Genomic DNA, 56,401 nt, shown 5'->3' on the forward strand with positions numbered 1-56,401 from the left:
GACCACGCTGCTGGAGGTGCTCACCGGGATCGCTGAGCCCGACTCGGGCCGCGTGTCCCACGTCGGTGACCTGCGGATGGCCGTGGTCACCCAGCGCACCGAACTCGCCGCGGAGACGGTCGGCGAGGCCGTGGTCGGCGGACTGGGTCTGGAGACGCACGAGTGGGCCGGCGACGCCCGGGTGCGTTCGGTGCTCGACGGCATCGGCATCCACGACCTCGGCCTGGACACACCCGTCGAGGCACTGTCCGGTGGAGAGCGGAGGCGGGTGTCGCTCGCGGCGGCACTGGTGCGGGACCTGGACCTGCTCATCCTCGACGAGCCGACCAACCATCTGGACGTCGAGGGCGTCCAGTGGCTCGCTGATCACCTCGTCGGGCGATCGAGTGCACTCGTCGTCGTCACACACGACCGTTGGTTCCTCGACACGGTGGCCACCCGCACGTGGGAGGTGGTCGACGGCCACGTCGAGCAGTACGAGGGAGGCTACAACGACTGGGTGTTCGCGCGCGCCGAGCGGGACAGGCAGGCCGCGGCCGCCGAATCGCGGCGGCAGAACCTCGCCCGCAAGGAGCTCGCGTGGTTGCGTCGCGGGGCGCCGGCCCGCACGTCCAAGCCGCGATATCGCATCGAGGCGGCCGAGGCTCTCATCAAGGACGTGCCGCCGCCCCGAGACTCTCTACAGTTGTCGAGTTTCGCGGCGCGCCGGTTGGGCAAGGTCGTGGTGGAACTCGAGGACGTCCGACTCGACACCCCCGACGGCCGGACCCTCGTCGACGACCTCACGTGGCGGCTCGCTCCGGGCGAGCGGATCGGTCTCGTGGGCGTCAACGGCTCCGGCAAGACCACGCTGCTCCGGGCGCTCGCGGGCGAGGCAGAACTCGCCGCCGGGCGTCGCAAGGAGGGCAAGACCGTCCGCATCGGCTGGCTGCGGCAGGAGCTCGACGACCTGCCCCTGGACCAGAGAGTTCTCGACGCGGTGGAGGACGTGGCCGCCCGCGTCGCGTTCGGCAAGGACGAGCTCACCGCGTCGCAGCTGGCCGAGCGACTCGGCTTCTCGCCGGCCCGACAGCGCACGCCCGTACGGGACCTGTCCGGCGGTGAGCGGCGCCGGCTGCAGCTCACGCGCGTGCTCATGGCCGAGCCGAACGTCCTGCTGCTCGACGAGCCGACCAACGACCTGGACATCGACACCTTGCGCCAACTCGAGGACCTGCTCGACGGGTGGCCGGGCACGATGGTCGTGATCTCGCACGACCGTTACCTGATCGAGCGGATCTGTGACTCGGTGTGGGCTCTGTTCGGTGACGGTGGGCTCACCAACCTTCCACGCGGCATCGACGAGTACCTCGAGCGGCGGCGGGTGGCCGGAGCGTCGGGCGATACGGGCAAGGTCACGCGGGCTGCTGCAGTAGCGGCGGCTGAGGCTGGCTCGGGTGCGGCGCCTGGCGTGGCGGGTGCGGCTGGCTCGGGTGCGGCTGGCTCGGGTGTGGCTGGCTCGGGTGTGGACATCGGCGCCTCCGCGGACGCCGGATCTGCCATGACTTCCTCGGCAGGCATTGGCGCCGGCCGCACCCTCAGCTCCGATGAGCAGCGCGACATGCAGAAGGAGATGAACAAGCTCGAGCGGCAGATGACCAAGCTGACGCAGCGTGAGGAGAAGCTCCTCGCCGACCTCGCCGCGGCCGCGGCGGAAGCATTGGACACCGAGAAGCTCGCCAACCTGGACCGAGAGCTCAAGGCCGTGGTAGCGGAGAAGAAGCAGCTCGAGGAACGCTGGATGGAGTTGGGTGAGCAGCTCGAGAGCTAATTCGCCCCGCCCGCGTCCCGCCTGGCATGCCACTCACGGCCTGTCGGGTGCCTGCCTTGAGTTTGGTCGCCACCACGGCGCACCTTGACGCCGCCACTGCGGAGAATCAAGCGATTTCCCGCAGTGGTGGCCTCTAGATTTTCTGCTGCCTGCTGCCTGCTGCCTGCTGCCTGCGGCGCGCCTGCCCGCGCCGCGTCATCCTGCGGCGTGCGTGCCCGCGGCGCGTCATCCTGCGGCGTGCCTGCCCGCGGCGCGTCATCCTGCGGCGTGCCTGCCTGCGGCGCGTCATCCTGCGGCGTGCCTGCCTGCGGCGCGTCACCCCGCGTTTGTCACCCCTATCCGCTTCGCCTGTGAATGGTCGTCGCTCGAATCCACAACATCGTGTTCGGCCGTTCCGTCCATGACGTCCGGCACGCACGATGAACTGGTGAGTGAAATAAGAGCGGACGAGTCCTCGACAAGCGGAGCGCATCGCGGGAGGGGGACACCATTTCTCGGCAGTGCCGCCGTGGCATCGGGTCGGCTGACATCGCATCAGCTACGCACTCGCTTCCGACGCCTTTTTCCGGACGTCTATATCGAACTGACCTGCATCGTCACGCCGGAGATCCTCGTTCGAGCCGCGGCTCTGTGGGCGCCGACGGGCTCTGTGCTCGCTGGTGCGGGAGCAGCACTACTTCATCGGGAACGCTGGTATGCAAAGAAAGCTGTCCAAGCGGAGGTCGACTTCTGCTGCAGAGGAACCCCGAGGTCGACACCCGGCGTCAGACTCCGCCGCCATGACAGAGCGTTCCCGCCGGGCCACCTGGTGCGGAGGGAGGGGATTCGACTGACATCAGTGGCCAGGACCGCCGTTGACGTGGCGCGGTGGGAACCCAACGACGACATCGCCATCGCCAAGGTCGACGCTGTCTGCAATAGGGGACAGATCAAGGTACGCGAACTGCCTGAGGTGCTGGATCAGATGGGCGGCCTACACGGTGTGAGTCGGGTAGGGGCCTTGCTCCGTTGGTGTGATGTGCGCGCGGACTCGCCGCCGGAGACGCGCCTGCGACTAGCTCTGATCCGCGCCGGTCTGCCGTCGCCGACTCCGCAATTGATCATTCGCAACGAGTTCGGGGCGAGAGTAACGAAAGCCGATCTCGGGTACGAGCAGCAGAAGGTGGCGATCTTCTACGACAGCGAACTCCACCGGGAGAAGTCGAACTGGGAATTCGACAACTGGGTCAATGCGCAGCTGGCGGAACTCGGATGGGAACGGTTTCGCGTCACCGCGCAGATGCTGCGGAACCCGGGCACGTTGTTGCGGCAGATCAGTTCCGCGCTCGTGCGCCGGGACGCGCTGGGCGGAGCATGATCTAGACGCCGTTCCTGCGGAGAAACGGGCGATTTTCCGCAGTAGAGGCGTCTAGTTTCGCAGTAGCGGCGGCATGAGTTGCGGCGTCTAGTTTCGCAGTAGCGGCGGCATGAGTTGCGGCGTCTAGTTTCGCAGTAGCGGCGGCATGATCAGCATTCAGCTGCACGCTGCGTGAACTGCGTCCACCACGGCCCGGGGAGACGTGAGGTCGGGCAGGACCACGTGGGCGCCTGCCTCGCGCAGGTCCTCGGCACTCACCCGGCCGGTCGCCACGCCGACGAAGCGCACCCCGGCGTCCAGGGCACCGCGGACATCATGGACATGGTCGCCAATCACCACCGTCCGCCCCGGCAGCACGTCGAGATCGCGGCCCCGGGTGGACGCGACAGCCTCTCGTACCAGGTCGGCCCGATCGAGATGGTCGTCACCGAACGCACCCAACCCGGGATCAGGCAGACCGTCGAATCCACAGAGACGCAGCTTGAGCAGGGCGGTGCGCTTCATGTTGCCGGTGACGATCCCCTGGTGGACCAGCGGGTCCCCGGACAGCGCTCGGACCGCCTCACGGGCGCCGGGGAGCGGACCCCCGCCGGCATCGAGGAGGTCGTGGCCGAATCTCTCGCAACGCTCGGCCACGGCGTCCATGACGGTGATGAGCTCGGGGTGAACGGTGGCGTTGTCGTCGTCAGGAACCATCCCGTTGGACCCGAGCAGTGCGGTGAGGATCGCGCGGTCGGTCCGTCCGGCGAACGGCACGTCCAATACCGGTTCGCGGCCGAGGCGTTGCTCGAGGACCGGCGCGATCATCCGCGTACCGAAGCCGGCGGGGTCGAGGAGTGTGAGGTCGAGGTCCCACAGCACCAACAGGGGCGCGGGCATCGACGCAGGGCCGGTCATCGCGTGAGCGAGGCCAGCGTCGGCGCGACCCACGTGGTGAGGACCTCGCGCAGGGCGTCGTCGGAGCGGGTCTCGGGTCGGTCCAGGCACAGCACCGACCAGCCGACGTGCACGGCAAGATCGGCGACCCTCTCAACGCGGCCGGCCATCTCGGGAAACCGGTCGGCCGCGGGGGAGAGCAGGGCCACCCCGTACTCGAGTGCACGCTCGGCCGCCCCGGCGTCGAAGATCGGATTGGCCGTCCCTGACAGGGTGAGATATTGCAGCATCGGGTCGCCGAGCACCTGCGCGCGCGCCTCGACGACCATCTCCACGAACAGTTCCAGTAGCGAGTCCGCCGCGGCCAGGAGCTTCTCGAACGATCCGAGCAGCTGAGTGAGGCGATCGGTGAGGGCCTGGGAGACCAGCTCCTCGCGTGTGCCGAAGATCGAGTACACGGTCTGGCGGCTCACCCCGGCCCGCTTGGCCACGCCAGCGATGGACACGCCCTCGAAACCGGACGCCCCGATCTGGGCCCGTGTGGCCTCGAGAATGATGTCGCGCGAGCGCATCTGCCCATTATCGCCGGGCTCAGTCCAGGGTGCAGCCGCTGCCCCCGCCCTCGAGGGTGGACACCAGCCAGGGGGTCACGTCGTCGAAGAGCATGGTGTCCCGGATGAGGGGGCCGAAGTGGTCGGGCAGGGTCCAGCCGGGGGCGAGTGCGGGCATCGGGGTGGTGCGGAAGGTGACGTCGGCGCCGGCCGCGCACCAGTCCTCGGCGAGTCGGCGGGCCTGCCCGTAGGGGACCGTGTCGTCGTGGGGTGCGGCGGTGACGAGGACGGGCACCTCGGGCGTGAGCTGGCCGACGCGCTGGTCACGGAGGATCTCCAGGGCTTCGGGGTGGTCGTTGATCCAGTCCCCGAGGGGGCGGCCGTCGACGGTGTAGTCGGCGGAGCGGACGAACGGGGCCTTGAAGATCACGTCGCCGATACACTTGGTGCGCGCGGATTCCAGCAGGGCGGTGCCCTCGTCGGTGAGGGCCTCGTCCAGGAGGGGCTGCAGCTGGGGGTACCTGTCTACCATTCCGTTGACGGCCCAGGCGATCACGCCGCCGATGAGTCCGCCGTCGGCAACTTTCATGACCTGTTCGAGGTCGGCGACGGGGGCGCCGGCCCAGGCGCCGCGGAGGTCGAGGTCGGGTGCGTAGGTGGGCTGGAGTTCTGCGGCGGAGCCGGTGGCGCCGCCGCCCTGCGAGTAGCCCCACAGAAGTAGAGGGGAGTCGGCGCCGGCGAGGGTTCGGGCCGCGCGGGCGGCGTCGAGGACGGCGCGCCCCGTCTCGACCCGGTTGATGTAGGTGTGGACGCCCGGGGTGCCGAGGCCGACGTAGTCGGTCACCACCACGCGGGCGCCCCGCGCGTGCCACTTGGCGGCGGAGACGATCTCCTGGTTGGCGGAGAAGTAGGGGTCGGGGTTGGCGCCCACCCACAGTCCGCTCGGGGTGGTGAGGGAGAGGGCGCAACGGTCGCCTTGGCCGGTGGTGCCGGGCGCGATCACCACGGTGGGCCGCTCCCCGGGGCCCTGCCACGGCCCGGATTCCTCGATGACCATGGCGGTCACGGCGGTGGGCCGGTCGTGGACGTCGCGCGAGGTGAACATGACGCGGGTGCCGTCGGCGGGCCAGGCGCCGTCGGAGCCGGGCAGGGTGGCGGGGATGCCGACGGGTTGGGTCTTGATCACGGTGCCGGGCGCGTCCGGCAGGTCGGCCGGGGGGAGGTAGAAGGGGTCGACGACCTCGTCCGGTGTGGCGGCGTGGAAGCGCACGGAGCCGGCCGGGTCGGGGAGGTCCACGGAACCAGCCGGATTGGCGGGAGTGCCCACGGAGCCGGCCGGGTCGGCGTGGGCGGCGGGGGTCGCGGTGGTGCTGAGGGTTCCGGGCAGTCCGACGACGACGACGGCGACCGCGGCCGCGACCGCGGCCGCGGCCACGGTGGAGATTCTGCGGTTCGACATAACTTATGGGCTCTTTCCGGGCGGGGTGCGGTGTGCGGGCGGATTGCGGCGTGTGGGCAGGATGCGGTGTGCGAGCGGAGTTCGGTGTGCGGGTGGGTACGGGTGTGGCGTGGCTAGAGGACGGTGCCGACGTCGTGTCGGACGATCCGGTCGAGGGCTCGCTCGGCGACCGCGGCGATGGTCCACGACGGATTGCATGCCGCCGTGGTGCCGGGCATGAGCGCACCGTCCACCACGTACAGCCCGCGCTGGCCGAGCACGCGGCCCTCGGTGTCGCACACGGTTCCCATCGGAGCGCCGCCGAGCGGATGCCAGGTGGAGTTGACCATGAGGTTGGAGTCGGAGAGATGTCCGGTCGGGCCGGCGATCCTCTGGGCGGTGGGGCCGATGTGGTTGTTCTGGATCCACGAGTCTCCGCCGGTCGGCCAGCGGATGATCCCGCGGTTCTGGGCGGCGTCGTAGGTGATCCGGCCCCGATCGGCGCTGACGCCGTAGCCGACCATCATCGTGGAGTGCGGCGGGATTCCGACCGTCGGTATGGATGCCTGGATTAGGGTGTGCGCGGAGTGCGGGTTGTTCCAGTTGAGGCTGCCGTAGACGACCGGTCCGCCCTGGTCCACGCCGAATCCAGCGCCGGGGTCGGTCCACAGGTAGATGCGGTCGGCGTTGGTGCCCCAGCCGGTGCCGAGCCCGTCGGGTAGGTCGGTGACCTCGCCGGTCGCGGCGGCGCGGGTGAGGAGGGTGCTGGTGCCGACGGAGCCGGCGGACAGGATGAGCGTGGGTGCGCGGAGAGCCAGGGTCCGCAGGATGCGCCCGGAGGTGTCGAGGACCTCGACGTCCAGTTCCCAGCGGCCGTCGGGCAGGCGTCGCATGCCGCGGACGTCGTGCAGGGGCCGTACGTCGACGAGTCCGGAGGCCTCCGCGCGGGCGAGGTAGGTCACGTCGACGGAGTGCTTGCCGCCGTTGTTGACGCCGATAGCGCCGGCGCCGTTGGTGTACGACGGGCGCATCTCGCCGCGGAGTTCGGCCAGAGCGTAGTCCCAGTCGATGGGCATGGGGATCTTGCGCAGCGGCAATCCTTCGGCGCGGACTCGTGCGGCGAAGTGGCGTGCGGCGGCGTAGGTGGGCGAAGCGACTAGCTCCTCGGGCGCTTCGGCGAGCTGGAGCATGCGGGCGACGCGCGGGTAGTACTCGCGGTCGAGTTCGGCCCAGTCGATGCCGCCCGGGAACCAGGTGTGGAAGAGCTCCTCGCTGGGTTGCAGCGCCATGCCCTGGTAGACGAGCGAGCCGCCACCCACGCCCGCGGCGCAGACGGCGGTCATGTTCTCGCCGACGGAGGCATCGAGGAGTCCCGTGAAGCGCGGCAGGTTGACGGGGAGTCCGAACGCCTCGGGCGAGGACCGGAACCACAGGAACCGTTCGTCGGGGGAGGTGATCTCGGGGAAGGTGCGGGCGTTGGGGCCGGTGGGCCAGCGGCGCCCTCGTTCGACGACGACGACGGGTACCCCGGCCTCAGCGAGCCGCAGCGCGGAGATTCCCCCTCCGAACCCACTGCCCACCACGAGTACCCGGTGGTCTTCGATCTCGTGGGGGATCCTCCCACCGGCTCCTGTGGGAGCGGTGTCGGCGGACCCTGTGGGCTGGCCGGCGGCGGACGGGTTGGCGGCGAGCGTGGCGATGCCAGCGGCGGCGACGGAGCCGAGGAAGCCTCGACGTGAGATGTGCTGCATACGGTCCTCGGGTCAGGGTGGGAGCGCTGGGCCGGGTGACGCGCGCCACAGCAGAAGCTAGACAGTTTACGGCGAAAGTGTCAAGAGGTTGGTTTGGACAGGACAGCCGTTCTCGTCGACTTAGGATGAAGCGCATGGGCAGCAAAAACGGCGACACGAAGTCAGGCAAGAAGGCCGACGAGAAGGGCGAGGGCAAGGCCGACAAGAAGGCTGGGGGCAAGTCCGGCAGCAATGCCGCGGGCAAGGGCTCGGGCAAGGGGTCGAAGGATCTCTTGCCCAGTGGGCTGGAGAAACTACCCAAGAAGGCATACGAGAAGGAGCTCGAGCGGCTCCAGGCTGAGCTCGTGGAGATGCAGGCCTGGCTCAAGGCGACCGGAAATCGGCTCGTCGTAGTGTTCGAGGGGCGTGATGCAGCGGGAAAGGGGTCCGCGATCAAGCGGATCACCCAGTACCTCAACCCCCGTCATGCCCGGGTCGTGGCATTGCCGGTGCCCACCGAGGTGCAGAAGACGCAGTGGTACTTCCAGCGCTACATCGAGCACATGCCGGCCGCCGGGGAGATCGTGATCTTCGACCGGTCCTGGTACAACCGAGCCGGCGTCGAGCGGGTGATGGGCTTCTGTACGACCGACGAGTACCGGCGATTCCTGCACCAGGCCCCGATCTTCGAGCGACTGCTGGTGGAGGACGGGATCATGCTGCGCAAGTACTGGTTCTCTGTCTCCGACGAGGAGCAGGAGCGCCGCTTCCGGGATCGTCACAACGACCCGATGCGCCGCTGGAAGCTGTCGCCGATGGACCTGGAATCCATCACCCGGTGGGAGGACTACAGCCGCGCGAAGGACGAGATGTTCGTGCACACCGACATCCCCGAGGCGCCCTGGTACACCGTCGAGTCGGAGGACAAGAAGCGCTCGCGGATCAACGTGATTGCGCACCTGCTGTCGACCGTGCCGTGGGAGAAGCTCGAGCCGCCGAAGCTTGAGATCCCCGATCGTCCGGAGGGGACGCACTACGAGCGTCCGCCACGCGAGGAGTTCAAGTACGTCCCCGACGTGGCCTCACAACTGCTCGACGACTGATCGCTCCGCACGCATATCAGCCCACGCGTGAGCGGACGCGAAATCCGCTACTCCGCCTCAACATTCGCTACCGCTAGAGGGGTAGCCGATGTGGAGGCGGAGTAGCGGATCCTCAGGCGGTGGCGTAGCGGATCTTGGAGGGGACGGGGGCGGCGAAGTAGGAATTCCTAGTATCTCGGTGACTCGGAGCGGCGCACCTGACAGACTGGGCGCCATGAGCGAATTCGTCACCACCCGGCGCGAAGGCCGGATGCAGCAGATCGTCCTGGACCGCCCCAAGGCCCTGAACTCGCTGGACCTGCCCATGTGTCAGGCCCTCCACGCAGCGCTCGACGCGGCCACCGCGGACTCTGGCGTCGAAGCCGTGGTCACCACCAGCACCTCCGAGAAGGCGTTCTGCGCAGGCGGCGACATCCGCGCCCTGCGGGACGCCGCGGCCTCCGGAGATCACGAGACCAACCGGACGTTCTTCTCCGAGGAGTACGCGATGGATCTCGCGTACCACACCCACCGCGCCGCGACCGTGGCCGTGATCCACGGCGTCGCCATGGGCGGCGGACTGGGCATCTCGATCAACGGCTCGCACCGTGTGGTGACCAAGAAGGTCATGATGGCCATGCCCGAGACGGCGATCGGCTTCATCCCGGATGTCGGCGCGAGCCACTTCCTGCCCCGCCTGTGCGGCGGCGGCGCCCGCGGAGTCGCGGTGGGCATCTACCTGGGCACGACCGGCGTCCGCATGAACTCGGCTGACGCCCTCTACACCGGTCTCGGCACCCACCTGATCGACAATGACGACCAGGAGGCGTTCGTCGCAGCGATCGGCGCCGACGGACTGGACGCGGCGCTCGAGCGCTTCGGCCTCGACCGCTCCGAGGCGGGGGAGTCGGCCGTGGAGAAGCACATCGACCGGATCGAGGACGTGTTCTCCCGCGACACCGCGCAGGACATGATCGCCGCGCTTGAGGCCGGCGAGCAGGACGAGTGGGCCACCGCGACTCTTGAGATGCTCCGCGCGCACTGCCCGACATCGATCGTCGCGACCATCGAGTTGCTGCGGACCGGGGCCGACGCCGCCGACCTGCGCGAGTGCCTGGACAACGAGCTCAAGCTGGGCGCGTGGATCACCGCCCGCCCGGACTTCGTCGAGGGTGTGCGCGCCGTGGTGATCGACAAGGACCGAAACCCCACGTGGGATCCGGCCGACCTCGCCTCGGTTGACGTCGCCGGGATCCGTTCGGCTCTCGTGGGGAGCTGACGCACTACTGTTTATGCGACGTCCGGCGCAGAGTGCGCGAGGGACGTGTCAGGAGGGGCCATGTCCACGAACGACAGCGTCGAGGCCACCACGCCGGCGCCGCATGAGGAGTCGAGGGGCTGGGGGATCGCCGCCGTCACTGTGGTGTCCCTGGCCGCGGTGTTCGTGGTGCTGTGGGGCATCTCGCAGCACGCCAGCATGGTCATGCCCGCGTTCCTGGCACTCAACCTCGTGATCGCCGCGCAGCCGCTGCAGAAGCTGCTCGAGAGGGCGGGTCTGCCGCGTTGGGGCGGCATGATCATCGTGCTGCTGGTGCTCTACCTCATCCTGGCCGCGCTGGTGGGAATGCTCGTGTGGGCGGTCTGGATCGCCGCCGAGGAGATCCCGCAGTACCAGGACAAGTTCACCGAGCTCTACGAGCAGAGCATCGAGTTCCTCGGGACCTTCGGTGTCAGCCAGGATCAGATCACCTCGACCCTGTCCGGGATCGATCCGCAGGCCATCATGGGCACGGTCCAGAACGTCGCCGGGCAACTCTCGTCAGCCGGCGGCATGCTGACCGTCCTCGTCATCGCCCTGACGTTCCTCGTCTTCGACATCCCCGGCATCGCCCGCCGCCGAGGACACATCGCCCGCCAGCGCCCCCGCCTCGTCGACTCGCTCACCTCGTTCAGCGACGGGATCAAGTCCTACTGGATCGTCTCCACCGTCTTCGGCGTGATCGTCGCCGTCATGGACGTGGTGGCGCTGCTCATCCTCGGTGTGCCCCTCGCGCTGGTGTGGGGTGTCCTGGCGTTCGCCACCAACTACATCCCCAACATCGGGTTCGTGCTGGGCCTCGTCCCGCCCGCCCTGTTCGCGCTGCTCACCGGTGGACCGGTCGACGCCATCTGGGTCGTGGTGGTCTACTGCGTCATCAACCTGGTCATGCAGAGTTTCGTCCAGCCCAAGTTCACGGGAGACGCCGTGGGCCTGACCCCCACGGTGACCTTCCTGTCGCTGGTGTTCTGGTCCTCGATCGCCGGTGCGCTCGGCGCGATCCTCGCCGTGCCGCTGACCCTCGCGGTCAAGGCGTTCCTCGTCGACGCCGACCCGCGCATGCGCTGGTTCTCCACCTTCCTGACCACCCCGGATGCCGAAGCCAAGCGTGGTCGGCGACGGGCGGCACAGATGGCGGCGGCCGAGCCGACGACCGAGATCACCGCGCCGATCACGGCTCCGGGGCCGGACCGGGAGGAGCAGCCGGCCGACTAACCATCGGCGTCTGCGGACCGAGCCTAGGCATCACCGTCGGCACCACCCTCGCCCCCGACTCGAGTGAAGGTGCCGAGCCCGTTCTCGTCGAGCAGGGAGAGAGTGACCGTCGTGTCGGCGTCGTCGTCGTCAAAAATCACACTGCCCCGGCTCCCGGCCGGAAAGTTCTCCGCAGACGGTGACGCCGCGAACACGTTGTCCTCCCAGTGCTCGAGCGGCCACACCGTCCGATTCGACTCCGGGCCGATCGCCAGGGCCAGCTCGTCTTCCGCGGCGCGGCGGACCTCGATGGTGCCGAAGTAGTCGTTGCGGTACGTGCCCGTGAGCTCGTATAGCGGCCGCGACGGTGCGGGGTCCGACGGTTGGCGCTCACCCACCAGGTCGCCCACCGGATCGAGGAGGGGGCTGATCGCCTCGCGGTACAGCGTGCCCCAGTCCTGTGCCGGATCCCCGTACTGCGCCAGGTCCGCGAAGCGCGCGTTGACGGCCTCGACCGCCCCGACCGGCGCGGCGTTGGACAGGGTGATGATCCCCAGGTCCAACGACGGCACCATGAGCATCGCCGTGGCGGCGCCCATCGCGAACGCCCCCGAATGACTCCACTGAACCCGACCCGACGAGGTGTCGCCGATGTTGAAGCCGTACCCGTACGAGCCCGTCCGGTCGTTCGCCGCCTGCGGGGGAGACGACACCACCTGCGGGGTGAGGGCCTCGCGCAGCGGCTCGCTCGCCACCACCTGAGAGCCTCCGGGGCCCTGACCATCGGCCAGGACCATCGCCATCCACGTGGCCATGTCCGACACCGTCGAACTCAGGCCGCCCGCCGGCGCCTGAGCGTCCGGATTGCGCTCCGGATCGGCGGGGACCCACGAGCCCCCAGATTCGCCGGTCCCGCCGGCCTCGCCGGTCTCGCCAGACGCCGCGGCGTCCTGCCGGACATGCGGCGTGACCCGGTTCTCGCGTTCGAGCAGGTCGGAGTGGGAGTACGAGGTGCGGTCCATGCCCAGTGGGTCGAAGACGCGCTCGGCCGCGAGCTCCTCCCACGGCGCCCCGGCCGACACGGCAACGGCCTCCGCGGCGGCGGTCAGCCCGAAATTGGTGTACGCGTACGAGGTGCGGAACTCCGAGAGCGGCAGGTGGCGCAGGCCGTGGAGGACGGCGGCGCGGTCGTAGCCCAGGTCCTCCAGGTCGTCACCGGCGTGATCCGGCAGCCCCGACCGGTGAGAGAACAGGTCGCCCACGGTCACCCGCTCCGACACGACCGGGTCCGACAGGGCGAACCACGGCAGGTGCTCGCGGACGGGAGTTGACCAGCTGATCCCGTCCTCGTCCCCGTCCTCGTCCCCGGCCTGGTCCCCGGCGTCGGCCTCGTCGCTGCCCGCGTCCGCGCCGTCGCTGGCCTTGTCGCCGTCGCTGCCCGCGCTTCTGCCGATTTCCGCCGCCACGACCGTGGCACTCACGGGCTTGGAGACCGAGGCCAGGGGGAACACCGTGTCGGCCGTGACCTCGTCACCCGTAAAGACGTCGCGGACACCGAACCCCTCGGCCAGCGCCACCTCGCCCCCGTGCACCACGGCTACCGCCATGCCCGGGATCCCGGCGGCGTCCATCTCCTCGCTGACGATGTCCTCCACCTTCCCGATCGCGAAGTCGATGCGGTCCGGGGACACCAGCGTCCCCGAGTAGGCGGACGGATTCTGGCCGGGCTCCGGGTCGGGCAGGGCGTCGCCGCACGCCGAGGTGGTGAAGACCATCGCGGCACCGAGCGCGACGATCCTCGTGGACCGTCGACGAGCCGATCGACGGGCAGCGTGACGGGCGGATTGGCGGTGCTGTGCCGGATCCCTGAGCATCCTGTCAGCGTAGTCCGAATCCGGTGCTGTTCGGCGTCACGGCGGGGCCCGTCGGGCACCGCGGCGGTACTGTTACCGCGGCCGCCGGGTCACCTCGCGTGCACGCTGCAGAGCCCGGCCGGCGCGCTTACCGGGCGGCCTCCCACGTGGCCGTCCACGACTCGGCTCCGTGCATCAGTTGTCGCTCGAGTTCGGCACGGTCGGGCCCGGCGCGGTGCAGGACGTCAGCGATCCAGTCGGCGTACAGCCCGTACTGCGCCACGCCGTCGACGTTGAGGTCGTAAATCCGCTCACCGAAATGCCACCGGTCCATCACCACGCCGCTGGGTGCGGTGAACGGGTACACCAGCGGATCGGATGCGGCGGACGGCCGCGGTTCGGCGAGCGGTGCCAGGCCGTTGACGTCGGAGCCGATGCCGTAGCCGGCAAAGCTCCCACCGACCGTCGCCGAGTTGGCGCGCCACTCGTCGAGGAAGCCCTCGTCGAAGTTCGGCGTGGCATCAGCGGGGTAGGCGAACGCGCCCACGAACCCGCCGAGCTCGTGCATCCGCCGCAGCATGGCGGGATCCGACCACGAGTGGTCCACCACGAACCCGGGATAGCCGCGCTCAGCGGCCAGATCGAGCACCCGACCGGCGGTCTTCACGCTCATGTGGTCGATGTTGATGAGCATGCCGCGGTCCATCATGCTGGTGACCGCGTACTCGCCGAGCTCGGTGAGTCCTCGCACGTTGCAGATCGGGTCGGCGGGGTAGACAGGCAGTGCGGCGCCGGCGGGTGCGCCGGAGGAGGCCGCTCCGATCGCGTCGGCCGCGCCGTTGTCGGCGATCGGCTGCGCGTGATCGGCCGCCGGGCCCGCACACGGCTCGGTCTCCCAGAACCGCTGTGTGCCCAGCTTGTTGCCCACATTCACAGCGAGCCCGGCCAGGTCTTCGTCCATGCGGGTGCCGCCGAGCGCGTTGTCGAACTTGTGCACCGGGAACACCGTCGAGACGCCCCACGAGGCGAACTCGTTGAGCCCGCGGTCGATGTCCTCGCGACTGCACTGCGGGACGTCGTCGACCTGCCTGCACCCGAACGGTTCGGAGGTCTCCACGCCGAGCGTCACCGCGAGTTTGCCCTGGGCGGCGATGCGTCGCACGTCCTCGGGACTGCGCGCGATGCGGAACCAGCCCTGCCCGGGGCCGCCGCTGACGGCGTCGATGTGGGCTTCCATCCGGTTCAGGTAGTCGACCTGGCGGCGGAGCTGGTCCATCTCGTCGCACGAGTACCGCGGCGGGGCCCCGATCGCGGCGAGCGCCTCGCACAGCACCCGGTTGCCCACGAGGTAGTTGTTCATCACGCGCAGTCCGGACTGCCAGGCCCGCTCGATGCCGGTGAAGTAGGCCTGCTCGTGGAGTTGGGAGTCGTGCGAGGGCCAGTCGGTGAACGTGGCGAAGCCCTGGGTGCCGCCGGGCAGGTCGGTGCCGCCGAGGACCGATTCGAGCAGCGCGAAGTGTCCGGCGCCCGAGTGTGTCGGGCAGTCCGCCATCGCCGCCGCGAGGCCGCCGGGCGCGAACGGCTCGCCGCACCGGAACGAGCCGCCGAACGCCTGTGACGCGGCGATGTGCGTGTGGGTGTCGGCGAAGCCGTTGATCGGGGCCTGCTGGCCCCGCGCCGTGGGCGGGGACGCGACCAGGGAGAAGACCACGACGACAACGGCGAGGACCGCCATCCCGGCCCTGGCACCGAGTGCAGAGTTGGTCGGTTTCGTCGTCGTCACGCCACGGGTCACCATGAAGGTGACCTTAATCACATCTAGTCGCCCGGTGGTGCCATTCGCACCCGGCGCTGCGGAGTGTGCGGCCCCCGGCGCTGAGGCGTGCGCTGAGTGCGGGCACTGTGCGCGGACGATGCGGCGCGCGCTGCGCCGGTTACAGCTGGCGCGCGACCTCGTTCGCCACCAGTTCGAGGTGGTCGAGGTCCGACATGTCGAGCATCTGCAGGTAGATGCGGCGCGCGCCCAGCTCGGCGTACCGGCCGATCTTGTCCACGACCTCCGCCGGCGTACCCGCGGCGCCGTTGGTGCGCAGTTCGTCGACCTCGCGGCCGATCGCGTCGGCACGGCGGGAGAGCTCCGCCTCGTCCTTGCCGCAGCACAGCACGAGTGCGGCGGAGCGGATGATCTCCTCCGGGGCCCGGCCGCGGTCGGCACAGGCGGCGTCGACGCGCTGGTACTGCGTGGCGACGGTGTCGAGATCGGCGAACGGGACGTTGAACTCGTCGGCGAAGCGGGCCGCGAGCGCGGGGGTGCGCTTCTTGCCGTGGCCGCCGACGATCACCGGCGGGCGCTGCTGTGTGGGCTTGGGCAGGGCGGGGGAGTCGGTCATCGACACGCGCCGACCCTCGACGGTGACGGTCTCGCCGGCGGGCGTGGTCCAGAAGGTCTCGAGTGCGCCGAGGGTGTCCTCGAGGAGATCGAAGCGCTCGCGCAGCGGCGGGAAGGGGATGCCGTAGGCGGTGTGCTCGTCCTCGTACCAGCCGGCGCCGAGCCCGATGTCGAGTCGCCCGCCGGACATCTGGTCGACCTGCGCCATTGAGATGGCCAGCGGGCCGGGGTGGCGGAAGGTGACCGAGGTCAGCATTGTGCCGAGGCGGATGCTCGAGGTCTCGCGAGCAAGGGCGGCCAGCGTCAGCCAGGCGTCGGTCGGGCCGGGCATGCCGGTGACGTCGCCCATCTTCAGGTAGTGGTCGGACCGGAAGAACGCCTCGTAGCCGAGGTCCTCGGCGGCCTTGGCCACGGCGAGCTGATCGTCATACGTCGCGCCCTGCTGGGGCTCGACGAACACGCGGAGGGAGACGGACGGGGACGCGTGAGAAGAGCTGCTTACTGACATGTTTTCCAGGATGCCCGCGGCGGGTTTCCTGACGCCAGCGGCGGGGCACTCCCACGGGCGTCCCCAGCGCATCTACTAGACACAAGTGGCGATAATCGGGTGATTGTCGCATATCCTGTCGAGTAAACGGGAGTGGGCTGGAGCCGGGTGGGCTGAACCGGGCCGAGGGAGACCGGACCGGGCCGAGCCGCGGGGTTCAGTTGGTGTCGGCCACCAGCGGCTCGATGGTGAGGTGGTCCATCTCCTTGGAGATGTACTGCAGGCGCCACTTGTCACCGAACAGGGCGAGCAGCTCACCGTCGGTCCGCTCGAAGACCTCCACGCCGCGCTGGCGTCCGAGCTCGGCAGCGGAGTCGGCGTCGGTGCGGCGGGCGATCGAGTACGGCAGGTTGTCGACCAGCACCTCGACGTTGAACTCGGTCTTCATCCGGGCCGTGACCACCTCGAACTGCATCGGGCCGACCGCCGCCATGACGGGGTTGGCGTCGCCGCGGGCGTCGTTGCGCAGGATCTGCACCACGCCCTCGGCGGCCAGCTGGTCGATCGCCTTGCGGAACTGCTTGTATTTGCCCAGCGACTGCGCGCGCACCACGGCGAAGAACTCCGGCGCGAACTGCGGGATCGGCGGGAACTGCACCTTCTTACCGGTGTAGAGGGTGTCCCCGGGGGCCAGACCGGTGGCGTTGACCAGACCCACGACGTCACCGGGGTAGGCGGTCTCCACCGTCGAGCGGTCGCGGCCGAACACAGTCAGCGCGTACTTGGTGGTAAACGGCTTGCCGGTCTGTGCGTGGGTGGTGACCATGCCGCGCTCGAACTCGCCGGACACGACGCGCATGAACGCCAGGCGGTCGCGGTGGGCGGCGTCCATGCCGGCCTGCACCTTGAACACGACGGCTGAGAACGGGTCGGACGGCTCGCGCTGCGTGCCGGACACGGTGTCCCACGCGCGCGGCGCCGGGGCGAGCTCGACCAGGGCGTCGAGGATCTGGTGCACGCCGAAGTTGAGCATGGCCGAGGCGAAGATCACCGGGCTGGTCTCGCCGGCGAGGTACAGCTCCTGGTCGTGGTCCTGGCCCATCGCGGACAGGAGTTCGGACTCCTCGACGGCGGTTTCCCACACGTCACCCTCGCGCTCGAGTGCGGCGTCCGGGGTGTAGATCTCCTCGGGCGCGATGGTTGAGCCGCCGGCGGTACGCGTGAAGTGCACGTACTCCTCGGGCGCGCCGTCCTCACCGCGGCGCAGCAGCCCGCGGTAGTCGCCGGCGATGCCGACGGGCATGAACAGCGGCGTGGGCACGAGGCCGATCTGCTCGGTGATCTCGTCCAGCAGCTCGAGCGGTGCCTGCCCCGGACGGTCCCACTTGTTGATCACCGTGATGATCGGCAGTCCATTGTGCTTACACACCTGGAACAGCTTGAGCGTCTGCGGCTCGAGGCCCTTGGCGGCGTCGATGAGCATCACCGCGGCGTCGACCGCGGTGAGCACGCGGTAGGTGTCCTCGGAGAAGTCGGCGTGGCCGGGGGTGTCGACGAGGTTGATCACGAACGGCTCCTCGTCGGGATCATGTCCCTCGGGTGCGTACGTGAACTGCAGGGCGGTGGAGCTGACGGAGATGCCGCGCGCCTTCTCCATCTCCATCCAGTCGGAGACGGTGGAGCGTCGGCCGGACTTGCCGTGGACGGCGCCGGCCTCGTTGATCACCCGGGCGTGCAATGCGAGCGCCTCGGTCAGCGTGGACTTACCGGCGTCGGGGTGGGCGATCACGGCGAACGTGCGTCGGCGCGAGGCCTCGGTGACCACGTCGCCGCCGGATCCTGTGCCGCTCGAGCCTCCGGCGGCAGCGGCGTCCTGGGCGGTCTCGGTCACGCGATCTCCTTGGTGGTGGTCGTCTTGATCCTTCCCAGGGTACGTCCGCACCGGGGGCCGCGCCCAATCCGGGCAGGTGGGACGGGGTGGGGGCGTAGCGTCGCGAGCATGTCCACGAGCGTGCGCGTGAACGGGGTCGAGCTGGCGATCGAGGAGTTCGGTGCGGCCACCGATCCCCTGGTGGTGTTGATCGGCGGACCGACCATGCTCTCCTGGCCGGTAGAGCTGTGCCGGCTGCTCGCGGCGGGTGGGCGCCGGGTGGTGCGGTACGACCTGCGCGACGTGGGCGGCTCGACCCTCGTCGATCCGGACGCACCCGGGTACACGCTGCGGGATCTGGCCGCCGACGCCGCGGCTCTGGTGGCCGCGCTCGGTGCCGGATCGGACACCGCCACGCCAGACGACGCCGTACCCGACAGCATCGAGTCCGCCGGAGGACCCGCGACACGCACCCCTGACCGATCCGCTCACGTGGCGGGGATCGGTGTGAGCGGGATGGTCGCCCAGGTCGCCGTGCTGGATCACCCCGAGGCGGTCAGCGCACTCACCCTCGTCGGCACGAGGTCGGTGGCGCCCGGGCCCGTCGACGACGACCTACCCGACCATGACATGGCCGTGATGCAGCAGATGTTCTCCGGCCCCGAGCCGGACTGGTCGGACCGAGCGGCGGTGGCCGAGGAAGCCGCGCGGCGGGGCCTGCTCCTGGGCAACGATCCGGATCGGGCGCGCGAGACGGCCGCGGCGATCTGGGACCGCACGCCCTCGCCCGATCCATCGGTGCAGCGCGCGAACCAGGGCGGCACCGTGTTCGCGCGGATCGACTGCACGCCGCGGTGGCGGGAGCGGCTGTCGGAGCTCACCGTGCCCACGCTCGTCGTGCACGGCCGGCACGACCCGTTCTTCCCGGTCGGCAACGGCGAGGCGATCGCGGCGGAGGTGCCCGGCGCGCGACTGCTCGTCGTGGAGGACATGGGGACGGCCCTTCCGCTCGGGGCGATCGGGGAGGTCGCGGAGGCGATGCTCGAGGTCACCGGGCGCCACGAGAACTGACGCGGCGCGGGGCTACCCGGCCTACCCGGCGTTCCCGGCCCCCGGCTTACTCGGTCTACCCGGTCTCGGGGTCGCGCAGCGCGGCCAGGTAGCGACGGGTGAGCCGGTCCTGTTCGGCGCGGGCGACCGGGCCGCCGATCCGCGCGAGCCACGTGGCGTGGCGGGAGCAGGCGGTGATTGTCAGGCGCACCACGTCGGTCGCCGGGTCGCGGGTGACCAGGAAGGTCTCCTGGCCGTGTTCGGGGTGTCCGGGCAGGGTCCGGTAGGTGAATCCGCGGGTGTTGTCGTCGTCGACCACGGCGGTGACCTCGCACGGAGCCGACAGTCGCAGCCACGCCGCGGGGCCCGACGTGGGGCGCAGGGTCACCCTGCGCCCCAGGGTGGCGGGGCCGTCGACGACGACGACGAGGCCCGCCCGACGGTGCATGTCCCAGTTGCTCAGCGCCCGTCCCGCGCGGTCGAACAGGTCGGCGCCGCGGCCGAGGTCGGCGGATCGCGTGAAGTGCCGCTCTGTGCGGGCGCCGGGCAGGCGTGGCCATCGGGCGGGGAGACCTGCTCGGTTCACGCGACGGCTCCTGGATGGGGGCGGCTCACGCGACGGGACCTGGCTCAGACCGGCTCACGCCGAGTGCACCTGGTTCTGGGCGGTCTCCAGGTCGTGCTTGAGCAGCAGCTCCACGGCGTCGGCGGCGTCCTGGACGAGGAACGGGACGTCGGGTTGCTCGAGCTTGGAGAAGCGCTTGAGGACGAAGTCGGCCACCGCCATGCGGCCGGGCGGGCGGCCGACCCCGGCGCGGACGCGGATGTAGTCGCGCGTGCCGAGCGACTGGGAGAGCGAGCGCAGGCCGTTGTGTCCGCCCTCGCCGCCGCCGCGCTTGAGGCGGACCTGGCCGAAGTCGATGTCGATCTCGTCGTGGATCACGATCACGTCGGTGGGCTTGACGGAGAAGTACTTCGCCACCGCGGTGACCGGTCCGCCGGAGAGGTTCATGTAGCTGCGGGGGCGGGCCAGGACGACCGGACGATCCGCGAGCCTGGCCTGCGCGATCCCGCAATTGGTCTTCTTGTGGACGCTGAAGCTCGCCGGCATGGGCAGAGTGCGGGAGGCCAGTTCCCGGAGAACGTCCCAGCCGATGTTGTGGCGGGTGCCCTCGTAGTCGGGTCCGGGATTGGACAGTCCCACGATGAGGGCGGGGCCGGGCTGATCAGCAGTAGTCACACCGGTCATGATCCCAGATCCTGCGGGGGCGGTGGATGCGGCGGGCGTCCGGGCCGAACTCGGCCGGGGGTGGCGTCGTTGGTCGGCCGCGGGGTGGCGCCGTTGGTCGGCCGCGGGGTGGCGCCGTTGGTCGGCCGCGGGGCGGTGCCGCTACTCGGCCGCGGGGCGGTGCCGCTACTCGGCCCCCGCCGGTGCCGTTACTCGGCCGCGGGTCGGAGCTCGGCCCGGGCGTTGTCCAGCACGGCGGCGGTGAGTGCGTCGAGATCGGGGGACTGGAGTTTCCAGTGCTGCCAGTACAGCGGCACGTCCAGAGGTCGGTCGGGGGAGACCTCGACGATCTCGCCGGTCACCAGCCACGGCGTGGCCAGTTGCTCGGGGAGCAGGCCCCAGCCGAGGCCGGCGACAATGGCCCGGACGTGGTCGTGGGAGCTGGGGATGAAGTGCCGCGGTCCACTCGGCTGGCGGCGGGCGAGCGAGCGGTAGTGGTGGGCCTGGTGGGCGTCGCTGCGGTCGAAGTCGACGATGGGTGCGCGCCCCAGAGCCGCGGTCGGCGACCCGTCGCGCAGGTGCCGGGCCACGAACCCGGGACTGGCACAGGCGAGGTACCGCATCGACCCGAGCGGGATCGCCCGGCAGCCCTGGACCGGCGTGGCGACGCTGGTCACCGCGGCCATGACCTCTCCGCGGCGCAGAAGTTCGCTGGACAGCGACTCGTCCTCCCGGTGGATGTCGAACACGACGTTCCCGGACGCGGGCAGGTCCGTCATGGCGTCGAGGAACCACGTGGCCAGCGAGTCGGAATTGCAGGCCACCGACAGGGTCACGTAGTCCTGCGGCGAGTCGGCCTCGGCGAGCTCGCCGAAGAGCGACTGCTCGAGATGGAGCATCTGGCGGGCGGTCCGGAGCACGGTCTCGCCGGAGGAGGTGGCGGTGATCGGGCGGTCGCGACGGAGCAGGATCCGGCCGGCGGAGTCCTCCAGCGCCCGGATCCGCTGGGACACGGCGGACTGTGTGATGTGCAGGGAGGAGGCGGCGGCCTCGAACGATCCGAGATCCACCACCGTGACGAGGGTGCGGAGCTGGTCAAGATGAAGTGTGTCCATAAGTGCTACTAATGCTATTCCAGTATCTGTAGTGGCACTACTGGTGCGGCGGGACCACACTGATCTCTCGTGACCACCACCTCCACACTTCTCATGGGCGTCGGCATGGGCCTCGGGCTCATCGCCGCCGTCGGCGCGCAGAACGCCTACATCCTCCAGCGCTCGATCCGCGGTGACGTGAAGATGGCGCCGCTCGTCGGATTCTGCGTGGCGTCGGAGGCCGCGCTCATCCTTCTCGGAGTCGGGGGCGTGGGCGCGCTGGTGGAGTCGGCGCCCGGGGCGATCACCGTCATGACGTGGATCGGGGTCGTGTTTCTCCTGACCTACGGTGCGTTCGCCGCGTACCGCGCGATCCGGCCCGGCGACGGACTGCACGCGGACGGCGACGCCCGCATGCCCTCGACGCTCGGCGCGGTCGCGGCGTGCGCGGCGTTCACGTGGCTGAACCCGCACGCGTACCTGGACTCGGTGGTGTTCCTCGGAACGTTCGCCAATCAGCAGGTCGGTGACCTGCGGTGGGTGTTCGCCGCCGGAGCGTTCCTCGCGGGCATCCTGTGGTTCTCGCTCATCGGCTTCGGAGGGAAGGCCCTGCGAGGGGTATTCGCCAAGCCGGGTGCCTGGCGGGTGCTGGACGCGGGAATCGCCGTGATGATGTTCGTGCTCGCGATCGGGCTCATCCTCGGGTAAGCGGACACCGGCTGCCCGCGTGAGGTGCCGGCCGCCAGCCGCCGTGTTGGTGCCGACGCTCGTGAGGTGCCGGCCGACGGCAGGGACAGACGAGCCCGGTACGACATCGTGTCGTACCGGGCTCGCCTCATGGGTGCAGCGCTCAGGCCGCGTCCGCGTGTATCACGCGGAGGAGGGTCAGGCCTCCTCGGACTCCGCGGCCTGCTCGGCCTCCTGGGCGGCGTCCTCGGCGGCCTCGCCCTCGGGAGCCTCTTCCTCCTCCGACTCGAGGTCGGCCTCGGTCGGCGCCTCGATGACGTTGACGAGCAGGGTCTCCGGGTCGGAGACGAGGGTGGCGCCGGCGGGGAGCTTCACGTCAGCGGCGGTGATCTGGGTGCCGATCTCGGCGCCCTCGATCGAGACCTCGAACCCCTCGGGGATGTGGGTGGCCTCGACCTCGACCTCGATGACGTCGGCGTCGTTGGTGACCAGGGAGCCCGGGGCGGCCTCGCCGGTGACGGAGACGGAGATCTCGACGGTGACCTTCTCGCCCTTGCGCACGACGAGGAGGTCGGTGTGCTCGATGATGCGGGTCAGCGGGTGCACGTCGATCTGCTTGGGCAGGGCGAGCTGCTCCTCGCCGTCGATGTCGAGGGTCAGCAGGGCGTTGGTGCCCGAGTGGCGGAGGATGGCGGCGAACTCGAGGGCGCCGAGCAGGAGGTGGCGGGGCTCGGTCTTGTGGCCGTAGAGCACGGCGGGCACCTGGCCCTCACGGCGGGCGCGGCGGGCGGAGCCCTTGCCGAACTCGCTGCGGACGGCGGCGGTGAGCTTGTTCTCAGACATGGGATGACCTCTGTATCGACTGCATTCCGGCTCGGCGCAACGCGCGCCCCTCGGAACAGGTCAGAGGTGATCGCGTCGATAACGGAGTGACCGCACGGGTCCTCCCTCGCCGAGATGACCTGATAAGCCTACCGGCGCCGAACGCGACCGCCCAAATCCGGGATCAGGAGCGGGAGCCGTGATCAGGAGACGGAGGCCTGCCCGGCGCCGACGACGAACGCGCGGCAGCGCTCGGGGGACTTGTCGCCGGCGGCGTCGTCGACACCACTGTTGACGTCCACGCCGTACGGGCGGACCTGCTCCACGGCCGCGGCGACATTGTCCGGGTTGAGGCCACCGGCGAGGATCACGGGAGTGCCGATGGCCTCGACGGCCTCGACGATGCGACGACTGATCGACCAGTCATGGGTCTGACCGGTTCCGCCGAGCCGATCCTTCGAGCGCGAATCGAGCAGCAGCCCGTCGCAGTGCTCGGCGGCCTCGAGGGCCTCCTCGATCGCGTCGTCACCGGAGACGTGAATGACCTTGAGGACCTTGCGGCAACCCGCGCGCTCCCGGACCTGCTGGAGCGTGTCGAGCGTGACGATGCCGTGCACCTGGATGGTGCTGACGCCGGTGAGGTCGGCCAGCTCCAGGATCTCCTCCGGGGTGTCCCGGTGGGTCACCAGGACGGTGGAGACGAACGGGGGAACAGCGCGGGTGATGCTCCGGGCGAACTCGGGGGTCACCTCGTCCTCACTGCGGTGATTGATACCGCAGATCAGGCCGATGGCATCCGCGCCCGCCCGGAGCGCGATCCGCAGGTCGTCCTGGCTGCGGATGCCACAGATCTTGGTCCGCACGGTGCTCAGAGGATCTCCTCCACCAGTGAGGTCGGACGACCCAGGCGGGTGCCCTTGGCGGTCACCACGAAGGGACGCTCGATGAGCCGAGGATGGGCGACCATCGCGGCCAGGAGTTCGTCGTCCGACGCATCCGCCAGACCGAGTTCCTTGTACTCCGCCTCCTTGGTGCGCACGGCTTGGCGCACGGACACCCCGGCGTCGGTGATGAGCGTTCGGAGCTCCTCCACCGACGGCGGGGTCTCGAGGTAGTACACGACCTCCGGCTCGATGCCGTGCTCGGTGAGCAGGGCCAGGGCCTCCCGCGATTTGGAGCAGCGGGAATTGTGGTAGATCCGCGCCTCGGCCACGGGACTAGGCCGACCCGTTGAAGAGGCTGGTGACCGACCCGTTCTCGAACACCTCGTGAATCGTGCGGGCCAGCAGCGGCGCGATCGACAGCACGGTGAGATTTTCGAAGCGCTTCTCCGGCGGGATCGGCAGCGTGTCCGTGGTGATGACCTCCCGGGCCCCGCAGTTGGCGAGACGCTCGGCGGCCGGATCGGAGAACACACCGTGGGTGGTGGCGATGATCACGTCACCCGCGCCGGCGTCCTTGAGCACCTTGACGGCGCCGGCGATGGTGCCGCCGGTATCGATCATGTCGTCCATGAGGACGCAGGTCCGACCCTCGACGTCACCAACGACACGGTTGGACTTGACCTGGTTGGGGACGTTCGGGTCGCGGGTCTTGTGGACGAACGCGAGCGGGGCGCCGTCGAGGGCGTCGGCCCACTTCTCGCCCACCTTGACGCGACCGGCGTCGGGGGAGACCACCACGATGTTGTCCGTGCCGTACTTCTGCCGGACGTAATCCGACAGCTGCCCCTGGGCGTGCATGTGATCGACCGGGCCGTCGAAGAAACCCTGGATCTGGTCGGTGTGCAGATCGACCGTGATGATGCGGTCGGCACCGGCGGTCTTGAGCAGGTCCGCCACGAGTCGGGCCGAGATGGGCTCGCGTCCGCGGTGCTTCTTGTCCTGGCGGGCGTACGGGTAGAAGGGCAGCACGGCGGTGATGCGCTTGGCGCTACCGCGCTTGAGCGCGTCGATCATGATGAGCTGCTCCATGATCCACTTGTTCAGCGGAGCCGGGGCGCTCTGCAGAACAAAGGCGTCACAGCCACGGACGGAATCCTCGAAACGGACAAAGATCTCGCCGTTTGCAAAATCTCGGGCCGTCTGCGGGGTGACCTCGACACCCAGCTCTGCGGCTACCTGCTCCGCGAGCTCAGGGTGCGCCCGTCCCGCGAAAAACATCAGGTTCTTCTGGTTGTCGATCCACTCGCTCACTGCGTGCGCCCGTCCTTCTGAGAGTCGTTCCGGGTTCGAAGGGCGGCCGCGGCCGAGCCGGAATCCGGCCGGTTCTCGATCACCCAGTCCTCGATGTTCCTCTGCCGTCCGCCGGACACCGCGAGAGCTCCCGGCGGGACGTCGTCCTTGATCACCGTACCGGCGCCGGAGTAGGCACCGTCACCAACGGTCACCGGAGCCACGAACATGGTGTCCGATCCCGTACGGCAATGATCGCCGATCACTGTACGGCTCTTGTTCACTCCGTCGTAATTGACGAAGACGCTCGATGCCCCGATATTGGTGTGCTCACCGATCGTGGCGTCGCCGACGTAGGTCAGGTGCGGCACCTTGGTCCCGGTCCCGATCGTCGACTTCTTGATCTCCACGAACGTGCCGACCTTGCTGGACTCGCCCAGCTCGGCCTCGGGCCGGAGATAGGCGAACGGCCCGACCTCGGCGCCGCTGCCGATGGTCGCGCCGATCGCATGCGTGCGGATCACGGTGGCGCCCTCGCCGACCGTGGTGTCCTGCAGGGACGTGTCCGGGCCGACCGTCGCGCCGTCGGCGATCCGGGTCCTGCCCGACAGATGCGTGCCGGGGAGGATCGTCACGTCCCGACCGATCGTCACGTCGACGCCGATCCAGGTGCTCGACGGATCGATGACCGTGGCACCCCCGCGCATCGCCGACTCGCACAGGCGGCGGTTCATCTCGCCCGCCATCGCGGCCAGCTGGACACGATCGTTGACGCCCGCCACCTGCTCCGCGTCCTCGAGGCGATGGCCGCGGATGAGGCCATCGGACCGGCGGGCCAACTGGATGACATCGGTGAGGTACAGCTCGCCCTGCGAGTTGTCCGTCTGCAACTGCCCGAGCTTGTCCCGAAGGACCTCGGCGTCGAACGCGTAGATCCCGGAGTTGACCTCGGTGATGCTCTTCTCATCCTCCGTGGCGTCCTTGTGCTCGACGATCCTGAGCACCTCGCCGTCGTCATTCCTCACGATCCGGCCGTACCCCGTGGGGTCGGGCGCCGTGGACGTGAGAACGGTGACCGCCGCGCGCGGACGCATGTCGTGGCGCGTCACGACCTCGCCGAGCGTCTCCGCGTCGAGCAGCGGGATGTCGGACGTGGTGACCAGAACCGTTCCCTCGAAACCCTCGGGCAGGCCGGACATGCCGGCACGCACCGCGTCACCCGTACCGTTCTGCTCCTCCTGGACCGCCGTGGAGACCGGCACACCCAGATCGGCAGCGATCTCGGTCACCGCCTCGGAGACCTGCTCACGCTGGTGACCGACCACCACCACGATCGCATCCGGCGAGATCCCCGCGGCCGCGTGGAGCGCGTGACCGAGCATGGTCCGCCCGCACACGCTGTGCAGCATCTTGGGGGTGTCGCTCTTCATCCGGGTACCCGATCCGGCGGCAAGGATGATGACCGCGGTCGTCGCACGATCGGTCTGGGGTGTCGTCATCAAGTCTCCTCGGGCAAGGCAGTGCCCTGTGGTGGGGTCGACGTCTGGCGGCCCGTCACCGGGCCGGGTCCAAGGATAGAGGGTGGGCACGACAACCAGCGGGATTCTCCGGGGGTAGCGTCGAGTGACGTGTCAGTATTCAGGCGGCAACTCGCGGACACCCGCCCCGTCCGCGAAGCGGATTTCCGCAGACTGTGGGTCGCGAACATCGTCACGGTGATCGGCGCGCAGCTGTCGATCGTCGCGGTGCCGCAGCAGGTCTTCGAGATCACCCGCAGTTCCGCCTACGTGGGGCTCACCGGCGTGTTCGCGCTCGTGCCCCTCATCGTCTTCGGACTCTGGGGCGGCGCGCTGGCCGACGCGCTGGACCGGCGCAAGCTCCTCATGTTCACCACGGTCGGCCTCATCGTCACCGCACTGCTGTTCTGGCTCCAGGCCGCCGCCGGAAACCAGAATGTGTGGCTGGTCATGGGGCTGCTGTCCGTGCAGCAGGCGTTCTTCGCGATCAATCAGCCGACCCGGTCGGCGATCGTCCCCAGGCTCGTGCCGTCCGATCAGTTGGCGTCGGCGGCGGCGCTCAACATGACGGTGATGCAGTTCGGCGCGATCGTCGGCCCCGTCTCGGCGGGCATCCTCATCCCCGTTCTGGGGCTGGAGACCCTCTATCTGCTGGACTCGATCGCGCTCCTGGCGACGCTCTACGCGGTGTTCCGGCTGTCGCCGCAGCCCGTGACGGGTACTCGTCCGTCGATGGGTCTGCGGTCGGTGATCGAGGGATTCGCCTACCTGGCGACGCGGCGGATCCTGCTGGCCTCGTTCCTCGTGGACATCATCGCCATGGTCTTCGGCATGCCGCGGGCCCTGTTCCCGCAGATGGCCTCCGAATCCTTCGGCGATCCCGTCACCGGTGGCACTGCGCTGGGAATGCTCTTCGCCGCGATGAGCGTGGGCGCCGTGGTGGGTGGCGTTTTCTCCGGATGGATCCCGCGCGTACGGCGGCAAGGCCTGGCGGTGTTGGTGTGCGTGGCGCTGTGGGGCGCGTCCATGGTGGCGTTCGGCCTCTTCGTCGCCGCGGCGTCGCCGGGAGGGCCCGCGGTGTGGCTCTGGCTCGCACTGGCCGCCCTGGCGTTCGGCGGTGCCGTGGACATGATCTCCGCCGCGTTCCGCCAGGCGATCCTTCTCGACTCCGCCACCGACGAGATGCGCGGACGGCTGCAGGGCGTGTTCATCGTGGTGGTGGCGGGAGGCCCGCGGATCGGCGACGTGGCCCACGGTGTGGCGGCAGCGTCCGTCGGTACGGCGGTGGCCGCCTATGGCGGTGGCGTGCTGGTGGTGATCGGGGTGGTGATCTGCGCCGTGGCATTCCCGACGTTCCTGCGCTACACCGTGCGCAGTGCGGTGGAGCGGGGCCGCGAGGTCTGAGCGTGGCTGCGCTCAGGCGCCTGAAGCCACGTTCCGCGGTCCGTCCGCGCGGACGACGACGTCGCGGCCGACCAGGTCCTCGTCGGTGGACATCTCACAGAGCTCACCGGACAGATAGGCGAGGAATCTCGAACCGTCCTCGTGCAGGGTGCCGATCATGATTCCGCGATCCGGACGATCCGAGTCGTGGTGCACCGTGTACGTCTCGATGCGGGCGGCGCCAGAGGCGTGACGCGTGACCGGCAGTCGGTGAACGGGAGCACCGGTGCCCGTCGAGATTCCTCGGTTGGTCGTGGCCCCGCCATTCGTCGACACCGCCTCCCGCCACGGACACGGGGAAGGGGAATAGATCCCGACAGAGTATTTGTCGAGGATTCCGCCATTGGCTCCGACCAGCCCGTAGCCGCTTCCTGCCGCGCGGAGGGCGGTGACGGTCTCGGCGATCGCGTGCGTGCTGTAGTTGTTGCCGGGACCGCCGAAGAACGGGAGACCGCCCGTCACGGTGAAGCGGCGCGGGTCATCGACCGCTAGTCCTAATCCGTCGAGAACGGCGAACACCGGCGCGGCAAAACAGCTGTAGAGGTCGAAGGTCGTCACGTCGTCGTCGTCGATCCCGGCGACCCCGAGCGCGGCGGTGACGGCCTCGACCGCGGCGGTCCCGCGGTCGAGGTGGGGGCGTTCGAGCAGCGGGAGATCGGTGACGTCGGCGTGGCCGTGTAGGTAGATCCACTTGTCCTGTGGCACGCCGGCTGCCCGCGCGGCATCGACGGACATGACCAGGACCGCCGCTCCGAGGTTGACCTTCTCCCGGGCGATGGTGCGACGCGGGTACGGGTCCCACACGCGACGGTTGTCCGCGGCAACGCTGGCCAGTTCGTCGGCGGTGAACACCCGCCGGGCAGACGCGAGGGGATGGGAGGCGGCGACCTCGGTGAACGGCGCGAAGAGGTCACCGATCGAGCGGCGGTACTCCGGCTCGGTCAACCCGAGAGCGGCGCGGCGGGCGGTGTCGATCAGGGCGTAGGCGGCAGGGGCGCTGAACAGTTCGTGGCTGAGGAGGTTGTCGTCGAGGTAGTAGTCCCACCCGGGTCCGCGGTCCTCGAACTGGCCGCCGGTGGTGTCGGTAAAATCCGGGCGATCGTCACGGGAGAGGAAGTGGGCCTGAGTGGACAGTGCTTCGCCGCCTGCGATGAGCGCCGCGCTGAGCTCGCCATGGGCGATCCGCCCACTGAACTCGGTGACCAGACGCTGCGGACTCTGCCCGCCGATCATCTCGAGTACCGCGTGCGGCGGATCGATGCCGATGCGTGTGGCGACGGCTCGAGGGTGATTCGAGGCGGCACCCAGCGGTGGATCCACCGGTCCCGACAGCTCGAACGGGCGGACACCAACCATGACGTCGATGGCGGCAGCGAGGCGCTCCGGTGAGCCGGACGCGTCGTCTATCGCCGCACGTCCGGCCGCAGCAGCGAGGTCTACCGACGACCAGCAGCGGTAGTCGGGGGAGTCGAGCGGGTCCGACGACTGCCCTACGCCGACGATCACCGGGGTGTGTCCGGGAACTGGGTTCACTAGCTGCTCCTCACGGTCGAATCCCTGTCGATCATTACCCGAGGCCGACGATAACGGCGGGCCACGTTATGCCACTTCTGCTGCCGACCGCGGCCGGACGGGCGATGCTGGAGGAAGACGCACGCGCGCTCGAGGAGTGAGTCAGATGACAGGAAACGTGTCCGACTGCGACGGCGAGGACCCGGATCTCGGGCCCGATGCCGAGATGGAGGAGCGGCCGAGGAGGAGCCGACAGCCGGTGCTGACCGTGCTGGTTCTGCTGGGAATCATCCTGCTCGTGCTGGCCGTGGCGATCAACGGCGGGATCTGATGGAGTGGCGGGCTCTGATGGAGTACTGACGGGAAACCTGCCGGCGAAGGTCGAGGTTCGCTGTTGGCCGGGTAATGAATTGCTCCCCCGCCAGGACTCGAACCTGGAATGCCTGAACCAAAATCAGGAGTGTTGCCGATTACACCACGGGGGAACGGCCCGCAGGCGGGCTACTCCCCAGTCTGGCACACGAGCACGGCCCCACTACCGCCTACCTGTTCCCGGATGGGTGGCCAGGCCCACACGGGGTAGTCCGACCCCTGATCGGTCGGCCGCGTCTAACGCTCCGACTAGGCTTTTCCGTCGAGGGAGGACACACCACATGACAGGTCAGTCGGAAATGACGCCGGCGCCGCGTACCAGGATGTCAGCGGCGAAACGCCGGCAGCAGTTGGTCGAGGTGGGCCGCCGGATTTTCGCCGAGTACGGCTATGACGCGGCCACTGTCGAGGAGATCGCGTCGGTCGCAGGCGTGTCCAAGCCGGTCGTCTACGAGCACTTCGGCGGCAAGGAGGGCCTGTACGCGGTGGTGTGTGACCGCGAGCTGGCCTATCTGGGCGCCGAGATCACCGAGGCGTTGGAGGGCGAGGGGTCGCGCCGCCGCATCGAGCGCGCCGCGATGGCGCTGCTTCGCTACGTGGAGGAGCGCACCGACGGGTTCCGGATCCTGGTGCGTGATTCGTCGCTGAACAACGGTGGCTCGTACTCGACGCTGCTCAATGACGCCACGGCCAGTGTCACCTACATCCTCGAGGAGGAGTTCGTGGCCCGTGGGTTCGACCCGATCACCACCAACGTCTATGCCCAGGCCCTGGTCGGGATGGTCTCCGGCACGGCGCAATGGTGGCTTGATGAGCGCACGCCGCCCAAAGAGGAGGTGGCCGCGCACATCGTCAATCTCTGTTTCAACGGCTTGTCGCACCTCGATCCCGCGCCGTCGCTCGAGTCAGATGTCATGGCGAAGTACTCCGGCCGTAGTCATCCGGCCGGCGACTCGGTCGGGCGCGATCTGCGCCCGGGGCCGGCTCGGCCCTGAGCGCAAAGAACGAAGCCCCCGCGGCCCTCGAATAGCGGGCCGGGGGGGCATCCGTGTCAGCAGGTTCGCCGGCCACGGCCAGCCTGAACGACTGGTCCGAGAATCAGACCTCGTCGGCCACCGGGGTGCTCGAGAGCTTGGAGGCATCGCTGCGCAGGCGGAGCGATACGGCGATCATGATCAGGCCGACGAGCACACCGAACCAGCCGGCGAACGGCAGGAAATTCTCGATGGTCGACGGCCCGAACAGCGCCAGGCCGAGCCCCACCACGGCGATCACAACGCCGACCGCGCCCATGATCCACGCGTTGGCGACGGCGGTCCGGAGGGTGGAGGCGCCGTAGGCCAGCAGCGCACCGGAGGCGATCAGCCAGATCGCGAAGAGCAGCACCAGCGCTGTCACGGTGATAGATGGCCAGAACAGCACGACCAGGCCGAGCACGATGAAGAGCGCGCCGCCTCCGATGAACAGGCTCGACGCGCCACTGTGTCCGCGCAGCCCCAGGCCCGTGGTGATGGTCATAGCGCCGTCTGCGATCGCGAACGCCGCCACGAGGAAGACCGCGAGCACGAGGCTCGAGCCGGGGGCGACCAGCGCGGTGATGCCGAGTACGAGCGCCAGGACACCGCGAATCAGCTGGACCCACCAGTTCCGGGTGAGGGACGTGATCATTGCTTCCACCTCTCTGTCAGCGGGCTCTCAGCCCGTACGCCTAGTGATCATGCCCGTAATTCGGATCTACGGCAGTCCACTGTGAGGCATTGGACTCTAGTATGTATCCGCCGGTGTGCGCGGGTGCCGGCAGCGCGCGCCGGCGCCTGGGTGTGACCGCCGACGCCGGCGGGGGCACAGGGCGAGGCCGCCGGATCAAAGGTTGGCGAAGAAGTCCGCCCAGTAGAAGTCCCAGAAAGCCCACAGGATGACCCCGGCGATGGCCAGGTACCAGATCACGACGGGTACGAGGTGCCAGCTCTGCAGTACCCGCACCCAGCCGGCGCGGGTGAGCTTGCCCAGCACGTGCAGCAGCGTGTACCAGAACATGGGGATGGTGGTGGCCCACACGACCATGCACCACGGGCACAGCACCTGGATCTCGAAGATCGACTGGAACGCCAGCCAGTGCACGAACCCTGCGGCGAACGTCAGGCCGAGCAGCGCGCCCATCCAGTACCAGCGCGGGAACCGCACGCCGGACGCGGCGGCCACGCCGATCGCGATCACAATGCCGTAGCCGATCAGCCCGATGAAGGGGTTGGGGAACCCGAACGCCGCGCCCTGCTCGGAGTTGATGACGCTCTTGCAGCTCATCAGGATGGAGAAGTTACAGGCCGGCGTGTAGTCCGGGTTCTCCAGCAACCGGATCTTGTCCAGGCTGAGCTGGAACGACGCGACCAGGGCGATGGCCGAGCCGATCGTCAGCAGCACACCGATCCACCGGTCGGTGAACACCCGCGAACCGCCGCCCGGCGTGCCGGCGGCGGGGCTGGGGTCGAAGGCGTGTGTGGTCTCGCGCATGCGCACAGGATACCGGTGCCCCCGCGCCATTAGAGTGGAGCACCTGGCAGGGGAGAGTGCGTCGCGCCCCGACGCGCGAGGTCGCCCGCCCCGAGCCCGCCGCGCAGACGACCCCGCCTGCCGATGTCGCCCCTACCCTGAAGGACCAGCACGCGTGACCTCCACCGTTCCCGCCGTCACCTCCACGACCGCTGCGCTGTCCGGTCTGGCCGGTGCGGTCATCTCCAACCCGGCGCTGGCCGATCTGCGCGAGAGCCTGGGCCGCGACACCGCCGTGGTGCGCGCTACGGAGTCGCTGCGGCCGTTCCTGGTGGGCGCGCTGGCCGAGCGCGCGCCGGTGCTGGTGGTCACCGCGACGGAGCGGGAGTGTGAGGAGCTGGCGGACGAGCTGGCGGGGATTGTCGACGACGACGAGGTGGCGCAGTTCCCCAGCTGGGAGACACTGCCCCATGAACGTCTCTCGCCGGCGGCCGACACGATCGGCAGGCGCCTGAAAGTACTCAACGCGGTGATGAGCGGGACCCCGCCGAGGATCATCGTGGCGGCGGCGCGCTCGGTGGTGCAGCCGGTCTCTCCAGGGGCGGCGCGTCGCGATCCGGTACGCCTGGTCACGGGTGCGGAGCTGGATCCGACCGAGTTGATGGCGGAGCTGGCGGAGTTCGCCTACAACCGCGAGGACATGGTGGCCCGTCGCGGGGACATGGCGGTGCGCGGCGGCATCGTGGACGTGTTCCCCACGACCGCGGACCATCCACTGCGCATCGAGTTCGACGGCGACACGATCGCCGAGATCCGCGAGTTCTCCGTTGCCGACCAGCGTTCGCTGTCCGACGGTGAGCTGGATTCGGCGGTGCTGTTCCCGTGCCGCGAGCTGCTGCTCGACGACGACGTCCGCACCCGGGCCGGTCAGCTGGCCGCCGAGCACCGCGCCAACCCGACGCTGGCTGAGCTGCTGGACTCGCTGGCCGAGGGCAACCCGCGCGACGGCATGGAGGCCCTGACCTCCGTGCTCGTGCCGGGTGAGATGGCCACCCTGCCGATGCTCATGTCCGAGGGCACCCGCGTCGTGGTGTGCGACCCGGACAAGGTGCGCCGCCGCGCCGCCGACCTGGCCTCGGCGGGCCGTGAGTTCCTCGAGGCCTCGTGGACCGCCGCGACCATGGGCGGCGACGCCCCCGTCGACAGTGAGACCCTCGACCTGTCCGGCTCGGGCTACCGCACCTTCTCCTCCGTGCGCGAGGATGCCACCGAGGCGGGCCGCGCCTGGTGGCAGCTCGTCCCGCCCGGATTCCTCACCGACCCCGAGGACGGCCTCGTGGTGACAGTCGAGTCCGGCGACCCGCCCGCCCCGCGCGGCAAGGACTCCGAGATGGAGGCCATGTTCGTGCGGCTGCGCGCGCTCGTCGGCGCCGGCGGCCGGGCCGCGATGGTCGTCCCGGGTCACGGCACCGTCACCCGCATCCTGGACCGCCTGTCCGAAGCCGAGGTCCCCGCCACCGCCGCGCAGGCGGGATCCGAGCCCGCCGACGGGTTAGTGACGGTCTACGAGGCCGTCCTGCACGGCGGGTTCACGCTCACCGGCGGCGCCGCCGGGGCGATGGGCGACCTCGTCGTCGTCTCCGAAACCGACCTCACCGGCAACAGGCTCGGCAACACCGCGCGCCCCAAGGCCCGCCACTCCAAGCGCCGCAACCAGGTCGACCCGCTCGCCCTCAAGGCCGGGGACCTGGTCGTGCACGACCAGCACGGGATCGGCCGGTTTGTGGAGATGGTCGAGCGGCAGGTGCGCGGCGGCGACGGCTCCTCCCGGCGCGAGTACCTGGTGATCGAGTACGCACCCGGCAAGCGCGGCGCGGCCGGCGATCGGCTGTACGTGCCGATGGAGTCGCTCGGCCAGCTCAGCCGCTACGTCGGCGGTGAGTCGCCCACGCTGAGCAAGATGGGCGGCGCCGACTGGCAGAACACCAAGCGCAAGGCCCGCAAGGCCGTCCGGGAGATCGCCACCGAGCTCGTCCAGCTCTACGCCAAGCGGCAGTCCGCGCCGGGGCGCGCCTTCGGGCCGGACACGCCCTGGCAGCGGGAGATGGAGGACGCGTTCCCGTTCACCGAGACCGTCGACCAGCTCAGCGCGATCGAGGAGGTCAAGGGCGACATGGAGAAGTCCGCCCCCATGGACCGCGTCGTGGTGGGCGACGTCGGCTACGGCAAGACCGAGGTCGCCGTGCGCGCCGCGTTCAAGGCCGTCCAGGACGGCACCCAGGTCGCCGTGCTCGTGCCCACCACGCTGCTCGCGCAGCAGCACCTCGCGACGTTCACCGAGCGCATGACCGGGTTCCCCGTCACCATCAAGGGGCTCAGCCGGTTCACCTCGGACGCCGAGGCGAAGGAGGTCCTCAAGGGACTGGCCGACGGGACGGTCGACGTGGTGATCGGCACGCACCGGCTCCTCGCGACCGGCGTGCGGTGGAAGAACCTCGGACTGGTGATCGTGGACGAGGAGCAGCGGTTCGGCGTGGAGCACAAGGAGCACATCACCTCCCTGCGCACCCACGTGGACGTGCTCACCATGTCCGCCACACCGATCCCGCGCACGCTCGAGATGTCGCTGGCAGGTATCCGCGAGATGAGCCAGATCCTCACCCCGCCCGAAGAGCGGCTGCCCGTGCTGACGTATGTGGGCGCGTACTCGGACAAGCACGTCGCCGCCGCCATCAGGCGCGAGCTGCTGCGCGAGGGCCAGGTGTTCTACGTTCACAACCGGGTGCGGACCATCGACTCCACCGCAGCGAGGATCCGGGACCTCGTACCCGAGGCGCGCGTGGTGGTGGCGCACGGGCAGATGGGGGAGGAGCAGCTCGAGCAGACCGTCGGCGGGTTCTGGAACCGCGAGTACGACGTGCTGGTGTGCACGACCATCGTCGAGACCGGCCTGGACATCTCCAACGCCAACACGCTCATCGTGGACCGCTCCGACCAGCTGGGACTGTCGCAGATGCACCAGCTGCGCGGGCGCGTGGGCCGTTCGCGCGAGCGCGGGTACGCCTACTTCCTCTACGACCCGGAGAAGCCGCTCACCGAGACCGCCTACGACCGGCTCGCGACCATCGCGCAGAACAACGATCTCGGCGCGGGCATGGCCGTGGCGATGAAGGACCTCGAGCTCCGCGGCGCCGGCAACGTGCTGGGTGCCGAGCAGTCCGGGCACATCGCCGGTGTCGGGTTTGACCTCTACATCCGTCTGGTCGGCGAGGCGGTGGAGGCGTACCGTGCGATCGCCGACGGCGAGAAGGTCGAGACCCAGGAGGAGCTCGGTGAGATCCGCATTGAGCTGCCCGTCGACGCCTTTATCCCGCCCGAATACGTGGACGGCGACAGGCTGCGGCTCGAGGCGTACCGCAAGCTCTCGCAGGCCCGCGAGCCCGGCGACATCGACGCCGTCGTGGAGGAACTGCTGGACCGCTACGGGCCCCTGCCGGTGGAGGCCCGCCGCGTGGTGTCCGTGGCGCGGCTGCGGCTCGTCGCGCAGAAGTACCGGGTGCGGGAGATCGTCCTGGCCGGCTCGCGACTGCGCGTGGGTCCGCTCGACCTGCTGGATTCGCAGCAGATGCGGCTCAAGCGCATGTACCCGTCCGCTCAGTACCGGGCCACGCAGAAGACCGTGCTGCTGCCGCTGCCCAAGGCCGCCGGTGCCCGCGCGGGTGCCGGGGGCGAGAAGGCCCGCGACGACGAGATGCTGCAGTACGCCGCCGACTTCCTCACGGCCATGGCCGGGGATCCGGAGGGATCGAACCCGGTGATTCAGCCGGAGACGGCGCCCGCGTGACGGGGGACGAGGGGGCCCTTTCGGGCGGTGCCGACCGGGACCGCCTGGCCGAGGCCGTCGCCCTCATGACCCGCATCCGGCGCAACGGGGGCTGGGAGTCCGCCCAGACCCACGAAACGCTCCTGCCGTACCTCATCGAGGAGTCCTGGGAACTGGTAGACGCAGTGGCGGACGGCGATCGCGATGAGCTGGTCTCCGAGCTCGGCGACCTGCTGCTGCAGGTGCTGTTCCACGCCGCGATCGGGGCTGAGCGCACGGAGGGAGCGTTCGACGTCCAGGACGTGGCCGGAGCACTGCTCGACAAGCTTCGTCGTCGTGCGCCCTACTGGTTCAGCGATCCGGGCGCGGAGGGCACCAACCACCTGGACCCCGCCGAGCAGGACCGCCTCTGGCAGGAGGCCAAGGCGGCAGAGAAGCGGGAGGCCGAGCGTGCCGGTCGCCCGCCCCGCGGCGTCATCGACGACATCTCGTGGGACCAGCCAGCGCTCGCGCTGGGGCAGAAGGTCCTCGGTCGGGCCCGCTCGGCCGGCCTTCCCGACGACCTGATCCCGGAGGAGATGCGGATCGTCCGCGTGGACCCGGTGGGCGTGTTCCACGCGTCCGGCTCGGCGGAGGTCGCCTATCGCTCGGTCGTCCGCGCGTTCGCCGACCGGATCCGTGCCGCCGAATCCCGCCTCCCGCGGCCCGCCGGCGACGCGACCGCGGCCGAGTGGCGCGCAGCCTGGGGCCGTTGACCCGCCCTGCCCGAGCCCGTTCGCGCGCCGTCGACCCGCTGCATCATTTCCGGCCCGACCGCATGAACTTGCGATCTGATCAATCCTGAGAAGCCGTCCTCGTCGGTCTGTGTCGGCGCCTCGGCGTGGTCGGCCTCGTTGGCCGAAGTCCACATCTGACGTGCGGATATGCACATCCGTGTCCCCGTTAATATTGACCTTATTTGGAGGACTCGCCAACGGCTGCTGTTGACCTGATTCTCAGGTTTACAGGTTCTGTCCTATGATCTGAACGTTGGTCTTACAACAAAAAAGGGAAGGGGACAGATGGATTTGCTCGGAATTTCCACTGCGTTGAGCGCGACAGCTGTCGTGCTTCTGTTATTGGTGTTCTACGGCGGCACGGTGTACATGTCCATGCGCATCGCGCGCAAGGAGGAGAACGCCGACAGCTATATGACCGCTGGTCACAAGATCGGTTTCGGTATTTCAGCGGCCTCGATGACCGCCACGTGGATCTGGGCGTCATCCATGTACGCCTCGGTCAACTCGGGCTACCTCTATGGAGTGTCGGGCCCGATCCACTACGGGCTCTGGGGTGCCCTGATGATCCTGTTCATCTACCCCTTCGGCAAGCGCATTCGTGAGGTCGCGCCCCAGGCGCACACGCTCGCAGAGGTCATGTTCGCCCGCCACGGCCGGTCCTCCCAGCTCATGCTGGCCGGATCCAACATCCTCGGTTCCGTCATCTCGTTGACGTCGAACTTCATCGCCGGTGGCGCACTGATCGCCATGCTGAGCCCGTTCTCCTTCATCCAGGGCGTCATCGTAATCGCCGCCGGCGTTCTGCTGTACACGCTGTGGTCGGGATTCCGTGCCTCGGTGCTGACGGACTTCGCGCAGGTGCTGGCGATGCTGGGCGCGGTGGTCATCATCGTGCCCGCCATGTTCTTCTTCCTCGGCGGCACTGACCTGTTCGTCTCCGGCGCCCAGAACCTGACGCCGCAGCAGCAGTCGTTCTTCTCCTCCGACGCGTTCCTCAACCAGGGCGCGCCATACATCGCGGCTGTGCTCGCGTACGCGATCGGTAACCAGACCATCGCCCAGCGGCTGTTCGCCGTGCGCGAGGATCTCATCAAGCCGACGTTCATCACCGCGACGATCGGCTACGGCGCGACGATCATCGGTATCGGCATGGTCGGTGTGCTGGCTCTGTATGCCGGTATCGCGCCGATGGACGGCGACCCGAACAACCTGCTCCCGCAGGTCGCGGCCGAGTACCTCCCGGGCCTGCTAGTCGCGGTGTTCTTCATCATGATCATCGGCTCGCTGTCGTCGACCGCGGACTCGGATCTGGCGGCCATGTCGTCGATCGCGATGACGGACGTCTACGGCCAGAGCATGCGCAGCCGGGGTCTGATCCCGAATCCGCGCACGATGCTCACGATCGGCCGGGTGACGATGATCGTGGCGACTGTCGCGGCGCTCGGTTTCGCCAATGCGAAGTTCAACATCCTCGACCTGCTGGTGTTCGTCGGCGCGCTCTGGGGCGCGTTGGTGTTCCCGGTGATCGCGAGCTTCTACTGGAAGAAAGTCACCAACTCGGCGTTCACGGTGTCCGTGCTGGTGGCGCTGGCGGTCTTCCTGCCCACGCGCTTCGGGCTCATCCCGGACACGGGCGTGGCGCCGTGGATCATCGAGGCGCTGGCCGTCGTCGGTGTCGGAGTGGTGCTGGGCCTGATGGTGTTCGGCTTCTTCGGCACCCGCGCCGCGCTCATCATCGGCGGGATCGCCGCGGTGGTCAGCGCGCCGTTCGTGTTTGATTTCCTGCGCGACTACGACACGCTGACTGCGTCGCTCGTCGCGTACGCGGTGAGCACGATCGTCTGCTACGCGATGTCGGTGCGGAGCTCGATGGAGTTCGACTTCGCCAAGATCGCCCGTCGCACCGCCGACTACGACACGGAGGAGGTGGCCGAGGCTCTCGAGGAGGAGTCCGAGGAGCACTCCGAGTCGGTGTCGGCCGGGCGCGATGCGCGCCGGTCAAGTGATGACGACGACGACAAGATCAACGTCTAGAAGAAGGAAGGCGGACTACTCATGTCACCGATTCTGCTGACGATCTATGTTCTCATCTGGCCCGTGATCGTGGCCGGTACTCTCGCCGTGATCGTGCGGGGCTTCGTCAAGGAGGCTCTCGAGGCGAAGGAAGAGGGCGTGCCGATCATCTAGATCGCTTCGCTGAGGTCCGGCTAGCCGGGCGGCGTCGCAACTCACCTGGTGAGGATGCGATCGCTGCCCGGCTTTGTCGTATCCGGGCCGTGTCCGGGGTCGGTCGCGAGCTGCGTGTCAGTGTGGTCGGTGGATCAATCCGGTCGGCGGACCATCACGGTCGAGGCCTCGCCCGGCCGGGTGGGAACCTGACCGACGGCCTCGAACCCGAAGCGCTCGTACAGGCGTCGGCTGCCCTGGCTGGTCGCCTCGAGTGCGGCGAGCGGTGTGTCGGACGCGTCGGCGCGGCCGACGAAGTGGGTGAGCAGCGCGGAGCCGACGCCCTTGCCGCGGGCGGCCGGGCTGGCGCCGATGTCGCCCAGATACCAGTGAGGTTCGGTCGGTTTGAGCTCGGCGACCGCGAGTTCGTGGCGGATGCCCTGCCCGCCGGGCAGTCTGCTCGCGATGCGGCGGAGGCCGCGGCGGAGCGTGCGCTGGACCGCTGCGGCGCGGGATCCGGAGACTGGGGCGGCCCAGATCAAGGCGCCCACCACCCGGCCGGCGTCCTCGGCGATGTCGATGCGCTCGGGGTGGCGGCGGACCTGGCGACGGTAGTACGCCTCGAGGCGTTGTGGGCGCGTGGCCGGGTCCGGCAGCGACATGGACCACGCGGGGTCGTCGCGGAACGCCTCTGCGAGAACCGTTGCAGCGACCTCGGCATCAGCCGAGGTCGCGGGGCGGATGGTCACCATGGCGTTCACGCTATGCGCTGGCCCACCCGGCGTCGAGGCAGGGGAGCCGGCCGGGTGGGTGAGCTCGTGTCAGCGTGCGAAGCGGGCGATGGCGTCGGCGACCTCCTTGAACTTCACGTCGGCTGCCTCCTCACCCTCCATGACGGCGTTCTTGACGCAGTGCCGCATGTGGTCGTCGAGAAGGCCGAGCCCGACGTTGCGCAGGGCCGAGTTCGCGGCGCTGACCTGTGTGAGGATGTCGATGCAGTACTGCTCCTCGTCGATCATCCGGTGGATGCCGCGCACCTGGCCCTCGATGCGCTTGAGCCGGGCCTTGAGACGTTCCTTCTCCTGGATGTACCCGTGGTGGGCGTGGGCGGTGGCGTTGTCGTCGTCGTCCCCGGCGACCCCGTCGGCGTGGGCGCTGTTCGGCGCGATTGACTCGGTCATGCGATGCTCCCGGTCTGGGCGTGGGTGGGCTGGTCGTGGGTGGAGCTGAACCTGCGCAGCCGCAGCGAGTTGCTCACCACGAACACGCTGGAGAAGGCCATCGCGACGCCGGCGAGCATCGGGTTGAGCAGTCCGATCGCGGCGACGGGGATGAGGGCGACGTTGTATGCGAACGCCCAGAACAGGTTCCCCTTGATGGTGCCGAGCGTCCGGCGGGACAAGCGGATCGCGTCGACGGCGGGGCGCAGGTCGTCGTTCATCAGGGTGATGTCCGAGGCCTCGATCGCCACGTCGGTGCCGGCGCCCATCGCCAGGCCGAGGTCGGCGCGGGCCAGGGCAGCCGCGTCGTTGACGCCGTCGCCGACCATCGCGACGGTCCGTCCCTCGTTCTGCAGGCGCTCGATCTGTGCAACCTTGTCCTCGGGCATCACCTCGGCGATCACGTTGGCGGGGTCGATCCCCACCTCGGCGGCCACCACCCGGGCCGCGCCGGCGTTGTCGCCGGTGAGCAGCCAGGGCGTGAGCCCCAGCGCCTTGAGTCCGGCCACGGCCTCGGCGGAGGTGGTCTTGACGGTGTCTCGGACGGTGATGACGCCGGCGTCGGCGCCGTCGATCCGCACGATCACCGGGGTGCCGCCCTGCTCCTGTGCTGCGGCGAAGGCCTGCTGCAGGTCAGCGGGGAGGTCGCCGGCCGGGCGTCCGACGGTTACCACTGCGCCGTCGACGGTGCCCGTGACGCCCTGACCGGCGGTGCCCACGAAATCGCTGACCTCGGGCAGGGTCCCCGCCTCGGCGCCGGCGCGGGCGATGGCCCGGGCGATGGGGTGCTCGGAGGCGGACTCGACGGCGGCGGCCTTGGCGAGCACGTCCTCACGGGCGAACCCGCCGGCCACGTGGACGTCGGTGACCGACATGACGCCGGCGGTGACGGTGCCGGTCTTGTCCATGACGATCGTGTCGACGCGCCGGGTGGACTCGAGCACTTCGGGGCCCTTGATGAGCAGTCCCATCTGGGCGCCCCGTCCTGTGCCGACCATCAGCGCGGTGGGCGTGGCCAGCCCGAGCGCGCAGGGGCAGGCGATGATCAGCACGGCGACCGCGGCGGTGAACGCCGGGGCCAGGCCTCCGCCCACCACGAACAGGTGCACGAGCAGGGTGATCACGGCGATGCCGATCACGGTGGGCACGAACACCTGGGAGATGCGGTCGACCAGCCGCTCGACCGGGGCCTTCTTGGACTGGGCCTCGGTGACCAGCCGCGCCATCTGCGCCAGCGTGGTGTTCTCGCCGGTTCGGGTGACCTCGAACAGCAGGCGGCCGGAGGTGTTGATGGTGGCGCCGGTGACCACGTCGCCGACCGTCACCTCGACGGGGACGGACTCGCCGGTGAGCATGGACTCGTCCACGGCGGAGGAGCCCTCGACCACCCGGCCGTCGGTGGCGATTTTCTCGCCGGGGCGCACCACCACAATGTCGCCGGCGGTGAGCTGGCCGACGGGGACGCGGACCTCGGAGCCGTCTCGGATCACGGCCGCGTCCTTGGCACCCATGTCGAGGAGCTTGCGCAGCGCCTCGGAGGAGCGGCCCTTGGCGCGGGTCTCGAACCAGCGCCCGAGAAGCAGGAAGGTGATCACCACGGCGACGGTCTCGAGGTAGATCTCGTCCATCGAGGTGTGCGAGGGCAGGAGCGCCATCTCCATGGTCATGCCGGGCATGCCGGCGTTGCCGAGGAACAGGGCCCACAGCGACCACAGGTAGGCGGCGGCGGTGCCCATCGTGACGAGGGTGTCCATGGTGAACGCGCCGTACCGCAGGTTGGCCCACGTCGCCCGGTGGAAGGGGGCGCCGCCCCAGAAGAAGATGGGGGTGACCAGGGTGAGCACCGCCCACTGCCAGTTGGTGAACTGCAGGGCGGGGATCATGCTCACCAGCACGACGGGCACGGTGAGCAGCGCGGAGACCGTGACGCGGTGTCGTAGGTCGTCGGCCTCGCGCTCGCGCTCGGCGTCGATGCGGTTGTGCGGTCCGGAGACGTCGGTGGTGGTGTCGGTGCCGGGGTCGACGACGACGTCGCCGGCAGATTCGTCCGCGCCACCGGGGGCGGCCAACGTGAAGGCGTCGTAGCCGGCGGCCTTGACGGTGTCGATGAGTTGGGCCTGCTCGACCTTGCCGGGGTCGTAGGAGATCGAGGCGGACTCGGTGGCGAAGCTGACCGTGGCGTCGACGCCGTCGATCTTGTTGAGCTTGCGCTCGACCCGCCCCGAACACGAGGTGCAGGTCATCCCGGTCACGCCGAGGTCGACCTTGACCAGGTCGACTGCGGGGTGGGTCTGAGTCATGGGAGTCATTCCTTACAGGTGACGGGGGAGGGCCTGCGGTGCAGGGGCCCGAGGAGCCGCGGCGCCGCGGCACCTCGGGTCAGGCGGTGACGGTGTAGCCGGCCTCGGCGACCGCGGCTGCAACCTGCTCGTCGGTGAAGCCCTCACCGGAGACGGACACGGTGCCTGTCTCGTGGGAGGCTTCCACCGCGGAGACGCCGGGGACCTCGCCGACCTCTTCCTTAACCGACATCTCGCAGTGCCCGCAGGTCATTCCCTGGACGGTGTACTCCTTGGTGCTGGTGGCCATGTCTCAAATCCTTTGATCGTGGGTGTGCACGTCGCTGCCGGGCTGGTCTGCCCGGACACCACCAAACCTATACCCCCTATGGGTATAAATCAAGGATCGGGAGGGCCGGGTGGGCACCGTCGCGCCGGCCAGCGGCGGGGGGCGGACCGGTCAGCCGGCGGGCAGTGCCGCGATCACGGCCGCCCCGGCCGCGCCGCAGGCCGCCGCCACCAGTAGCGAGGTGAGCGTGCCGATGATGAACCGCTCGCTCACCGCCGGGTTCTCGCGGATCTCGGGGTATCGACCGAGGGCCTTGATGGCCACCACCACGGCGGCCAGCTCGAACCGGCCGGCGAGGATCGCCGCGGTCAGTCCGACGCGTTCGAGGATGCCGATCCACATGCCGCCGCGCAGGACCTCGCGGACGTCGCCGTCGGCGGGCGGGTGCTCGCGCCGGCTCACCACGGGGCTCCGGCTGTCGCCGGTGACTTCCACGGTCGGGGGCTCGGGCACGCGCGCCGACCGCAGGACTAGTGAGGTGATGGGCGAGCCGATCGCCGCCGACGCCACCAGTGCGATCACCGCGACGACGGCGGTGAGGATCCATTCCGGCCACGTGCTCATCGGTCGGCCCTCCCGGCGCGCGGTGTGCCGGTGGCGCTGCCCGTGGCGGTGCTGGCGGCCGCGGCGGTGCCGGTCGCGCTGCCCGCGCCGGTGGCCGCGGCGTGCGCCCCGGCGAGGAGGCGGTCGAGCGCCGGGTAGGCGGCCCGCTCCTCGCGGATGTGCGACAGGCGCAGGGCCCCGGCGACGGAGGTGGGCGTGATGCCGAGTTCCTCGGCGGCGGCGGCCTGGGTGGGGGAGCGGTCCACCGCGTCCACGGCCCGCCACTGCGCCTCGGTCCGCTCCAGCACGAGTCCGGCGACGAGGGTCCACACGGCCTCGCAGTCGGCGGCCCACGCGGCGGCGGAGTCCCCGCCGGTGGCCTCGGCTGCGCTGTCTGGGGTCGTGTTGCCGGTGCCGCTGCCCTCGCCGGGGTCGGCCGGGACGCGGACCGCGACCGATCCGGTCAGGGACTTGGCCGCCTCCACGGCCTCACGCGCGGCCAGGTAGGCGGGCCCGCGGCCGGCTCGGGTGCCGGTGGAAAAGGAGTCGTCGTCGACCTCTCCCACGCCGACCCCGCAGTGCCACTCCCCGTCGCGCAGTGCGATGAGGAGTGCGGCGCGAACGGCGGCCGGGTCGTCGAGCAGGCCCTGCACCTCGTCGCCGGCCGTGCGCTCGAACGCGGCGACGCACGGGACCTCGGCGAGGGCCTCGAGCAGGCGGGGCACGCGGTCCCGGCTGGTGCGACTGTGTCGCTGGTCGATCGTCAGCACGTACATGAGGCGATGGTGCCACACTTCCCTGACATGAGGTGAATAAGACACATATTCAGAAATGTGGCGATTTAGCCTCATTTGTCCGGATGTGGTGGAGGCGCCTCACGCCGCACCCGCCTCGCCGGCGGAGGCGGGACGGGGCGGGGCGGGCGCGGGTGCGCGGGGCCTCGAGCGTCAGTTGCTCATCGGGCGGCCGATGTCGGCCTTGGCCTTGCCGAAGGTCTCACGTTGCTGGCGGGCGTACACCTTGCGGCCCCACGCCTCGAGTCGGGCGCGACCGAACGGCGTGCGGTAGCGCAGCGCATTGAGCCCTGCGATGTAGAAGTGCGCCCACGGCGGGCGGATCGGCAGGCCGAACTCCTTCATGGACTCGCGGCCGAGGAACACGGTGAGCATGCTCATCAGCCGCTCATAGGCGAACCATGCCTGGACGCGGGGGAGCGGGCCCGACCGGAACCGCTCGCAATGCGCCTTCACCAGTGCCTGCGTGAGCTCGGGGCCCGCCGGCGTGAGGTCGGCCTGGGCCTGCAGGATGTGGTAGTTGATGCGGTGACGCTCGCGCTCGCGCTCGACCAGCATGTCCTCGTCCACGCCCAGGAGCCAGCCGACATAGCGCCACACGTGCATGATGTCGGCCGAATCCTGCTTGGTGATCGGCACGCCCATCGCGCGCGAGCCCAGCAGCACCACGGCATCGAAGAGGCCGAGCGTCGACGCGAGGTCGGTCTGGTTGATGGGCAGGCCCCACTGCTCGATGTCCCAGCGGGGCTCGATGGCGTGGTTCACCACGGCGTGCATCGCCCGGACGTGACCGGTCAGCCGCCACGACTCGCCGTGCGGGTTCAGTCCGTCGGGGATGGACAGGCTCATGGCCCAGTGCTGGGTCTCCGCCAGGCGACGCAGGGCCGTGTTGCCGGCCAGGCCGCCGGTCTGCACGAGCAGGTCGGCGGGACCGCCGAAGCGGTAGCCGCCGATGAGGGAGAGCTGGAGCAGGACGTCGGCCGCGTTCTGGCCGAGCCGGAGGTAGGCGCGCTGACCGCGCTCGATCCGCTCCCAGTCCACCCAGTCCGGGGTGGCCTCCAGGGTCTCGACGTACTCGAGGAGGACGGGCGGGACGTCGTCCCGCTTGCGCAGCTCGACCGAGCCGACCTCGAGCGCCTCGTTGAGCTGGCGGTGGGTGACCGCCCCGGGCTCACCCTTGCGCTTGCGCATGGCGGCGGCCAAGCGGGCTCCGAGCTCGTCCTTCTCCATGTACCCGCGGCCGATACGGTCCATCAACTCTTCGTCGAGGTCCTCGACCCTGGCCACGCGCTTGAGCGTGCGCCCCATGCGCTCTGAACGGTCGGGCGCCGCACGGTGTCGTCCGGGAAAAGTGGTGGTGGTCATGGGTTCAACTATGACGCGAGCATTTACTCGCATACAATTCGCGTTTGTGAGAAAGGTTCCCCAGCAGGCCCGATCCCGGGCGATGGTCGAGCGAATCATCGAGGCGGCTCGCATCGTGCTCGTGCGTGACGGCTACGAATCGTTCACCACCAACCGGGTGGCCGACGAGGCCGCGGTCAGTCCGGGCTCGCTGTACCAGTACTTCCCAGACAAATCGACGCTGGTCACGGTGGTCATGGACCGGTGGTCGACGGAGATCTCCGACCGGGTCGCGGCCTCCCTGGCGGCGGCCGGGCCGGTGGACGTCAACGACCCCGGCACCATCCGCGCGATCGCCGACGCTCTGCTCTCCGCGCTGGAGGCCGACGCCGGGCTCCTGCGCATCGTCTGGGAGGAGCTGCCGGCGGTGCGCCACCGGGCCGCACAGCACGCGCTCGAGACGCGGGTCCGCGAACTGCTCGCCGTCTACCTGAGCGCCGCGGGCGTCACCTCCGGTGATCCGAGGGCGCGGGCCTGGGTGATCGTCATGGCGGTGGAGAACGTGGCCGTGCGCTGGGTGCTGGACAGTCCCGCCATCAGCCGGGACGCACTGCTCGACGAGTTCAGCGCGCTGGCCGGCGGGTTCGGGGCACGACGACGCTGAGCGCGACCGCCGGGCGTGGCCGTGAGCGCGGCCACCGGCCACGGCCCTCGAGCGCGGCCGCGGCGTGTCGCAGCCGGGAGCGACCGGTGAGTGTCCGAGATCACCGCCCGCCGGCCCGGAATCCGGGGAGACCCCGAGGCACGGCCGGGCCGGGCTCCGGCAGACTGAACTGCGATGACCACTCGATCCCCACGCCTGAGCCGTGCCACCGCCGCGACTGCGGGACTGCTGGTGGCGGCGGTGTTGTCGTCGTCGTGCTCCTATGGACCCACCCGCGAGGCGCCACCGGCGATCCCACCCGGGATCCCGCCGGCGGCAGGCGCGCCCGTGCCGACCATCGACATCCACGCGCCCGGTCGCACGTCCGACCAGTTGCGGCCGTGGGCAGAGGGCATCAACCAGCCGATGGACATCCCCGTTGCCGCGCTCGCCGCCTACGGCAACGCCGCCGAGACCATGCGGCAGACGCAGCCCGAGTGCAATCTCGCCTGGACGACGCTGGCGGGGATCGGGCACGTGGAGACCCGGCACGGTCGGTACCGGGGGGCGTCGCTGAATGACGACGGCTACGCGCTCCCACCGATCATCGGTATCAAACTCGACGGTTCCCCGGGATTCGCCGAGATCCCGGACACCGATGGTGGTGAGTGGGACGGCGACACCGAGCACGACCGCGCTGTGGGACCGATGCAGTTCATCCCCGAGTCGTGGCGCAAATACGGGCGCGACGCCAACGGCGACGGCCGGGCCGACCCCAACCAGATCGACGACGCCGCGATCGGGGCGGCCCGCCTGCTGTGCGCGACCGGCGGCGACCTGTCCGTGGCCGAAAACTGGCAGCGGGCGATCCTGGCCTACAACGCCTCGCAGGAATACGTCATGTCCGTGCGCGACGCGGCCGCGGCCTACTCGGTGGGGACCACGGCGCCGTAATCGATGTTCCGGCGCGGGGCTCGTGTGGGCTCCCCGGAACGCCGGGGACATCGGGCCGCGGGGCCGCCGGGGCAGATGACGGCTTATGAAATGGCACCGACGTAAGGTGCGACCGAGTGGAACAGCGGGACGACGACGTGCCGTGTGAGCCACTTGGAACGGTCGCCCGAGCCCGCGGCTTCGAGCACCGGGTAGAGCGAGCCGGCGACGCCGATGATCACGCTTCCAGCGAAGTCCTGCATCTGTCAGCCAATCCTGGAGGCTTCACCCGGGTGGCGCAGCGGGTGGCGTGGCTCACGGGAGAGGGCGGGGCCGGTGGGGTCCATGATGGTGTGGCTCTAACCGGGTCGCCGCCGGAATAAATTTCGACGCCGCCACTGCGGGGTTCTTGGCGTTTCTCCGCAGTGACGGCGACACAAGGCGCAGCCTTGACGACATTTACGGGTCACGGCGGACGGGGACCGGCGCTAACCTTCAGGGTCGGCGGCGAAGGGTCGTCGACCCCAACGGCGGCGGGAGCTGACACACATGGCGGTATCCACAGCGACGCGCTCGACGCCCACGCGCGATGCGGAGCAAGCCACGCCCACCACGGCCGGCGGGCTGCTGTGGCGTGCGATCGGCCGGCGCTGGCGCCTCGTGGTCCCCGGCCTGCTCCTCATGACCCTGTGGCAGCTGTCCGAGGCCCTGGTGCCGATCGCGATCGGCTGGATCGTCGACGCCGCGATCATCCCGCTCGACCGGCAGGCGATGCTGTGGTCGGTGGTGGGGCTCGTCGTGCTGTTCACGGTGCTCAGCTACAGCTATCGCTTCGGCGCGCGGATGAGCAACCGGGCGCTGAACGAGGAGGCCCACGACCTGCGCGTCGAGGCCACGCGCGTCCCGCTGGCCCGGCGCCGCGCGATGGAGGGGGCGAGTTCGGGCGGGGTGCTGTCGGTGTGTTCGGCCGACGCCGACGTGGCCGCGCTGATCTTCCGGCAGGTCGCTTTGGGCGGGTCGGCGGTGATCAGCATCGTGGCGATCTCGGTGTACCTGCTGTGGACCGACCTGATCGTGGGGTTGATCGTGCTGGTGGGGGTGCCATTGAGTCTGGTGCTGGTCGCCCTGCCGAGCCGGGCGATCTCGCGCCACAGCACTGCGCAGCAGGCCGCGATCGGTGAGGCGAGCAGCCGCGCGACCGACATCATGACCGGCCTGCGCGTCCTCAAGGCCGGCGGCGGCGAGCGCTGGGCGTCCGAGCAGTACCGCGTGGCCTCGCAGGGCGCGGCGCAGGCGGGCATCGTCACCGCCGAGCGCTCGGGGCGAGTCGCGGGGATCGGGTCGCTCGGCATGGCCGCGGTGCTGGTGATGGTCCTGGTGGCCGCCGGGTACCGGGTCGTGGCCGGTGAGATGGCGATCGGCACGCTCGTCTCGGTGGTGGGCGTGGCGGTGTTCTTCGAGGAGCCGGTGCGAATGATCACCATGATGGTGAGCGTGTTCGCGCGCTCCCACGGCGCCGCGCAGCGCCTGGTGGACCTGCAGTCCTCTGCGCCGGTGGACCCCTCGGGAACCGAGGTGCCCGAGGGGACTCGTCTGGAGTTGCGTGAACTCCCGCTGCCGGACGGTCGCACGCTGGACCTGGAGGTGGCGCGAGGCGAGGTGGTGGCCCTGGTGGCCGAGCAGCCGTCCGCCGCCGACGCGGTGACCCTGGCGATCGCCGGCCACGGCGAGCACGCCGACGCGGTCCTGGTCGGTGGGCACCGCCGCAGTGACCTGGTGCCGGAGCTGGCGCGCCACCTGGTGGTGGCTCCGCATCGCGTCGATCTGTTCGTGGGGACGATCCGGTCCAACATCGCGCTGCGGCACGGCGGGGAGGACGACGACGACGCCCGCGGCGGCGCTGCTGTGGATCTTGGCGCTGTGGAGATCGACGACGACGTCATCACCGCCTCCGCCGTCGCCGAGATCGTGGAGCACCTGCCCGACGGGCTCGACCATGTGGTTCAGGAGGCCGGGCGAAATCTGTCGGGCGGTCAGCGGCAGCGGATCGCATTGGCTCGGGCCCTCCACGCCGACCCGGACGTGCTGGTGCTGCACGAGCCGACGAGCGCGGTCGATGCCGTGACTGAGTGGGAGATCGCGCAGGCCGTGCGGGAGATGCGGACCCGCCGGCCGGGGCAGGCCACGCTGATCGTGTCGTCGTCGCCCCCATTCCTCACGACGGCCGACAGGGTGGTCCACCTGCCCGCCCACGGTGAGCCGCGCACGGGGACCCACGCCGAGCTGCGCGCCGGCTCGGCCACCTACCGGACGGCGGTTGATCGATGAGCTCTACATCTGTACACGAGGCCCCGGCGGTCGCCGAGGCGCTGCCCCTGGCGAGCGCCCGCGAATCCCTGGCGGTGCTCTGGCCGCTGCTCCGGCAGCGTCGCGGATTCCTGCTGCTCGTGGGGCTGGCAGGGATGGTCGGCTCGGTGGCCGGGCTGGTGGCGCCGTGGGTGATCGGCTGGCTGGTCGACGTCCTTCCCGACGCCGGGGACGGCACCGTGGTGCTGGTGGGAGCCGGGGCGATCGCGGTGGCCGGTGTCGTGGGCGCGCTGAGCACGTGGGCGGGGCAGACCTGGCTCGCCCGGTTGACCGAGCCGACGGTGGCCCGGTTGCGGGAGATGGTGATGGACCGGTCGCTGCGGCTCGGGGCGGCGCAGATGGAGCGGACCGAGACGGGCGATCTGGTCTCCCGTGTGGCGGAGGACGCCCGCGAGATCAGCCAGGCCGCCACCACGGTGATCCCGCTGGTGGTGCAGTCGCTGTTCACGGTGGTCGTCTCCGGCGTGGGGCTGGTCGCCGTGGACTGGCGGCTGGGGCTGGTGGGGCTGGTGGCGCTGCCCATGTACTGGACGACGCTGCGCTGGTACCTGCCGCGGTCCGGCCCGATCTACGCCCAGGAGCGGGCCGCGTTCGGCACGCGGGCCAGCCGACTGCTCGGCGGGATCTCCGGCTCACGGACCCTGCACGCCTACGATGCCCAGGACTCCGAGCTTGAGCGCATCACCGCCGCCTCCGGGCTGGCCCGTGACCTGTCGATTCGGGTGTTCTACTTCATCACCCGGGCCTTCAGTCGCAACAACCGCGCCGAGGCGACGGTGCTGGCACTGCTGCTGGTCGTGGGGTTCTTCCTCGTGGACGGGGGACAGATCACCGCCGGCGCCGTGACCACCGCCGCGCTGCTGTTCCACCGGCTGTTTAACCCCATCGGTGCTCTGGTGGGAATGGCCGACCAGGTCCAGTCGGCCGGCGCCTCGCTGGTGCGGATGGTCGGTGTGATCACCATGGACGTCCCCGAGCGGACGGCCGTACCGCGGCCTGGCCCGCTCGAGCTGTCCGGTGTCTCGCACTCCTACGGCGGGGAGATCCCCGCACTGGTGGACATCGACCTCTCGCTCGCTCCCGGCGAGGTGGTGGCCGTGGTCGGCTCCACCGGCGCCGGCAAGAGCACGCTCGCGCTCGTAGCGGCCGGGTCGGTGGCACCGTCCCGCGGCGCCGTCCGCCTGGGCGGGGTACCGATCGCCGAGGTTGACCCGGTCGCGCTGCGCGAGCACATCACGATGGTCTCCCAGGAGGTGCACACCTTCGCCACGTCGATCGCCGAGAACGTGCGGGCACCCCGCCCCGAGGCCGGTGACGACGACGTGCGCGCCGCCCTGCGGACCGTCGGCGCTGACTGGGTGGACGACCTGCCCGACGGGATCGAGACCGTGGTGGGCGAGGGTGGACACCCACTCGATCCGATGCAGGCCCAGATGATCGCTCTTGCCCGGGTGGAGCTCGCCGACCCGGACGTGGTGATCCTCGACGAGGCCACCGCCGAGGCCGGTTCTGCCGGGGCCCGCCGTCTGGACACCGCGGCTGCCGCCGTGCTGCGCGGGCGCGCCGGGCTGGTGGTGGCGCACCGGCTGAGCCAGGCGGTCACGGCCGACCGTGTCCTCGTGATGGAGCGTGGGCGGATCGTGGAGTCCGGCACGCACGACGAGCTCCTGCAGGCCGGCGGCCGGTATGCCGAGCTCGGCCGCGCGTGGTTCGGGGGCTGAGGCGGGGACCGGGGCCGAGGCGGGGACCGGTGGCTCCGGGTAGAGGCGAATCTCGCCAAATTACGCCCTAATTGAACTCGATTCATTTACCATGATGTGAGCTGTCCCACACACGGCGGCCCTGCCGGGCTGCCTCTCACGACGGAAGGCGGGTCCTTGATGGCCAGCACGGCTACACACGCACCGACGACCGCAGGGCGGGACCGGGTCAATCGCGAGGTCCGACTCGTGCGTCACCCCGACGGTGCCCTCGCGGTGGACGATCTCGAGGTGGTGCCGGTCGACATGCCGGTCATGGCCCCGGGGAACGTCCTCATCCGCAACCTGCTCCTGTCGGTGGACGCGGCCACCCGCCTGCGGCTCGACCCCGTCTCGCCTCCCGGATATCTGCCCGCGCTCAAGCCGGGTGAGGCGCTCGCCGGGATGGTGGTGGGCGAGGTGGTCGAGTCCGACGTGCCCGGCTTCGAGCCCGGCGACCTGGTCCACCACGACCTCGGCTACCGCGACTACGCGCTGGTCGACCCCGGAAACCAGGCACTCGGTGTTGCCGGGTCCCTGTCCAAGCTGGACCGTGAGCTCGGCCCTCCGGAGTTGCAGGTGGGCCTGCTCGGCATGACCGGGCTGACCGCATGGGCGGGACTGTTCGAGGTGGCGTCGCTGAAGCCGGACGACGTGGTGTGGATCTCCGCCGCGGCGGGCGCGGTGGGCAGCGTCGCGGCGCAGGTGGCCAAGGCGTACGGCTGCACGGTGATCGGCAGCGCCGGGAGTGCGGAGAAGGTCGCCTACCTCACCGAGAAGCTGGGCCTGGACGGGGCGTTCAACTGGCGTGACGGCCTGGACGAGTCGCTGGCCGAGCTCGCGCCGGACGGCATCGACGTGTACTTCGACAGTGTCGGCGGCGACCATCTTCGGGCCGCGCTCGCGCACCTGCGCCCGTACGGCCGGGTGGCGCTGTGCGGGGCCATTGCCGGCTATGACGGTCAGCCGCCGGTGGCCCCGGACAACCTCTTCGCCGCCACCACCAAGGACCTCAACCTGCGCGGGTTCCTCGCGGGCACCTTCGCCGACAAGCTGCCCGAGGCCCGGCGGCATCTGGCGGACCTGTGGGAGTCCGGCCGACTGACGCTGGACCTCGCGCGGTACGAGGGGCTGGAGTCCGCGCCGGAGGCAGTGGTGGACATGCTCTCCGGGCGGACGACCGGAAAGTGTGTGGTGGCCCTGGCCTGAGCGGGTTTTCGTCCCGCTCGCCGCCTACCGCGCCGACCACGACTTGGGTCAGCGGCCGGAGGCTCTCGCGGGTGCCGCGCTGCCGGTCATCAGTTGACGTGAGCTTCGGGATGTGACGTGAGTAACGGCGTAGACGCGATCAGCGATTTATGAAGTGTCACAACCGCACTCGCGTGGTCCCTTGGCCGCGTTCGACAGGAGGAAATTCCCGTGGGTTCTCTCGATGCCGCCGGACTGGCGGTCAACGACGCGCTCATCGACGTGTTCACCCTCAGCTCGCACCTGTACCCGTACCCGCCGCCGCGCCCCGCGACCCCGTGGGACGCGGTCCTCGGATCGCTGGACATGGCCGGCGGCTGGGTCTCCTCGATCGCCGGGGGTATCTGACGGTCGGCCAGCAGGAGTCAGGTCCGGCCCGCGGGTGAGGGCACGGCTGCGCGGAGTTGGTCGGCGGCGTCGTCGTCCACATGGAGGCGCACCTCGGTGACCTCCCGCGCCGGCGGTGAGCTCCACGGCATACCGGGCACGGTCGCGGCGACCGGTCGTGCCAGGGCGAGGGTGAGGCGAGTTCCGTCGGCGCCGGGTAGGGCCAGGATCTCGCGGCCCGGTTCGCTGACGAGCTCTGCGTTGGTCGGCGACAGTCGCCGATCGAGCCGCACGGCGGCCAGGGCGTCCAGCGGGATTCGCGCGCAGCCGTGCGGCCCGCTGCGGAGCACGAGCTCGTCGCTGGTCAGCAGGTGCGGTCGCACGATGCGCCCGGCCAGCATGCCGAGAACCACGAGCAGCGCGTACACACCGAGCAGGTCCAGCACGAGCCGCACGGTGGGCCACGGGATCAGCAGGTGGAGCGCCACGAGTTCGATCAGCGCGGCCACGGCCAGAGCGGCGGGCATGCCGAGCGTGCCGAGGGAGTAGCCGATCGGCACGGCGCCGCCGGGCACGTCCGGGCGGCGGGCGATCCAGCGTCCGAGCGAGGCGAGCGTTCCCAGCTCGAAGGTGATCATCCGCAGGTAGGGGTCGTCGGCGGCGAGGGCGCGGAGTGCGTCGCGGCGAGAGTCGGTGCTGGCGCGGTGCGCGCGGTACCGCCGAACGTAGCCGGTCACCACGGCCGCGCCGAGCGGGGCCTCCACCGCGAGGAACAGGGCCAGCGCCGCCGCGGGGCCGATGACGCCGGTGGCGAGCAACGTGGCGTCGATGACGACGACAACGATCGCGATCACCGGCAACACCCGCCGCATCACGGAATCACGTCCAACGCGGAGAGAGTGCGTCGCACGACCTCGCGCTGGGCGGGGTCGGGGAGGAGCTGCTCGAGCGTCGGCCCGGTGTGCTCGGCAGGGGCGGGAGGTCCTGCCACGAGCGCCCGGATGTCGGGGTCCGCGAGCAGGGCATCGGACAGCCGGGCGATCTCGCCCTCGACGTCCGCCGGTCGTCGGCCCTCGATGTGGTGGAATCCGCGGAGCATCTCGAGGTAGGCGTGTCGGCGGTCGGGGTCGGCGGCGATCGCGGAGTAACTCGCGGCCAGTACCTCCGGGAACTCGCCGGCCAGGGCGAGCAGGTCGAGCATGTCGCGTTCGCGGTCGAGGAGCTGTGCCAGGGAGGGGTCGTCGTCGGCGTCTTTTCTACAGACCTCGAGCGCACGGGTGACGGTCGCGGGCAGGAGTCCGGGCGGCAGTCCCTCGGCTACTCGGTGGGCGATCACGTCGAGCCGGTCCCGCTGCCGGGTGAGCTGGGAGATCTGCCGGTCGATCCCGTCGCGGAGGGCGGCGAGGTCGGCCGAGGCGTCACCCTGGGGCTCGAGCAGCGCGCCCACCTCGCGGAGCGGGACACCGGAATCGGAGAGGAACGCGATACGGGCGATCCGGGCGAGGTCGGCGACGGTGTAGCTGCGGTACCCGCCTGAGGTGCGCGGGGGCTCGGGCATCACGCCGAGCCGGTGATAGTGCCGGATGCTGCGCGCGCTGATCCCGACGATCGCGGCGACCTCGCTGATTCTCATGCCTCGATCATCAACCTTGACACTGTGACAAGGTCAAGTGGTCGGGGTCGGGGTCGGGTTGGGGTTGGGGTGCACGTGCTGCTCGCAGGAATGCACTGCGAGCGCGTACCTCAGCTGAGTTCGTCAGCCAGCCTGGAGGCGGGGATCCAGTCGATGCCGAACACGCGGGCCACGTCGGCAAAGGTCGAGGCGTCCGCGTCGGTGCTGGTGGCGGACGCGATCAGGCGTGACAGCATCACTGTTCCTGCTCGTTCTTCGATCGTGCCGGCCGCGGCGAGGAGCGACCACGCGCAGACCTGATGGTTCCGATGTGCGCGGCCCATCGTCTGTTCGGCGAGACGCGATGGACGTGGGCCGGCACATCGATCCGGGGAGGACATGGTGCCTTCTCCGTCGTTGAGGATCGTCAGGTGTGGGTGTCGCGGTGATCGAGCACGGTCGTGGTGAGGGCGATGATCAGCACAGTCAGTCCGAACGCGGCCGCGACGATGGACAGGACGTCTCCGTCGGTGACGTCTCCGCTGTCGACGAACGAGCCGGTGCCCAGAAGCGCCGTCGCCGTCGCGAGCGCGTAGGGAGAGACGAGCGCCGCGCTACCGAGGGCCTTGAGCGCCGCGGTGGAGGTCACGGCGGCGGCGAGTGCCACGGCCACGGGCACAGCGAAGGAGCGCAGGAACATCGACAGGGCCGACTGCAGCGATGCGGCGGGGACGGTGGCCAGCATCAGCAGGGCCGCGATGCCGAAGTACCGGCTCGGCAACGTGCCCGGGAGTCCGAACGCGAGCGTGCCGATCACGATGACGGCCAGCACGAGCACGATCTGCATGAGAGCGGTGAGCCCGGCGACTATGAGCGTCTTGGCGACGACGACGTGGAGCGACGGGGTGGGTCCGCTCATGAGGGCGTTCCAGTTGCTGCCGCGGTGTTCGGCGCGCCAGACCAGTGATCCGAGGATGGCGATGCCGATCGCGAGCGGGAACAGACCGTAGAAGCCCACGGATTGCAGCCACACGGTGTCCCAGCCGTCGTCGGGTCGGGTGCCCTGGGCCAGCTGGGTTGCCGCGCCCGCCAGGACGAGCACGACGGGAAGCAGGACGACGATGGGCCAGACGAGACCGCGCTTGAGTTTGATGAGTTCGGCGGAGATCGCGCCCATGTCAGGCCTCCTGTCGGTTGAAGCGGGTGGTGATCAGGGCAAACAGCGCTCCGACGACGACGGCGAGGGCAGCGATGCTCGGGTATGACAGCGGAAGCGTTACGAACCGCTCTCCCTGGTGGTCGGCGGCTGTGGCCAGGGCGTAGTAGCCCCACGGGGTGACATGCGCCGCTGCAGGCGGGAGCCCTTGCGAGAAGACCGCCACCACGCAGCCCAGGACGCCGACCCCGAGGGCCACGAGCTGGTTCTCGACCGTCGCGGAGAGCACGATGTGCAGCGCCAGGATCGTGAGGTTGACCACGAGCACACAGAGCGTGAACCCGGCCCAATGCCCCAGAGGGACAGACGCGCCGATCCGGATGAGCAGCTCCCCGGCCGCGAGCACGACCAGGCTGGTGCCGATGGTTGTGGCGGCGACGACGGTTCCGAGGGCGACGAGCTTGGCCCGGCACACCACACCGGAGGTGATTCCCGCCGTCGACTGCAGGACCCAGCCTCTGCCCTGGTGTTCGATGTCGGTGGTCCGAGAGGCGACTACCGCGAGCAGCAGCGGCGAGATTAGCGGGAAGCCCAGGGACATTCCCGCCAGTAGGGCGTTCCAGTTTCCCGGGTCCTCCGGCGAGAAGGTCGGGCTGGAGACGACCGCGTACAGGGAGAGGAGGACCACGGCGGCGCCCATGATGACCGCGACCATGCCGATGCGCAAATGTTTCA

52 protein-coding genes and 1 tRNA gene (2 of these 53 only partly in view) are annotated in these 56,401 nt (G+C 69.8%); 20 read left to right on the plus strand and 33 right to left on the minus strand.

What is annotated here, in order from left to right:
• Both OPF83_RS10455 and OPF83_RS10460 read left to right on the plus strand, forming a co-directional pair.
• Positions 1-1,810 carry the 3' portion of an ABC-F family ATP-binding cassette domain-containing protein gene (locus OPF83_RS10455; protein ID WP_264887397.1) on the plus strand. Its footprint begins 134 nt before the window's first position, so the window shows 1,810 of its 1,944 coding nt (coding positions 135-1,944); the start codon falls outside the window, past its left edge; its stop codon occupies positions 1,808-1,810.
• Positions 1,811-2,648: 838 nt separating this feature from the next.
• On the plus strand, positions 2,649-3,167 hold the full coding sequence (locus OPF83_RS10460; RefSeq protein ID WP_264887398.1) for a hypothetical protein: 519 nt from the start codon (positions 2,649-2,651) through the stop codon (positions 3,165-3,167).
• Positions 3,168-3,323: 156 nt separating this feature from the next.
• Here the strand turns inward: OPF83_RS10460 and OPF83_RS10465 are convergent, their stop codons facing one another.
• From OPF83_RS10465 to OPF83_RS10480, 4 genes are all read right to left on the minus strand, one after another.
• On the minus strand, positions 3,324-4,064 hold the full coding sequence (locus OPF83_RS10465) for an HAD family hydrolase (protein ID WP_264887399.1): 741 nt from the start codon (positions 4,062-4,064) through the stop codon (positions 3,324-3,326).
• Positions 4,061-4,615: a TetR/AcrR family transcriptional regulator gene (locus OPF83_RS10470; protein WP_264887400.1), complete on the minus strand. Its 555-nt coding sequence runs from the start codon at positions 4,613-4,615 to the stop codon at positions 4,061-4,063. The genes OPF83_RS10465 and OPF83_RS10470 overlap by 4 nt, the downstream gene beginning before the upstream one ends.
• Before the next feature lie 19 nt (positions 4,616-4,634).
• Positions 4,635-6,053 carry a lipase family protein gene (locus OPF83_RS10475; protein WP_264887401.1) on the minus strand — a complete coding sequence of 473 codons (1,419 nt, stop codon included), beginning with the start codon at positions 6,051-6,053 and terminating at the stop codon, positions 4,635-4,637.
• Positions 6,054-6,166: 113 nt separating this feature from the next.
• Positions 6,167-7,783: a GMC oxidoreductase gene (locus OPF83_RS10480; protein WP_264887402.1), complete on the minus strand. Its 1,617-nt coding sequence runs from the start codon at positions 7,781-7,783 to the stop codon at positions 6,167-6,169.
• Between the two features lie 134 nt (positions 7,784-7,917).
• On the opposite strand from OPF83_RS10480, the gene ppk2 reads away from it, so the two are divergent.
• The 3 genes from ppk2 to OPF83_RS10495 all read left to right on the plus strand — a co-directional run bounded on the left by ppk2 (position 7,918) and on the right by OPF83_RS10495 (position 11,377).
• Positions 7,918-8,865, plus strand: coding sequence for a polyphosphate kinase 2 (ppk2, locus tag OPF83_RS10485; RefSeq protein WP_264887403.1), 948 nt, complete (start codon positions 7,918-7,920; stop codon positions 8,863-8,865).
• A 214-nt stretch (positions 8,866-9,079) separates the two neighbouring features.
• Complete coding sequence (locus OPF83_RS10490; protein WP_264887404.1) at positions 9,080-10,123, plus strand: enoyl-CoA hydratase/isomerase family protein; 1,044 nt, start codon at positions 9,080-9,082, stop codon at positions 10,121-10,123.
• 60 nt (positions 10,124-10,183) lie between these two features.
• On the plus strand, positions 10,184-11,377 hold the full coding sequence (locus OPF83_RS10495; protein ID WP_264887405.1) for an AI-2E family transporter: 1,194 nt from the start codon (positions 10,184-10,186) through the stop codon (positions 11,375-11,377).
• A 23-nt stretch (positions 11,378-11,400) separates the two neighbouring features.
• On the opposite strand, the gene OPF83_RS10500 is transcribed toward OPF83_RS10495, so the two are convergent.
• The 4 genes from OPF83_RS10500 to OPF83_RS10515 all read right to left on the minus strand — a co-directional run bounded on the left by OPF83_RS10500 (position 11,401) and on the right by OPF83_RS10515 (position 17,910).
• On the minus strand, positions 11,401-13,230 hold the full coding sequence (locus tag OPF83_RS10500) for a serine hydrolase (RefSeq protein ID WP_264887406.1): 1,830 nt from the start codon (positions 13,228-13,230) through the stop codon (positions 11,401-11,403).
• Positions 13,231-13,357: 127 nt separating this feature from the next.
• Positions 13,358-14,992 (minus strand): hypothetical protein, encoded by a 1,635-nt coding sequence (locus OPF83_RS10505; protein ID WP_264887407.1) that lies wholly within the window; start codon positions 14,990-14,992, stop codon positions 13,358-13,360.
• Between the two features lie 151 nt (positions 14,993-15,143).
• Positions 15,144-16,106: an LLM class F420-dependent oxidoreductase gene (locus tag OPF83_RS10510; protein WP_264887408.1), complete on the minus strand. Its 963-nt coding sequence runs from the start codon at positions 16,104-16,106 to the stop codon at positions 15,144-15,146.
• Positions 16,107-16,302: 196 nt separating this feature from the next.
• Positions 16,303-17,910 carry a peptide chain release factor 3 gene (locus OPF83_RS10515; protein WP_264887485.1) on the minus strand — a complete coding sequence of 536 codons (1,608 nt, stop codon included), beginning with the start codon at positions 17,908-17,910 and terminating at the stop codon, positions 16,303-16,305.
• A gap of 174 nt (positions 17,911-18,084) precedes the next feature.
• Here OPF83_RS10515 and OPF83_RS10520 point away from each other — a divergent pair, with 174 nt between their 5' ends.
• Positions 18,085-19,026 (plus strand): alpha/beta fold hydrolase, encoded by a 942-nt coding sequence (locus tag OPF83_RS10520; RefSeq protein ID WP_264887409.1) that lies wholly within the window; start codon positions 18,085-18,087, stop codon positions 19,024-19,026.
• Positions 19,027-19,081: 55 nt separating this feature from the next.
• Here the strand turns inward: OPF83_RS10520 and OPF83_RS10525 are convergent, their stop codons facing one another.
• From OPF83_RS10525 to OPF83_RS10535, 3 genes are all read right to left on the minus strand, one after another.
• The gene (locus OPF83_RS10525; protein ID WP_264887410.1) at positions 19,082-19,591 is read right to left on the minus strand and encodes a DUF1990 domain-containing protein; all 510 of its coding nucleotides are present in this window, start codon (positions 19,589-19,591) and stop codon (positions 19,082-19,084) included.
• 54 nt (positions 19,592-19,645) lie between these two features.
• Positions 19,646-20,254 (minus strand): aminoacyl-tRNA hydrolase, encoded by a 609-nt coding sequence (gene pth / locus OPF83_RS10530; protein ID WP_264887411.1) that lies wholly within the window; start codon positions 20,252-20,254, stop codon positions 19,646-19,648.
• Positions 20,255-20,442: 188 nt separating this feature from the next.
• A complete protein-coding gene (locus OPF83_RS10535) occupies positions 20,443-21,348 on the minus strand; it encodes a LysR family transcriptional regulator ArgP (RefSeq protein ID WP_264887412.1) in 906 nt (301 codons plus the stop codon).
• A 69-nt stretch (positions 21,349-21,417) separates the two neighbouring features.
• Between OPF83_RS10535 and OPF83_RS10540 the strand changes: the two genes are divergently transcribed.
• Positions 21,418-22,035: a LysE/ArgO family amino acid transporter gene (locus tag OPF83_RS10540; RefSeq protein ID WP_264887413.1), complete on the plus strand. Its 618-nt coding sequence runs from the start codon at positions 21,418-21,420 to the stop codon at positions 22,033-22,035.
• 177 nt (positions 22,036-22,212) lie between these two features.
• Here the strand turns inward: OPF83_RS10540 and OPF83_RS10545 are convergent, their stop codons facing one another.
• From OPF83_RS10545 to glmU, 5 genes are all read right to left on the minus strand, one after another.
• Positions 22,213-22,857 (minus strand): 50S ribosomal protein L25/general stress protein Ctc, encoded by a 645-nt coding sequence (locus OPF83_RS10545; protein WP_264887414.1) that lies wholly within the window; start codon positions 22,855-22,857, stop codon positions 22,213-22,215.
• Positions 22,858-23,039: 182 nt separating this feature from the next.
• Positions 23,040-23,699, minus strand: a complete 660-nt coding sequence (locus tag OPF83_RS10550) for a phosphoribosylanthranilate isomerase (protein ID WP_264887415.1) — start codon at positions 23,697-23,699, stop codon at positions 23,040-23,042.
• Positions 23,700-23,704: 5 nt separating this feature from the next.
• Entirely contained in the window at positions 23,705-24,049 is a 345-nt protein-coding gene (gene arsC, locus OPF83_RS10555; RefSeq protein ID WP_264887416.1) for an arsenate reductase (glutaredoxin), read from the minus strand.
• Positions 24,050-24,053: 4 nt separating this feature from the next.
• Positions 24,054-24,998: a ribose-phosphate diphosphokinase gene (locus tag OPF83_RS10560; protein WP_264887486.1), complete on the minus strand. Its 945-nt coding sequence runs from the start codon at positions 24,996-24,998 to the stop codon at positions 24,054-24,056.
• A 29-nt stretch (positions 24,999-25,027) separates the two neighbouring features.
• Positions 25,028-26,509 (minus strand): bifunctional UDP-N-acetylglucosamine diphosphorylase/glucosamine-1-phosphate N-acetyltransferase GlmU, encoded by a 1,482-nt coding sequence (gene glmU, locus OPF83_RS10565; RefSeq protein WP_264887417.1) that lies wholly within the window; start codon positions 26,507-26,509, stop codon positions 25,028-25,030.
• Positions 26,510-26,638: 129 nt separating this feature from the next.
• On the opposite strand from glmU, the gene OPF83_RS10570 reads away from it, so the two are divergent.
• A complete protein-coding gene (locus OPF83_RS10570) occupies positions 26,639-27,931 on the plus strand; it encodes an MFS transporter (protein ID WP_264887418.1) in 1,293 nt (430 codons plus the stop codon).
• Between the two features lie 12 nt (positions 27,932-27,943).
• Here the strand turns inward: OPF83_RS10570 and OPF83_RS10575 are convergent, their stop codons facing one another.
• The gene (locus OPF83_RS10575) at positions 27,944-29,503 is read right to left on the minus strand and encodes an acetyl-CoA acetyltransferase (RefSeq protein WP_264887419.1); all 1,560 of its coding nucleotides are present in this window, start codon (positions 29,501-29,503) and stop codon (positions 27,944-27,946) included.
• A 145-nt stretch (positions 29,504-29,648) separates the two neighbouring features.
• Between OPF83_RS10575 and OPF83_RS10580 the strand changes: the two genes are divergently transcribed.
• Complete coding sequence (locus tag OPF83_RS10580; RefSeq protein WP_264887421.1) at positions 29,649-29,813, plus strand: hypothetical protein; 165 nt, start codon at positions 29,649-29,651, stop codon at positions 29,811-29,813.
• A gap of 82 nt (positions 29,814-29,895) precedes the next feature.
• Here OPF83_RS10580 and OPF83_RS10585 read toward each other — a convergent pair.
• A tRNA-Gln gene (locus OPF83_RS10585) sits at positions 29,896-29,967 on the minus strand.
• A 210-nt stretch (positions 29,968-30,177) separates the two neighbouring features.
• Here OPF83_RS10585 and OPF83_RS10590 point away from each other — a divergent pair.
• A complete protein-coding gene (locus OPF83_RS10590; RefSeq protein ID WP_264887422.1) occupies positions 30,178-30,849 on the plus strand; it encodes a TetR/AcrR family transcriptional regulator in 672 nt (223 codons plus the stop codon).
• A gap of 103 nt (positions 30,850-30,952) precedes the next feature.
• Here the strand turns inward: OPF83_RS10590 and OPF83_RS10595 are convergent, their stop codons facing one another.
• Together OPF83_RS10595 and OPF83_RS10600 are read right to left on the minus strand one after the other, a co-directional pair.
• Positions 30,953-31,522 carry an HdeD family acid-resistance protein gene (locus tag OPF83_RS10595; protein WP_264887423.1) on the minus strand — a complete coding sequence of 190 codons (570 nt, stop codon included), beginning with the start codon at positions 31,520-31,522 and terminating at the stop codon, positions 30,953-30,955.
• 195 nt (positions 31,523-31,717) lie between these two features.
• On the minus strand, positions 31,718-32,365 hold the full coding sequence (locus OPF83_RS10600) for a vitamin K epoxide reductase family protein (protein WP_264887424.1): 648 nt from the start codon (positions 32,363-32,365) through the stop codon (positions 31,718-31,720).
• Between the two features lie 154 nt (positions 32,366-32,519).
• Between OPF83_RS10600 and mfd the strand changes: the two genes are divergently transcribed.
• From mfd to OPF83_RS10620, 4 genes are all read left to right on the plus strand, one after another.
• On the plus strand, positions 32,520-36,188 hold the full coding sequence (gene mfd, locus OPF83_RS10605) for a transcription-repair coupling factor (protein WP_264887425.1): 3,669 nt from the start codon (positions 32,520-32,522) through the stop codon (positions 36,186-36,188).
• Complete coding sequence (locus OPF83_RS10610; protein WP_264887428.1) at positions 36,185-36,922, plus strand: MazG family protein; 738 nt, start codon at positions 36,185-36,187, stop codon at positions 36,920-36,922. The genes mfd and OPF83_RS10610 overlap by 4 nt, the downstream gene beginning before the upstream one ends.
• A gap of 306 nt (positions 36,923-37,228) precedes the next feature.
• Positions 37,229-38,980: a sodium:solute symporter family protein gene (locus tag OPF83_RS10615; protein ID WP_264887429.1), complete on the plus strand. Its 1,752-nt coding sequence runs from the start codon at positions 37,229-37,231 to the stop codon at positions 38,978-38,980.
• Positions 38,981-39,001: 21 nt separating this feature from the next.
• A complete protein-coding gene (locus tag OPF83_RS10620; protein ID WP_264887430.1) occupies positions 39,002-39,133 on the plus strand; it encodes a putative transporter small subunit in 132 nt (43 codons plus the stop codon).
• A gap of 134 nt (positions 39,134-39,267) precedes the next feature.
• Here OPF83_RS10620 and OPF83_RS10625 read toward each other — a convergent pair whose 3' ends face one another.
• The 7 genes from OPF83_RS10625 to OPF83_RS10655 all read right to left on the minus strand — a co-directional run bounded on the left by OPF83_RS10625 (position 39,268) and on the right by OPF83_RS10655 (position 45,662).
• Positions 39,268-39,864 (minus strand): GNAT family N-acetyltransferase, encoded by a 597-nt coding sequence (locus OPF83_RS10625; protein ID WP_264887431.1) that lies wholly within the window; start codon positions 39,862-39,864, stop codon positions 39,268-39,270.
• Positions 39,865-39,933: 69 nt separating this feature from the next.
• On the minus strand, positions 39,934-40,293 hold the full coding sequence (locus tag OPF83_RS10630) for a metal-sensitive transcriptional regulator (protein WP_264887432.1): 360 nt from the start codon (positions 40,291-40,293) through the stop codon (positions 39,934-39,936).
• Positions 40,290-42,632 carry a cation-translocating P-type ATPase gene (locus OPF83_RS10635; RefSeq protein WP_264887433.1) on the minus strand — a complete coding sequence of 781 codons (2,343 nt, stop codon included), beginning with the start codon at positions 42,630-42,632 and terminating at the stop codon, positions 40,290-40,292. Before OPF83_RS10635 ends, OPF83_RS10630 begins: the two co-directional genes overlap by 4 nt.
• Before the next feature lie 79 nt (positions 42,633-42,711).
• Positions 42,712-42,921: a heavy-metal-associated domain-containing protein gene (locus tag OPF83_RS10640; RefSeq protein ID WP_264887435.1), complete on the minus strand. Its 210-nt coding sequence runs from the start codon at positions 42,919-42,921 to the stop codon at positions 42,712-42,714.
• 150 nt (positions 42,922-43,071) lie between these two features.
• Positions 43,072-43,524 (minus strand): hypothetical protein, encoded by a 453-nt coding sequence (locus OPF83_RS10645; protein ID WP_264887437.1) that lies wholly within the window; start codon positions 43,522-43,524, stop codon positions 43,072-43,074.
• Positions 43,521-44,279: a SatD family protein gene (locus OPF83_RS10650; protein WP_264887439.1), complete on the minus strand. Its 759-nt coding sequence runs from the start codon at positions 44,277-44,279 to the stop codon at positions 43,521-43,523. Before OPF83_RS10650 ends, OPF83_RS10645 begins: the two co-directional genes overlap by 4 nt.
• 171 nt (positions 44,280-44,450) lie before the next feature.
• A complete protein-coding gene (locus tag OPF83_RS10655) occupies positions 44,451-45,662 on the minus strand; it encodes an oxygenase MpaB family protein (protein ID WP_264887441.1) in 1,212 nt (403 codons plus the stop codon).
• A gap of 46 nt (positions 45,663-45,708) precedes the next feature.
• On the opposite strand from OPF83_RS10655, the gene OPF83_RS10660 reads away from it, so the two are divergent.
• Both OPF83_RS10660 and OPF83_RS10665 read left to right on the plus strand, forming a co-directional pair.
• Entirely contained in the window at positions 45,709-46,305 is a 597-nt protein-coding gene (locus OPF83_RS10660) for a TetR/AcrR family transcriptional regulator (RefSeq protein ID WP_264887443.1), read from the plus strand.
• A gap of 174 nt (positions 46,306-46,479) precedes the next feature.
• On the plus strand, positions 46,480-47,238 hold the full coding sequence (locus OPF83_RS10665) for a lytic transglycosylase domain-containing protein (RefSeq protein ID WP_264887445.1): 759 nt from the start codon (positions 46,480-46,482) through the stop codon (positions 47,236-47,238).
• Between the two features lie 83 nt (positions 47,239-47,321).
• Here OPF83_RS10665 and OPF83_RS10670 read toward each other — a convergent pair whose 3' ends face one another.
• The gene (locus tag OPF83_RS10670) at positions 47,322-47,480 is read right to left on the minus strand and encodes a hypothetical protein (protein ID WP_264887447.1); all 159 of its coding nucleotides are present in this window, start codon (positions 47,478-47,480) and stop codon (positions 47,322-47,324) included.
• 286 nt (positions 47,481-47,766) lie between these two features.
• Here OPF83_RS10670 and OPF83_RS10675 point away from each other — a divergent pair, with 286 nt between their 5' ends.
• The 4 genes from OPF83_RS10675 to OPF83_RS10690 all read left to right on the plus strand — a co-directional run bounded on the left by OPF83_RS10675 (position 47,767) and on the right by OPF83_RS10690 (position 52,919).
• Positions 47,767-49,545: an ABC transporter ATP-binding protein gene (locus OPF83_RS10675; RefSeq protein ID WP_264887448.1), complete on the plus strand. Its 1,779-nt coding sequence runs from the start codon at positions 47,767-47,769 to the stop codon at positions 49,543-49,545.
• Complete coding sequence (locus tag OPF83_RS10680; RefSeq protein WP_264887449.1) at positions 49,542-51,305, plus strand: ABC transporter ATP-binding protein; 1,764 nt, start codon at positions 49,542-49,544, stop codon at positions 51,303-51,305. The genes OPF83_RS10675 and OPF83_RS10680 overlap by 4 nt, the downstream gene beginning before the upstream one ends.
• Positions 51,306-51,464: 159 nt before the next feature.
• Positions 51,465-52,532 carry an NADP-dependent oxidoreductase gene (locus OPF83_RS10685; protein WP_264887450.1) on the plus strand — a complete coding sequence of 356 codons (1,068 nt, stop codon included), beginning with the start codon at positions 51,465-51,467 and terminating at the stop codon, positions 52,530-52,532.
• A 210-nt stretch (positions 52,533-52,742) separates the two neighbouring features.
• The gene (locus OPF83_RS10690) at positions 52,743-52,919 is read left to right on the plus strand and encodes a hypothetical protein (RefSeq protein ID WP_264887451.1); all 177 of its coding nucleotides are present in this window, start codon (positions 52,743-52,745) and stop codon (positions 52,917-52,919) included.
• A gap of 17 nt (positions 52,920-52,936) precedes the next feature.
• Here the strand turns inward: OPF83_RS10690 and OPF83_RS10695 are convergent, their stop codons facing one another.
• From OPF83_RS10695 to OPF83_RS10715, 5 genes are all read right to left on the minus strand, one after another.
• Positions 52,937-53,752, minus strand: coding sequence for a hypothetical protein (locus tag OPF83_RS10695; RefSeq protein ID WP_264887453.1), 816 nt, complete (start codon positions 53,750-53,752; stop codon positions 52,937-52,939).
• A gap of 17 nt (positions 53,753-53,769) precedes the next feature.
• Positions 53,770-54,531: a MerR family transcriptional regulator gene (locus tag OPF83_RS10700; protein ID WP_264887454.1), complete on the minus strand. Its 762-nt coding sequence runs from the start codon at positions 54,529-54,531 to the stop codon at positions 53,770-53,772.
• Between the two features lie 110 nt (positions 54,532-54,641).
• The gene (locus OPF83_RS10705; protein WP_264887455.1) at positions 54,642-54,767 is read right to left on the minus strand and encodes a hypothetical protein; all 126 of its coding nucleotides are present in this window, start codon (positions 54,765-54,767) and stop codon (positions 54,642-54,644) included.
• Between the two features lie 170 nt (positions 54,768-54,937).
• Positions 54,938-55,687 (minus strand): ABC transporter permease, encoded by a 750-nt coding sequence (locus tag OPF83_RS10710; protein ID WP_264887456.1) that lies wholly within the window; start codon positions 55,685-55,687, stop codon positions 54,938-54,940.
• A gap of 1 nt (position 55,688) precedes the next feature.
• On the minus strand, positions 55,689-56,401 hold the 3' portion of the coding sequence (locus tag OPF83_RS10715; RefSeq protein ID WP_309297771.1) for an ABC transporter permease. 37 nt of this gene lie beyond the right edge of the window; 713 of the gene's 750 nt are visible here — the last part of the coding sequence; the start codon falls outside the window, past its right edge — the gene reads right to left on this strand; it ends in the stop codon at positions 55,689-55,691.

The organism is Dietzia sp. NCCP-2495 (assembly GCF_026011735.1).
In the GTDB taxonomy this organism is placed as follows: domain Bacteria; phylum Actinomycetota; class Actinomycetes; order Mycobacteriales; family Mycobacteriaceae; genus Dietzia.

What these genes read in the sequence shown, in the direction of transcription:
- OPF83_RS10465 (WP_264887399.1), bottom strand. Translation starts at nt 4,064, where the DNA reads ATGACCGGCCCTGCGTCGATGCCCGCGCCCCTGTTGGTGCTGTGGGAC.
- OPF83_RS10470 (WP_264887400.1), bottom strand. Translation starts at nt 4,615, where the DNA reads ATGCGCTCGCGCGACATCATTCTCGAGGCCACACGGGCCCAGATCGGG.
- OPF83_RS10475 (WP_264887401.1), bottom strand. Translation starts at nt 6,053, where the DNA reads ATGTCGAACCGCAGAATCTCCACCGTGGCCGCGGCCGCGGTCGCGGCC.
- OPF83_RS10480 (WP_264887402.1), bottom strand. Translation starts at nt 7,783, where the DNA reads ATGCAGCACATCTCACGTCGAGGCTTCCTCGGCTCCGTCGCCGCCGCT.
- ppk2 (WP_264887403.1), top strand. Translation starts at nt 7,918, where the DNA reads ATGGGCAGCAAAAACGGCGACACGAAGTCAGGCAAGAAGGCCGACGAG.
- OPF83_RS10490 (WP_264887404.1), top strand. Translation starts at nt 9,080, where the DNA reads ATGAGCGAATTCGTCACCACCCGGCGCGAAGGCCGGATGCAGCAGATC.
- OPF83_RS10495 (WP_264887405.1), top strand. Translation starts at nt 10,184, where the DNA reads ATGTCCACGAACGACAGCGTCGAGGCCACCACGCCGGCGCCGCATGAG.
- OPF83_RS10500 (WP_264887406.1), bottom strand. Translation starts at nt 13,230, where the DNA reads ATGCTCAGGGATCCGGCACAGCACCGCCAATCCGCCCGTCACGCTGCC.
- OPF83_RS10510 (WP_264887408.1), bottom strand. Translation starts at nt 16,106, where the DNA reads ATGTCAGTAAGCAGCTCTTCTCACGCGTCCCCGTCCGTCTCCCTCCGC.
- OPF83_RS10520 (WP_264887409.1), top strand. Translation starts at nt 18,085, where the DNA reads ATGTCCACGAGCGTGCGCGTGAACGGGGTCGAGCTGGCGATCGAGGAG.
- pth (WP_264887411.1), bottom strand. Translation starts at nt 20,254, where the DNA reads ATGACCGGTGTGACTACTGCTGATCAGCCCGGCCCCGCCCTCATCGTG.
- OPF83_RS10535 (WP_264887412.1), bottom strand. Translation starts at nt 21,348, where the DNA reads ATGGACACACTTCATCTTGACCAGCTCCGCACCCTCGTCACGGTGGTG.
- OPF83_RS10545 (WP_264887414.1), bottom strand. Translation starts at nt 22,857, where the DNA reads ATGTCTGAGAACAAGCTCACCGCCGCCGTCCGCAGCGAGTTCGGCAAG.
- OPF83_RS10560 (WP_264887486.1), bottom strand. Translation starts at nt 24,998, where the DNA reads ATGTTTTTCGCGGGACGGGCGCACCCTGAGCTCGCGGAGCAGGTAGCC.
- glmU (WP_264887417.1), bottom strand. Translation starts at nt 26,509, where the DNA reads ATGACGACACCCCAGACCGATCGTGCGACGACCGCGGTCATCATCCTT.
- OPF83_RS10580 (WP_264887421.1), top strand. Translation starts at nt 29,649, where the DNA reads ATGACAGGAAACGTGTCCGACTGCGACGGCGAGGACCCGGATCTCGGG.
- OPF83_RS10590 (WP_264887422.1), top strand. Translation starts at nt 30,178, where the DNA reads ATGTCAGCGGCGAAACGCCGGCAGCAGTTGGTCGAGGTGGGCCGCCGG.
- OPF83_RS10595 (WP_264887423.1), bottom strand. Translation starts at nt 31,522, where the DNA reads ATGATCACGTCCCTCACCCGGAACTGGTGGGTCCAGCTGATTCGCGGT.
- OPF83_RS10600 (WP_264887424.1), bottom strand. Translation starts at nt 32,365, where the DNA reads ATGCGCGAGACCACACACGCCTTCGACCCCAGCCCCGCCGCCGGCACG.
- OPF83_RS10615 (WP_264887429.1), top strand. Translation starts at nt 37,229, where the DNA reads ATGGATTTGCTCGGAATTTCCACTGCGTTGAGCGCGACAGCTGTCGTG.
- OPF83_RS10620 (WP_264887430.1), top strand. Translation starts at nt 39,002, where the DNA reads ATGTCACCGATTCTGCTGACGATCTATGTTCTCATCTGGCCCGTGATC.
- OPF83_RS10625 (WP_264887431.1), bottom strand. Translation starts at nt 39,864, where the DNA reads ATGGTGACCATCCGCCCCGCGACCTCGGCTGATGCCGAGGTCGCTGCA.
- OPF83_RS10630 (WP_264887432.1), bottom strand. Translation starts at nt 40,293, where the DNA reads ATGACCGAGTCAATCGCGCCGAACAGCGCCCACGCCGACGGGGTCGCC.
- OPF83_RS10635 (WP_264887433.1), bottom strand. Translation starts at nt 42,632, where the DNA reads ATGACTCAGACCCACCCCGCAGTCGACCTGGTCAAGGTCGACCTCGGC.
- OPF83_RS10640 (WP_264887435.1), bottom strand. Translation starts at nt 42,921, where the DNA reads ATGGCCACCAGCACCAAGGAGTACACCGTCCAGGGAATGACCTGCGGG.
- OPF83_RS10645 (WP_264887437.1), bottom strand. Translation starts at nt 43,524, where the DNA reads ATGAGCACGTGGCCGGAATGGATCCTCACCGCCGTCGTCGCGGTGATC.
- OPF83_RS10650 (WP_264887439.1), bottom strand. Translation starts at nt 44,279, where the DNA reads ATGTACGTGCTGACGATCGACCAGCGACACAGTCGCACCAGCCGGGAC.
- OPF83_RS10655 (WP_264887441.1), bottom strand. Translation starts at nt 45,662, where the DNA reads ATGACCACCACCACTTTTCCCGGACGACACCGTGCGGCGCCCGACCGT.
- OPF83_RS10665 (WP_264887445.1), top strand. Translation starts at nt 46,480, where the DNA reads ATGACCACTCGATCCCCACGCCTGAGCCGTGCCACCGCCGCGACTGCG.
- OPF83_RS10670 (WP_264887447.1), bottom strand. Translation starts at nt 47,480, where the DNA reads ATGCAGGACTTCGCTGGAAGCGTGATCATCGGCGTCGCCGGCTCGCTC.
- OPF83_RS10675 (WP_264887448.1), top strand. Translation starts at nt 47,767, where the DNA reads ATGGCGGTATCCACAGCGACGCGCTCGACGCCCACGCGCGATGCGGAG.
- OPF83_RS10680 (WP_264887449.1), top strand. Translation starts at nt 49,542, where the DNA reads ATGAGCTCTACATCTGTACACGAGGCCCCGGCGGTCGCCGAGGCGCTG.
- OPF83_RS10685 (WP_264887450.1), top strand. Translation starts at nt 51,465, where the DNA reads ATGGCCAGCACGGCTACACACGCACCGACGACCGCAGGGCGGGACCGG.
- OPF83_RS10700 (WP_264887454.1), bottom strand. Translation starts at nt 54,531, where the DNA reads ATGAGAATCAGCGAGGTCGCCGCGATCGTCGGGATCAGCGCGCGCAGC.
- OPF83_RS10705 (WP_264887455.1), bottom strand. Translation starts at nt 54,767, where the DNA reads ATGCTGTCACGCCTGATCGCGTCCGCCACCAGCACCGACGCGGACGCC.
- OPF83_RS10710 (WP_264887456.1), bottom strand. Translation starts at nt 55,687, where the DNA reads ATGGGCGCGATCTCCGCCGAACTCATCAAACTCAAGCGCGGTCTCGTC.